Below are 56,205 nucleotides of genomic sequence, written 5' to 3'. Positions count from 1 at the left end.
ACGCCGTCGACCGTCATCGATCTCGCTTCGATCGTCCAAACCTCGCTGGCGCCCGTCTTTCTTCTCGCCGGCACTGCCGGCTTCGTCAGTGTCTATGCCTCCCGGCTTGGCAGGGTGTCCGATCGCGTCAACGAGATCGGGGAGAAATACGAGCAGAACGACGCGCGGCGGATGCAGCTTGACTATCTGCGCCGGCGGACGCTGGCGCTGGAGATCGCCGTTGCGCTGGGGACTTTCGCGGCGATCTGCACGGGCTGCGCCATTCTCAATCTGCTCGCCGGCGCGCTTGCCTTCGGGTTTCGCGAGGAGAACCTTTTCTGGTTTTTCGGCGGCGCGATCGTCTCGCTCATCGGGTCGCTGTTGGCCTTCCTGTTCGAGATGCTGATCGCCGGGCGGAACATGCTGCGCCAGATGCGCATGGATCAGGCAGCGTCGGGCGGCGACTGATGCGGTGCCGCCGTGCCGGTGCCGCCGTCAGCTTTCAGGCGAATTCAACCGTCGACTGCGCCTCGTTTTACCACCCACTCGATAAACACTTTGGCGATTGGCGAGCTGTCCCGGTTCTTCTGCGTGACGATGTAGTAGCCCTTCGTTGCCGATTTGATGAAACCCGTGAGCGGCCGCGTATAGACACCCTGTCGAAACCGCGTGGCCGCGATATCCCGGGCCTCGAATTGGCCGTCGTTGCCATGACGCGTTGAATCTGGCGCGCCGGTTCAGGCGCGAGCGGGTGGGAAGAAGTAGTCGGCCCAGGACCGGGAGAGAGTGCCATTCTTGATAGGACCGGACCCGTCGGGTGAGCCGTAAAGCTGCCGTGGAATGGTCAGCAAATGGCCCCGATACGGCCGCATCGAGCCCATTCCAGCGTTCCATCGTCGCGGCGCATTCGGTATCCGGCCGACCTTAGGGGCGATTGAAAGTCAGTATCGCTCCTGATCACGTCATGCGCATCAGAGAGGAATGAATATGATCACCGGTTACAAACCCGTCGCGTCGCTCGCGGCGGCAGTCTTTAGCTTCATGATCGTCAGTCCCGCATCCGCCCTTGAGATCGCTCAGGCTGAAACGACCCAGCCGACGCAGGGCCAGGCTGGCAGCAAGGGCCCGGACGCTGCGATCAGCGACCAGAAAATCGAAGCCTTCGCGGTTGCCTATCTTCAGGTCGACAAGGTCAGGCAGGAATATTCCGCCAAGATAGAAGCAACGTCGGATGCAACGGCGAAGAAGGACCTGGAGAACGAAGCCAGCAAGAAAATGGTGGAGGCCGTCCAAGCCTCGCCGGCCATTTCGATCGAAGAGTATTCGGCAATCCTTACAGCTGCACAGAGCGATCCGGCAGTCGCCAAGAAGGTTCAGGCAAAACTCCAAGACACCGCTCCGTCACAGCAATAGCCGGGCTCGGACGCAACCAGTTGGACAGCGACAAATGGGTAGCCCGCACCAGGTGTGGGCTACCCGCTACGAAATGGACCTTCACCGATCTGCCGGCCAAGGTCCAGCCGCTTCAATCTCGCCTGGTTAGCCTCTTCCGCTTTCCTGTTGTCCTTTGACGATCACTTAAGCCCCAGTTCGCGAACTCTCGCGCTGAAACCCGCAATCCGGCAATGGGCTCGTCAGTTCGGGCGCCTGGCAAGAAGTCCGGCGAAACGATCGGCATCGAAGCCGGCGTCAGGGCCGACCCCGAAGACACGGCGATGTGATTCCATGATGGCTGTGGCGATCAGTTGCTGGCGCAGCGATCTGCGTGCGCCACGGGTGGGTGCGGGAAAGACGCCGCTGAAGGTCTCGGCCACCATGCCGGCAACGGCCGGCACCTGGGTGACATTCGAAATCCAGAGCGGGCGAAGCTGGTTGCGCCAAAAGAGAAGGAAACAGGTGAGGCCGTAGAGGATCCAGGAAAGCCCCTGGCTGCGAACCGCCGGGCCGATCATCACGAGCCCCAGATGGAGGACTTCGACCGGTTTGCCGGAAAGAGAGACCTGGAGGACAGGCAGCGCGTTGAAGGCAACCGGCTCACCGTCGGAAACCGGTAGACGACCGTGACGATCGTTCGGGTGAGCGCATCTTCACGCTCGGAGAAGATGCCGTAGCCGAGCTCCCCACCGGGAACCGACCGTTGCGCGACTTTTCGCAGGTCCTGCCTTAGCCTGGCGACCTCGCGCTCGTTCGTCCATAGCCCGGGAGCTTCCACGATCCTTGCGCGGGTGGAGCTTCTGCAAGCTTCGGTCGCATCCTTGCGGAAGAGGACAAACATTTGGTTTAATTCCTGGAAGAGATGCCGGGGCGAGCGCAATCATGCTCCCGCCCCACTGGTTGTACTTGGATGTCTGACGCGGCCTTAGAGGCCGGTCGTCTTCAGCAACTGTTCTGGGTAGCGCTCTCCCTCGATCGGGATTGCCGCGGCCGCTGTTTCGATTTCGGCGAGATCGGCATCCGTCAGCGCGACATTGACCGAGGCGAGGTTCTCTTCCAGGCGATGAAGCTTGGTCGTGCCGGGGATCGGGACGATCCATGGCTTTTGTGCCAGCAACCAGGCGAGTGCGATTTGCGCAGGCGTGGCGCCCCTGTCGTCCGCGATCCTCTTCAGGAGATCGACGAGCGCCTGGTTCTTTTCCATTGCCTCGGGCGTGAAGCGCGGCAGGATCTTGCGGAAGTCGCCCTCGCCGAGCCTGGTATCCTTGCTCATCGCACCGGTAAGAAAGCCCTTTCCGAGCGGGCTATAGGGCACAAGGCCAATGCCGAGCTCTTCGCAGGCTTCAAGGATGCCGTTCGTCTCCGGGCCGCGGGTCCAGAGCGAATACTCGTTCTGGAGCGTGGTGACCGGCTGGACTGCATGCGCCCGCCGCACGGTTTGAGCCCCGGGCTCGGACAGGCCGAAGTGCCGAACCTTGCCGGCAGCGATGAGATCCTTCACAGCGCCTGCGACGTCCTCGATCGGCACGTTTGGATCGACGCGATGCTGATAGAAGAGGTCGATGACATCGACCCCGAGGCGTTTCAGCGATGCGTCGCAGACCGAGCGGATGTGCTCCGGCCGACTGCTCAAGCCCGACTGCTTGCCGTCAACGATGTTGAAGCCGAACTTGGTGGCGATGACCACGCGGTCGCGTACGGGCTTGAGGGCCTCGCCGACCATCTCCTCGTTGGTGAAGGGGCCGTAGACCTCCGCGGTATCGAAGAAGGTCACGCCGCGATCGACCGCCTGGCGGATCAGCGTAACGCCCTCCTGCCTGCTGACCTTGCTGGCATAGCCGAAATCCAGGCCCATGCAGCCAAAGCCGAGGGCTGAGACTTCTAGATCCGCTCTTCCGAGAATTCGCTTCTTCATGTCTTTGCTCCGTTCGTGATAGCGGCGAGCGCGCACGAGACCAGCCGGCGCTCTCTTCAAGAGGGCACGCCGGTTCAACGCGTCCTGGCCTCAATCTAGATCTCGCGGAGAAATTCGATTAGATGCTAAATCAAGAATGAACCTATATTGTGGATTCATGAATGAAGCGAGATGAACTGGGTGATCTTGTCGCGTTCCTGACGGTTGGCGAGGAACGTAGCTTCACCCGAGCGGCCGCCCGCCTCGGCACGTCCCAGTCGTCGCTCAGCCATACGGTGCGACGGCTTGAGGAGCGCATGGGCGTGCGCCTCTTGACCCGGACGACGCGCAATGTCGTGCCGACGGACGCAGGGGAACAACTGATGGAGACGCTGCGCCCGGCCTTCAACGACATTCGCAGCCGGCTCGACGCGCTGAGCGCGATGCGCCAGCAGCCGGGCGGCACCATCCGCATAACCTCGAGCCGCCACGCGGCCGAGACGATCCTCATGCCCGCCGTGAAAAGGCTGATGGCCGAGTATCGAGAGATCAGCGTCGAGATCTCGATCGACCAGCGCTTCGTCGATTTGGTCACTGAGCGCTATGATGCGGGTGTGCGGCTGGGCGAAAGCATCGAAAAGGACATGATCGCCGTCCGCATAGGTCCGGATCTCAGAATGGTGGTGGCGGGGTCGCCGGACTATTTTGCACGCTACCCCAGGCCTCAGACACCTCATGATCTGACGGGGCACAATTGCATCAATCTGCGCCTGCCCACGCTTGGCGGACTATACGCGTGGGAGTTCGAACGCGACGGTCGCCCGCTCAATGTCCGCGTCGAAGGGCAATTCGTCTCTAATGATGTGCCGATGATCATCGACGCGGCTTTAGGCGGCCTGGGCCTTGCCTGTCTTCCCGACGATCACTTGGGACCGCTCGTCAAATCGGGGCGGCTGGTGCCCGTGCTAGAAGATTGGTGCCCGCCTTTTCCCGGATTCCATCTCTACTATCCAAGCCGGCGGCTGGCGTCGCCCGCGTTTGCATTGCTGGTCGAGGCATTGCGCTTTCGCGGTGCCTAGCGTGCCGCGCCGGGCCGTGGACGAGCACTATCGATGATGTGGGACTGCGCTCGTTTTAGCGACCGCCAAGGGGCGAGGGAGCCGGGCAGGGCTCGGCTCCCCGTTGGTCCGTAGCGATATCAGGGCTGGTAGTCGGCAGGGGCGATGATCTTGCTGAAATCGTAGGAGGCGACCTTTTCGCGCGTCACCAGCAAAGCGGGGGCTTCAATGCGGCCCAGCACCTTGCCGCCTTCGATCGCGGCGGCCGCCCCGCGCATCGCATCGCGTCCCATCGACACTGCCGGCTGAAGCGACGCGCAGGTGAGCGTGCCCCTTTCAAGGGCGGCGCGCGCGTCGTCGTTGAGGTTCGAGGTCGAGACCTTGATCTTGTCGGTCGCCCCAGCCTGTGTCAGCGACTTGATCGACTCTACCGCCATGGTGTCGGCCGCGGTGAAGATGCCGTGAATGTCCGGGTGGCTCTTGGTCCAGTCGGTCGCCGCGATGCCCGCATCCTTGGTGCCGCCGGCCTTTTCGGCGACGATCTTGATCTCGGAAAATCGGCTTCGATGGTGCTCTTGAACCCGCTGACCCGAAGCTTGGCCCACATTTCGTCCGGACCGGGATTGCGTTCGTGCCGTCATTCCAATTGACAATATACATACGTATGTATATTTGTGGTCAGTATTGCGGATCGACGACCAGGAGACGGCATGAAGGCGAACGACAAGCGGAGGGAGCGCGGCGATCGCGCCCGGGCGAACATTCTTCATCACGCGACGCAGATCGCGTCGGTGGAGGGGCTGGAGGGATTGACGTTCGGACGGGTCGCGGCTGATGCCGGTGTGGCGAGAGGCAACGTTCAGGTTCTCTTTGGCGACCGGGAAGCCTTGCAGTTGGCGACGATCGAGAACGGCGTGGCACTTTATGCCGAAACGGTGGTTGGCCCCGCGATGGCACTCCCGACAGCGGTCGAGCGCCTGATCGCTCTGATTGAGGGATGGTACACATTCGTTGAGCAGCGAACACTACCCGGCGGCTGCCTGGTGCATGCGCTCAGCAGCGAGTATCGCACCCGGCCGGGAGAGATCCGCGACCGTGTCGAGCATCACCGGGCCGAGGCGAGACAGCGTATCGTCGATCTGGCAAACGCGGCGATCAACGCAGGCGAGCTTCAAGGCGGCATTGATGTTGGCGTGCTGGCCTTCGAACTGACGTCCTACCAGGCATCGGCCAATGTGGCAGCGCTCATGGGGGAGCCTGAGCAGTTCGAGCTGGCACGCCGTGCGTCCAGGGAGCGCCTTGCCGCGGCACGGGGTGTGTGATGGACAACGACCCCTTTCACGCCGGAGAGCAGCAACTCCAGAGCCTCTTTGCCGTCCGTGAGCAACTGGCCGGGTCGCGCGCGATACAGGCGAGCCTGCCACCCGGCTTTGCGGATTTCCTTGCGGAACTGCACTATGTCGTTCTTGCCGTGCCTGACCGGGAGGGGCGGATCTGGGTCACCATGGTCTTCGGTCGGCCCGGCTTTCTGAGCGCACCAGATGCCATGCGTGTGCGTGTCGCAGCACGCCCTGACGCCGCAGATCCAGTGGCTCGTGGCATTGTCGAGGGAACTCCGATCGCGATCCTTGCGATCGATCTTTCGACCCGGCGGCGCATCCGCGTCAACGGTAGCGTAGGTCGGGTGGGTCAAAGCGATTTTGTCGTCGACGTGCAGCAGGCCTTTGGAAACTGTCCGCAATACATTCGTCCGAGGGACGTTGAACAGGCGGTCGGCGCAAGTGGAGAGCCGCTTCTGATCTCGGCCGATACAAGTTTGGCTCGACGTGTCGTTGCTGGTGCCGATACGTTTTTCGTTGCGACCCGCGCCGCCTCCGATGCCGGCGGCGATATGGATGTTTCCCATCGCGGCGGTCCGCCTGGTTTCGTTCGGTGGGACGGCGAATGCCTGATCTGGCCGGAATATCGCGGCAACTACTATTTCAACACCCTCGGCAACCTGCTCGTCGATCCTGCCTGCTGTCTGCTGTTTCCTGATTTTGGCACGGGCGAGATGGTGGTCATGACCGGACACGCCGTGCTCGACGGCTTCGACGGCCGCCTGAGGCGCTCGCATGAGGGCATGCCGATGAACGGGCTGGTTCGCTTCAAGCCTGACCTCCTGATGAGCCGCACTGCGCTGGCGCGCCCGTAGTTCGATCCTATTCCAGTTTTGTCATTCGCATCTTGGCACCGGTCGTAACATGGCCGTGCCGGAAAGGTCTTGCCATGGTCAATGCCACGCTCGAAACCCCGCATGAGGCCGATCAGCCGCAGGCGACCAATCCATGGCTTTCGGTGTCGATGCTCGCCTTCGGCGTCTTCGTTGTCGGGACAGGTGAGTTCGTTCTGGCGGGCCTGTTGCCGCTTCTCAGCAGTTCGCTCGACATCGCGCCATCCGTTGCAGGGCAGGTCATTACGATTTTCGCTTTGACGTGCGCGATCGCGGGTCCGGTTCTCGTGGGCGTGACTGGCGGCTGGGAACGCCGAACCGTTCTCCTCGTCGCAGCCCTTGTCTATCTCTTCGGCAGTGTCTGGACCGCGCTTGCGCCAAGCTATGCGCAGGTTCTGATCGGTCAGGTCGTGGCGGCTCTTGGCGTCGGGCTGTTCGTGCCGACCGCCACTGTCACCGCCGCCGCCATGGTCCTGCGGGCACATCGGGGCAGGGCGATCGCTCTGGTCGTCAGCGGCTTTACGGCGGCCACTGCGCTTGGCGCGCCGCTGGGCACGGCTTTCGGCGGCGTGTTCGGCTGGCGATCGACCATGTGGCTTGCAACCGGGCTGGCAGCCCTCGGCGTCGTCGGCGTCGCCGTCTTCATTCCGAAGTCGATCAGGATCGCAACGACGACGGGCTTGCTGCAGCAGTTGCGGCTGCTGCGTAACCCGCAAATCCTGGCGGTCCTCGGAGTAACGCTCCTCGCCTTCACCGCGGTCTATCTGCCCTACACGTATATGGGCATCATCTTTGCGACCGCCACGCAAGGAAACAGCGTCTATCTGGCCGGCCTGATGGCGACGCTCGGCGTGATCGGCACGATCGGCAACCTGGGTGCCGGCATGCTTGCCGATAGGGTTGGCGGTCAGAAGGTTGTGGCAATCGCCTTGCTTTGGCTCATCGTCAGCATGCTGATCCTGCCGCTGACCACCGAGACGCTGGCATCGGCCTTCGCGATCATCGCATTCTACGGGATCGCCGCCTTTGCGATCACGACGCCGCAGCAACACCGGCTGATCTCGCTGAAACCGGAGGCCGCCGGCGTGCTGGTCTCGCTCAATCAGGCCATTCTCTACCTTGCCATTGCGCTATCCGGTTCGATCGGTGGGCTTGGAATAGAGTGGGCAGGTGCTGGCAATCTCGGCTTGGTGGCGGCAGCGCTGGCAGCGGCGGCATTGCTGTTATCGGCGTCGATGAGATCGAGTGCCGATCGGAGCTGACAGGCAGGCAACCCGCCGGGTGTTCGGGCACCTCGTGCCCGGCTTGCCCTCCCAGGCTATCCGCCGTGCCGCCGTGCAGGATAGAGCCAGGCAATCAAGAGAACTGCCATGGTGACGTCCGGTGCCGAGGCATCGCCATCGATCCGGACGCTGACCGTGCCACGGTCGGGAGCGCATCAGCCAGGACGGAGGCTGTTCTGAGCCGTGGACGTTTTGGCCAACGGCGTCTTCTCCACATTGAGTATCCAATCCCGGAAGGTCGCAATCTTTGGATTGTCCTGGGCGTGCTCGGGACACACCAGGTAATAGGCAAACTCGTCTATCAAAGCCGCGTCCAGGAGCTTCACCAACTCACCGCTGGCGAGTTCCGCTGCAATCATTGCAGCGGGCAGCAACCCTGCGCCATGGCCGGACAGGATCGCCTTCAAAATAAGGCTGCTATCGTCAAACGACGGACCGCGGGGAGAACGGAACTCTTCCACGCCATTTGCCTGGAACCAAAGGCTCCATCCCTTGCGGTCGGCATCATGGACATGCGGCCAGCGGATGAGATCGTCCGCGCATCGAGGGACGCCGAGGCGATCGACGAGATCAGGGGCTGCCACGGCGACCATCTCGACGGTTACGACGCGGTCGCTGCGCAAGCCCGGATAACGGCCGGCACCATGACGCACCGCGACATCGACGCTGCCGCGGGAGAAATCGGCAAGGGTGCTGCTTGCGACGATTTGGAGATCGATTTCGGGGCTGATCTCCTGGAAGGAGTGCATGCGCGGCAAGAGCCATGCCGATGCGAAGAATGGCGTGACGCTGACTGTCAGCATGCCGCTGTCGTTGGAGGCCATAACGCGTCGCGAGGCTTCGGCAATCTGGCGAAAGGCATTGCGGACCGCTGGCAGATAGTCCCGGCCCGCATCGGTCAAATAGATGCCGCGTGTCACTCGTTCAAACAGCTTCACGCCAAGATGCGTCTCGAGCGATTTCAACATCTGGCTGACCGCGCCCGGAGTGACGCAAAGCTCGTCGGCCGCCATCTTGACCGAGAGATGGCGGGCGGCGGCCTCGAAAGCCTTCAGGGCATTGAGCGGGGGAAGGTGGCGGCTCATGATTTAGATTTTCTAAGTTATAGGGATGATTAAATCTGGTTTGTCGGCCGAGTATTATGTGCTTTATCACATTAAACTGTGCTTGTCTCGCTCCTCACGAGGAACAGGAGGCGCGATCGAAGGTAGATAGATTTTCTAATGTATTTCGCTCACCGCAGTCGGGAAAAATTGAATGACGATAGTTTCGGATGATTTCACTTTGCTCAGCCTCACGGAGATCGGAGACAGAATCAAAAGAGGGAGCATTTCCTCGCTGGCGATCACCGAGGCGCAGCTTCGGCGCATCGCGCGACTGGAACCGGACCTCCACGCCTATGCGCAGGTGATGGACACAAGCGCGCTGGAACAGGCGAAGGTGGCGGATGAGGAAATCGCCGCTGGACGCCATCGCGGCCCGCTGCACGGCGTTCCGATCGCCGTCAAAGACCTGTGCTGGATCGAAGGCGTGCCAACCAGGGCTGGCACACTCGTCCATGGCAATTTTGTTCCGGACGAAGACGCCACTGTCGTCAGACGCCTCAGGCAAGCAGGCGCGATCATTATCGGCAAGACGCAAATGACCGAGGGAGCGTATTCGGACTACCATCCGGCAATAACCCCGTCTGTCAATCCGTGGAGCGCGGACTACTGGACCGGGATTTCCTCGAGCGGTTCAGCTGTCGCGGCGGCAGCGGGCCTTTGTTTCGGTGCGATCGCGTCCGACACCGGCGGCTCGATCCGCTGGCCGGCGGCCGCAAATGGTGTCACGGGCCTCAAACCGACATGGGGGCGCGTCAGCCGGCACGGCGTTTTCGATCTCGCTCCCTCCCTCGACCACCTCGGTACGATTGCGCGAAGCGCCATGGATGCGGGGATCATTCTTGCCGCCATCGCGGGAAGTGATCCGAAGGACCCGACGGCGGCGGCGCAACCGGTGCCGGATTTCGCTTCCGCTTCGCGAAGCGGGGTCGGCGGTCTGCGGATAGGCTTTGATCCAGGGTGGAACAGCGAGGACGTGGAGCCTCAGACACAGGCCGCACTCGCCGCTGCCTCGGACGTTTTTTCCGATCTTGGCGCGCACATGGTCGAGATCAGGTTCCCGGACGTGAGCCAGGCCGTTGCCGATTGGGTGCCGAACTGCGCCGTGGAGGCGGCAGCCGTTCACGCGCGAGACTTTGCTGCGAACAAAGACTTGTACGGGCCTATCCTTGCCGGCGTCATTGAAAAGGGCAAAGCCGTCTCGGAGGCGGAGTATCAGCAGATCCTTCTGCGACGCGCGATTTTCCGCCGTGACGTCGAAGCCTTGTTTGCATCCGTCGACCTGATTTTGACCCCGGTTCAGCCGTTCGCTCCCCTGACACTCGCTGCCATCGCGACACTTGGTGAGCAGCCGGATCTGATCGCTAGGCTGCAGCGCTATACCTGCCCCCTCGATATGAGCGGCCATCCGGCACTGACTTTCCCTGCAGGTGTCGCAAAGGACGAGATGCCGATCGGCCTTCAATTGCTGGCTGGTCAGTTCCAGGAACTGACCCTTGTGCGCGCCGGAGCGGCATTCCAGGGGCATACGGCTTGGCACCAGAGACACCCGGGAAAAGGGTGACGGAGACGAACGATCATGAACGCTCACCGCCAGCGCCAAGGCATCTTCTACGGATGGGTCGTCGTCGCCGCGACGTTTACGCTGACATTCGTAGGTTTTGGTAGCGCCTATACCTTCAGCGCCTTCATCGAGGTATTGCAGCAGGATCTCGGGGCATCGCGTGGCTCCGTTTCGCTTGTTTTTTCTTTGGCAGGGTTTTTGTACTTCGCCCTGGGCGTGATTTCCGGTCCCCTTGCGGATCGGTTCGGAGCAAGATCGCTTTGCGTTGTCGGCATGGTGCTTGTCGGCTTCGGCCTCGCCTTGGCGGGCCAGGCGCGCACCATCGCCGAGGTCTATGCCGCCTATGGGCTCGGAATAGGTCTGGGCGTGGGATGTGCCTATGTGCCGGCCCTTGGGGCCGTGCAGCGCTGGTTCGTCGCGCGACGTGGCCTGGCATCGGGTCTTGCGGTCAGCGGTATCGGCTTGGGCACGCTTGTCATGCCGCCGCTGGCGACTTGGTTGATCGCCGCTTTGGGCTGGAGAGAGGCCTATCTGGTGCTCGGTGGAGCGGCCGCGGCCTTCGGCATAGGCGCCGCATTGCTGCTCGAAAACGATCCGGGGCGACGTGGTCTTCGGCCGGACGGAGTCTTCGTCGAACCGGGCGTCGTGAATTCGGCGGCAAAGGAGGGCGTTTCGGTCAAGGATGCGATACGGACTCGGCAATTTGTCGGCATGTATGTCGCATGCCTGTTGAGTGCAGTCGGCGTGTTCGTTCCCTTTGTTCATCTCGTCCCGTTTGCAGTCGATCACCAGATCGCTCCGACGGTCGCCGTCCTCCTCCTGAGCGCGATCGGCGTTGGGAGCACTGCGGGGCGCTTCTGCCTTGGGGGGCTTGCCGATCGTTTGGGTCGCGACACTTTCCTGGCGGCAATGTACGCGGGCATCGCCGTGTCGCTTGCGGTTTGGGCCTCTGCGACCGGGCTTTTGGCCCTTGTTGCCTTCGCTCTGTTGTTCGGATTGTTCTACGGTGGCTGGGTCGCGGTGCTGCCGGCCGTGGTTGCCGATCATTTCGGCCGCCGCAATGTGGGCGGGATCATCGGGCTTCTTTACACGAGCGTCGCAATCGGCACGCTGATCGGCCCGAGCCTCGCCGGCTTTATCTACGACGCCAGCCACAGTTACTTCCCGGCCATTGCGATCAGCGGAGGCGCCAACGCGGTGGCCGCGCTTGTGGCGATCGTGACCATCGGTCTCAAATCAAGAACGGCCGCGGAAGGGCTTTGAACTGGCGGTGCAGTTTTTTCGTCCGTTTCGCAATTGGATATCGCTGCCATGCGTTCGCATTGCTTGCGATAAATTGCTAACGATACAACCAATGAGATATGGTCGAGGGTGAGGGAACGAATGCCGTTCCATCCCTTGCGCGTTTCGCTTGCCGTCACGCATGGCCCCAATCGAAGCCGGCCGAAGAATGGGCCTCGATACTTTGTGAGGGGGCGGTTGCGCAGGTGCCAGGAGCACGAGCCCAACACCCCCCTTTAGCGGGCGCAGTATTTCAGCCAGCCCGTCGGCCATGGACTTCGTCTCGGTGTCGGTCTTATCCGGCCGTCATCGCGAAGAATAGCGGCTACAGAATTCAGACGTGCGGCCAGGGCCTGCCGGGTGGGATTGCAAAGGACGAACGCAGTGAAGGATCTATCCCTAGAGCCAATCGCGACCGCCTCCGTTGAGAGGGAAGTCGACGCCACTCGTGGGGGTACCGATGCGATGCCCCTTCAGAGGATCGTTGCGGAACTTGGCTTGCCATCCGAGCCTCCGGCTGTCCTGATCGGCTCGGGGCAGAACTCGGTGGCCTACGAGCTTGACGGCAGGATCCTTCGATTGCCGCGTCATTGCGGCGCTGAACGCGACCTGGTGCGCGAAGCCGCGGCGCTTCGCGCGGTGCGGCCGCTTCTCCCGGTGCCGGTACCTGATCTTGAGGTGCGCCGCATCGACGGCCAATTCGTCTCGCTGCACGCCAAGATCTTGGGCGAACCGCTTTCGGACCTGACCGGCCTGAGGATAGGCGCACAGAGGGTTTTGGCCGCGGATCTTGCCGCCTTTCTAAAGGCTCTGCATTCGCTCCCCATCGACAGCGTGGAGGCCGAGCCTGCCGAGGCGTCTTCATCCGAGTGGAATGGCCTTTTGGCGCAATGCGAAGCGGTGGCCTTTCCTCTGCTTTCGCCTGATGTCGTCACCGGTCTGCGGAAGCGCTTTTCCGACTTTTTGGCGACCTGCAACGCGCTTCCGCAGTGCCTTATTCACGGGGATTTTGGGACCGGAAACATTCTCGTCGATCGCGGCAGACTTTCAGGCGTCATCGATTTCTCCGGCTGCGGCCCCGGCGACCCAGCTTACGATTTTGCGAGCCTCGCGGCAGGGCTTGGTGACCCGTTCGTCGACCTGGTGCTCGCGCACTTTTCCCCAGACACGGCGGCAAGGGATCGTATGGGTTTTTATCGAATGACCTTTCCGCTTCTCGACATTCTGTACGGCGTCGAAAACCGCGACCCGGAGACAGTCCGCGCGGGCGTGCACGCCTTTGCGGCGTAGTCCGCTCATCCTCTCACCGGGATTTGCTTCGGCCCACCTCATCCGAACGCGGTTCGATGTCCGCCATTGGGCGCGATGTGGACTTCGCGCCTCGGTTTACAGCATCGAAAAAGCCGTTCGGCTCTCGTTTTTTTGCGCAATCGGGGAACAGCGGGCCAAGCCTATTCGTTGAGTGAGACGGGAGAATGTGTCGGAACGAGGAGGGGTTCGCGAAGCAATGTCGGGTGAGCCATCAAATCGCCCCGGTGCGTATATTTCGTTTCCCTACGACCGAACCATGCTGGGAGAGTTTCGACGGGCTTTTCCCCGGGCCAGATGGAGCGACGATAGGCGCAATTGGTTTATTCCGGGCAAGACCGCCGACCGCCGGTTTACCAGATGGATGGACGGCCAATTGTCGGAACGAGATCCGTTCGGTGAATCAAAGGGCAGGGACGCTTACGACTTCGATCCCATCGGCAGCCCGTATCTGGTGGCAGGCGATGACCTTTGCCTGCGGACACCTTTCTCCCGCACCATCGTTGAGGAATTGCGACAGGTGCCGTGGGCGCATTGGGATGACAATTCCAGGACGTGGCATGTTCCGTTCCGCTCCTACGAGGAATTGCGGAAACGGTGGCCTGTGATCGAAGCGGCCGCCCGCCGCAATGAACCGGATGCACGAAAGCAACGCCGACTTGCGTCGCGGGGGTCCGCCGAGGAACTGGAAGCGAGAAGTCGCAGCGTCGAACGAAGAAGACGACGATACCCTGTTCCTACGGCTTTTCCACCGCGGCTCGGGCGCGCCGTCTCCACTGAAACCTACGGCGTCATAATATTCATCGGGATTTCACAGGAGATTGTCCCTCGAACCTTCTCCTGCTCGTATCCATTCATGAACAATAGCCTGATGGAGTTTGTCTGGGCCTCCTGGCGGCCCGCAACACTGTCGGAATTGATCTCTGTATGGCCGGCACGCACCGGTCCCGATCATCGCAGCGGCTGGTGGCTTCCAGATCTGGAGGAATTGCGGGTTTCCAGGAAACAGGCCCGAACTCAAGAGCGCCGGCGCGCGGCATCCCGTTCTCATCGGGCGATTGCCGACGCGGGACGACCAAATGCACATTGATCGCTTTTGAAACAGGCAAAAGGTCATTCTCTGCTGACACGCCACACGACATTGCCGACATCGTCGGCAACCAGCAAACTACCCGTCTTATCGATTGCCACGCCGGCCGGGCGCCCCATGGCGCTGCCGCCTTTGCCGACGAACCCGGTGAGGACATCTTTTGGCCGGCCGCTGGGCTTGCCATTCAAAAACGGGACGAAGATGACCTTGTAGCCGCTGGGTACGCTTCGGTTCCAGGAGCCATGCTGTCCAACGAATGCGCCGTTCGAATAGGTGGGGCCGAGCGACGAGCCCCTCGAGAACACCAGTCCCAATGATGCCGTGTGGGCGCCCAGCGCGTAGTCGGGCTTGATGGCCCTTGCGACGAGGTCAGGACGCTGCGGCCTGACGCGGGTGTCGACGTTCTGGCCGAAGTAGCTGTAGGGCCAGCCATAGAAGGCGCCATCGCGCACGGATGTCATGTAGTCCGGGACGAGATCGTCACCGAGTTCGTCGCGTTCGTTGACCGCGACCCACAGCTTTCCATTCTGAGGGTTCCAGGAGAGCCCGTTGGGATTGCGCAGGCCCGAGGCGAAGGGGCGCATGTGGCCGCTTGCCTTGTCGATCTCGAGCACGGCTGCACGGTGCCGTTCGACGGCCATGCCGTTTTCGGCAACATTGCTGTTGGAGCCGACCGTAACGTAGAGCTTGCGGCCGTCCGGGCTTGCGATCACATCCTTGGTCCAATGGTGATTGAGATCGCCGGCCGGTAGATCCGCGATCTTTTGCGGCGGCGCCGTGATCCGGGTCTGTCCGTTCGAATAGGGGAAGGCGACGAGACCGTCGGTGTTGGCGACATAGAGCTTGCCCCGCGACAGCGTCATGCCGAAAGGCGAGTTGAGACCTTCGGCGAACGTGGTCCGCAGGTCGGCCACCCCGTCGCCATCGGTGTCGCGAAGCAGCGTGATCCTGTTTGCGCTTGGTGTGGCGGCGCCAGCGCGCTTCATGGCCGCGCTCATGAAGACCTTCTTCAGGCTGAAGCCCTCGTCGTGTTTGGCCGGAGCATTGCTTTCGGCCACCAGAACGTCACCGTTGGGAAGGACGCGCAGCCAGCGCGGATGGTCAAAATTCGTCGCAAAGGCGTTGACCTTCAATCCTTTGGCAGCGAGTGGATGTTCTCCGCCCCGCCACCCGGTCGCATCGGCGATGTTGACCGTCGGGATCACGGTTGGGCGTGGTTTTGGCAGAACCGGATCCGAACCGTATCCAACCTTGCCGGTGTTGCTCGCTGTCTGCCTGGCTGAGACGTTGGCGCAACCCGCCAGTAAAGCTGCGGTTAGGAGGATGACGACTGCCGCACACGGGAAACGGTTTTGCATTGGAAGGCCTCCGCAGGGATTGGCCCATCTCATCGTGAGACGCAACGGCGCCTCGCAACATTCCAACCACAAAACAGCAAGGGTTGCGACTTGTTCCCGGCGGTAGGAACGTTTGAAGAACTTTCCCCTGTCACAATGCCTGTAAGCGGCCTATAAGACACGAATGGTTCAGCGAGCTGGAAGTGCAGATCTCCCTCTTCATGGCGGCAGGGTTCCCCCGTGGCTCGGCGATCGCATGACGAAGCTCGGGACGATCATCGCCGAAGCCATCGTCATCGAATACGGCCGTGACGAGTTTCTGCGCCGTCTGGCCCATCCTTTCTGGTTCCAGTCCTTCGGCTGCGTCATGGGCATGGATTGGCACTCATCCGGCATCACCACCAGCGTCATCGGCGCTCTCAAGCGCGGTCTCGCTCCTCGTTCGCGGGATCTCGGGATAAGCGTCTGCGGCGGTCGCGGACGACATTCGCGGCAGACGCCAGACGAACTGATCGCCATCGGCAACCGCGTCGGCATCGATGGTGCCGGCCTTGCGGCCACCAGCCGGCTTGTTGCAAAGGTCGATAGTGCCGCGGTCCAGGACGGCTTCGACCTTTACCTGCACGGTTTCATCGTCGCTGACGATGGCAAATGGGTGGTGGTACAGCAAGGCATGAACGGCGATAAACGCCAGGCCCGGCGCTATCATTGGTTGTCGGAGGGCGTTTCCAGCTTCGTCGACTCTCCCCATGCGGCGATCGAGGGAAAAGGTCAGGGGGAAATCGTCAATCTCGCAGACAGACGGGCTGCCGCATCACGCCACGGGCAGCTTGAGCTTTTGGCATCGCTTGGGCCTGACCGAATTGTCCGGGAAGTCGTCGCTCTGGATCCAAAGGTTAAACCGAAGGAGGCCGATCAGCCGTTGCTCCCACATCTCGTGATGCCGGCACATCACGACGTACGGGAGGAAAACGTCAATATGCGACGGCTGCATGCGACACTTTCTGCGGCTGCCGATCGCGGGCCGGAAGATTTCGAGCAGCTTTTGATGGTTCCGGGCGTCGGTGCCCGCACGGTCAACGCGCTCGCGATGGTGGCTGAAGTCGTTCATGGCGCGCCTTGCCGTTTCGCCGATCCGGCCCGGTTTTCGCTTGCGCACGGCGGCAAGGACCGCCATCCGTTTCCCGTGCCCCTCAAGGTGTACGACCACACGATCGCGGTCATGCGATCGGCCGTGACGAAAGCGCGGCTCGGACTTGGCGAGGAACTGGAGGCGCTGAAGCGTCTTGACGACCAGGCACGGCAGCTCGAAAGATACGCCACCGGCCCGGACCTCAAGGAAATTGTTGCCGGAGAGTTTCGCCACTCGCCCGAATGGGGCGGTCGCAGTGTGTTTGGATGGGAGGAGACTGGCGGATCGGCCGAGCAGAGGTCGCTGGAACCGACGCCGTCGAACGCTCACCGTCAGGCACGCTAGAAAATCGAGTGGCCGGCGCTGGTTCAGCGAGATGAGCTTCAGTCGAGGGGCGGGAGCGAGATATTCCTTGGGGAAGGATGCCTTAGCCGATGTTCTCTCCCACCTCCAATAGATAAGCGTCATAGCCGAACAACAAATCCTGGCTCAGGTCCTTGCCGTCGAACCGCGCTATAAAGTCGTCAAGGTCGGCCTGACGCGAGAAGCCCATCGCCATGGCAGACATGCTTTCGATGTCGCCCTCTTCGTCCTCGTAAGTCGCGCTCATCTCCAGGACGCCCAACCGATCGAAGTTCGCTTGCATGTGGAATGAAAGCCAGACCAGGTATTCCAGCGGGTAACCGGGGTTCCTCCCGTATGTCACCACAAAGGGATAAGCTGAACGGAACCGGCTGGCCAGAACTTCGCCATCGGTGGCAAAGACGAGCAGATCGCTATCCTCCTCGAGGTTGTGAAGTTCGATCGTCAAATCATGCTTGCGCAACGCGACATAGCCGCCAAGTCGGTCCCACGGCAAGGAAGTCAAGATGATCTCGCGCCATCGTGTGATGGCGACATCGAGATCGGTGCGGACCAAGAACATGAAGAAACCCTACAGCGTCAGGACACAATCAAGAGCTTTCAGCCTTGCATAGTGCACGCTGTAGTCAATAGATATTAGCGGCGCCTAAATTCATGGTAAGGAGGGAGTTATTATGATTTGAGAGGCGCCGGCGAACATCAGCTTCGCCTGCTGGCGGATCTATCGCCAGTATCCCCGCCCGTTATCGACCGATGACCGTCCCACGACGTAGCCGATGGTAAAGGCGAGGGCGCCGATCAGCAATCCGAGAGTGGTCGCGGTGTGAGGATGATCTGCTGCGGCAGTCGCGACAGCGGTCGTCTCTCTCTTCACTGCTTCGGTGGCTGTCTGCGCAGCTTTTCGCACGCCAGCGAGAGGTTCTTCGGGTGTGCCGGTAAAGCCGGCTTTTAGATCGTCGCCTTTTGCCATCGCCTTCTTCTCCTATCGCGCATGTAGGAGAAACCAAGGACAGCGCCATCGGTTCCGAAGCCTTGGAAAGATCTTTTTTAAAGCACCAATTTGCTAGCGACCTTGTGCCCAGAGTGTTCTTGGGCAAAGCCCTAGTGGGTCGACAGGATCCGGTTGTTCAACGCTCCTTGATACGTCTTCCTGGTCGCAATTTTGTTCTCCAGCGACTCGAGGATGTCTTCGCAGAAGTCGACGTCGTAGAGCTCACGAATGGTCTGGAGACCACCGGGTGTGAATACGTTGATCTCAAGCAGCTTGTCGCCGACGATGTCGAGGCCGACCAGGAACATGCCATCTTCGACAAGCTTCGGGCGCAAGGTCTCGGCGATCGCCAGCATTTCCTTTGTCACATGCGCCCGTTTTGGCGTCCCACGCGCGTGAATATTGGAGCGTACGTCTCCCTTCGCGGGAACGCGCCTGAACGCAGCGTAGACGTCGCCGCGCTGCAAGGGTCGCCCGTTCATGAGAAACAATCTGGTATCTCCTTCCGACGCCTTCGGAAGGTAACATTGCGCAATGAGATAGCCGACCTCACCCACCGCATCGATGATTTGATTGAGGTTGGATTCGGTGCTGCTTCCGACCCGAAAAACGTTCTTGCCGCCAGATCCCTGTAGCGGTTTGATGATTACGCCGTCTGAATGATCGTCGATAAACGCCCTGATCTCCTCGATGTCCTTGGAAATCAAAGTGGTCGGACGAACGATGGCCGGGAAATCCTGGAAGTAAAGCTTGTCTTGCGCCAAGGCCAGACCACATGGGTCGTTGACGACGATCGTGCCTCTTTCTGCGGCAAGCCGACCAAAATTTGCACCCGCATGCGCGGCCCAGGGGCGAGTATCGGCATCCAGCGACGGATCGTTCCGTAAGAACAGAACATCCACCTCTTCAACATTGACAAGGGCTCTTTGCTGTTCGGGCGCGATCAAAGCGCGTAGCAGAGTTTCGGACTTCTTGGGGCGTGCGTCGCCAAGATGTGCCGCCCGGATCATCAATGCGTCGTCGGGCCCAAGTATGAAGTCACCCGGCGTGATGTAGAGGACCTCATGGCCACGAGCAAGCGCAGCAAGCGCCAAGGATGTTGTCGTATAGGACGGCCTTTCGGTTTCGATCGCGTTGACAAGGAAGGCGATGCGCATGGGGGCTCCTGGCTTAAGACAAGGGTGCAACCGGCCACACCCGGTACAATGGCCCCGAAGGCGACTTTAGGGGCCCGAAGCGTGTGGGGCTCGCGTTAGACCCAACCTGAAGACGACATGAAGGATCCGTTGCGTTAACGCTCCTCGCTGCTACTGGTTCCTGTCAGTCTTAATTGTCTCCGCAGATGCGCCCTAACCCGATGGCCAGGGTTCCAGCTAGGTGATGTCTCTAATGTTCGGACCGGAGGGTCTGGCAAGTCTCGGACGAGGATTAAGTGCGGGCTCAGCGTCAATCTCCTGGCTATGTCCGCATGGCACACAGCCGCACTGGGGTGCCTGCACGCGGACACGACCGACAGGCAGAGGGCGCTCAAGCTCCCTCTGCCTCTTAAATGGTTCAGCGCTTGTGATGGACGCTTTGCAGACCGTAAACCGGCGTCTGAATACCCTCCAATCGTGCCTTCAGTTGCAGTGACAGGTACTGCGAATAATGGCGCGATTGGTGCAAGTTACCACCATGGAACCACAGGGCATCCTGTTGCGTGGGCTTCCACATGTTGCGCTGCTCGCCCTCCCAGGGGCCGGGGTCCTTCGGCGTATCGGAGCCAAGTCCCCAGACCTTGCCGACCCTGTCGGCTGTCTCCTGGTCGATGAGATCGGCGACCCAGCCATTCATCGAGCCGTAGCCCGTGGCATAGACGATGACGTCGGCCGGGATCTCCTTGCCGTCAGCCAGTTTTATCGAGGTTTCGGTGATCTCTTCCACCTGTCCTGCGGCAAGCTTCACCTTGCCGTCGATGATCAGCTGCGACGCGCCGATATCGATGTAGTATCCGGACCCGCGGCGCAGGTACTTCATGAAGAGACCTGAGCCATCCGCGCCCCAATCGAGTTGGAAGCCCGCCTTTTCCAGCGCCGCGTAGAAATCGGCGTCGCGCTCGCGCATCTTGTCGTAAAGCGGGATCTGGAACTCGTGCATGATCCGGTAGGGAAGCGACGCGAAGATGAGATCCGCCTTGCCCGTCGTTACGCCGTTGGCCAGCGCCTGTTCCGAATAAAGCCCACCGAGGCCGATATCCATCAGCGTGTCGGACTTGACGATATGGGTCGTCGAGCGCTGGATCATCGTGACGTCGACGCCCGCCTCGTACAGCGCGGCACAGATGTCGTGGGCCGAATTGTTGGAACCGATCACAACGACCTTCTTGCCCTTGTAGCCATCCGGCCCCGGGTGCTGCGAGGAATGATGCTGGTCACCAACAAAGCGCTCACGGCCGTTGAAATTCGGAATGTTGGCCTTGCCGGACATGCCGGTCGCAAAGACGAGCTGCTTTGGCCGCAACACCACTTCCTCACCGTCGCGGTCAACGACGATGGTCCATTCCTTCGCGGCTTCGTCCCATTTTGCCGATTTGGCGGTGGAGCGTGTCCAGTAGTTCAGCTCCATCACCTTGGTATAGAATTCCAGCCAGTCGCCAATCTTGTCCTTCGGTGCGAAGACCGGCCAGTTCTTCGGGAAATCGATGTAGGGCAGGTGGTCGTACCAGACGGGGTCATGCAGGCAGAGCGACTTGTAGCGCTTGCGCCAGCTGTCGCCTGGCCGGTCGTTCTTTTCGAGGATGATGGTGGGCACGCCAAGTTGGCGAAGCCGGGCCCCGAGCGCAATGCCGCCCTGTCCGCCGCCGATGATCACGACATAGGGTTGCGTCTCATAGCCGAGCGTGCGCTCCTCGTGCTCGCGCTCCTCCTTCCAGGTTTTCGTGCCGACATTCTGGCCGTGCTTGGCGCCAAGTGGCCGGGTAAAGCCGGATTTCTCCTCGTGGCCCTTGAGTTCGGCCAGTGCCGTCAGCAGCGTCCAGATCAGGCCGTTCTTGATGCGCACGAGGCCGTAGCCGCGTCCCGTCGCAGTCTCGAACGAGATCCAGCTTTCAAGCACGCCATCCGCCTCGGTTGCTTCTTCGCCGGCGGCGACGCGCCAGTTGGAGGGTTTTGCAGAGGCAAGCTGTGCCTGAAGCATGTCGCGCACCTCGTCCCGGCCTTCGACAGTCTTGAGGTTCCAGGTGAAGGCGACGAGGTCGCGCCAGTAGCATTCCTCTGCAAAGAGGTTGACCGCATCGTCGATACGGCCGGTTTCGAGTGCAGCGCCAAGGGCATCAAGCTGTGCCTGAACGCGGGTGGTGGGGGTCTTCTCGAGCATCCTTTATCCTCCTGCTCTGTGATGACAAACGGAACGGCTCCTCAACCGTCCCGCAATGGGGACCGGCCTAACGCTTGAGGTCGATCAGTATTTTCAGGTGCGTACCGGCGGGATCGAGCAACTGGTCGAACCCTGCCGAAACAGCTTCGCTCAGTGAGACATGTTTGGTGACGATGCGGCGAGCCGGTATTTGGCCGCTCGCGATCAGGCGCGCCACGCGCGGCCAGTAGTGGGTCGGATAGGCCCAGGAACCGCGGATATCGATGTCCTTGAAGGTCACGTCAAACCAGTTCAGCGGGTTCTCGCCTGGATGAAGGCCGGTCTGCACGACGACGCCCTGCTTGCGCACTGCGCTCGCGCAGTTCTTGAGCGCATGTTCGTTGCCGACGCATTCGATGGCGACATCGCAGCCAACGCCGCCCTCGGTTTCGGCCTGGACAACATCGCTGACCTTTTCGATCTTGGGATTGATGGTGCGGACCTCGCGGAGTGCTTCCTTCGCCAGTGAAAGCCGCGTCTCGTTGAGATCGGAGAGAAAAATCTTCGACGCGCCGGCTGCCCGCGCTGCCATGGCAACGAGAATGCCGATCGGTCCTGCGCCCGTGACCAGCACGCTGTTGCCGGCGGTGACGCTGCCGCGATCGCACGCATATACGGCGACTGCGGTCGGCTCTATCAGCGCGGCTTCTTCGTCGGATAGCGCATCGGGAATGGGCTGGACATTGTAGTCGTTGAGCAGCGCCGCTTCCGCCATTCCGCCGGAGTGCCAGGATAGGCCGGCCAGTGCCAGGTTGGCGCTCAGGTGAAACAGACCACGATCGGCATAATAGTCTCCGCGGCGCGGCATGATCAGCGGCTGGACGGAGACCCTGTCGCCCGGCTTCACATGGCTAACCCCTTCGCCGATCGCCTTCACGACGCCGCCGAATTCATGGCCGAGGATCTGCGGTCCATGAGCACCCGTGAAGGGATGCGGTTCCTTCGGGATGAAGATCGGGCCATAGGCGTATTCGTGCAGATCGGTCCCGCAGATGCCGCAGAAACGATTTTCCACCAGTACTTCACCGGGGCCAGGGGCAGGCGGAGCGTCGACATCGTCAATGCGTAGGTCCTTGGCGGCGTGAAAGCGCAGAGCTTTCATTGTGTTTCCTCCTGTTTGTTCTTGCACAGGAGAGGCAGCAAGCAGCATGCCAGATCGCAACTGCGTCTATTTTGTTTGTGATATCAGCGGCTTGAAACGTGACGGGAGCGAAAGTCACTGAAAATGCAACAGTCCGGGTGCAACAGGTGTTGCAGGCGTTGCGTCAGTTGAGCCGCTTCAGACGGCGGTGGATCGTGGAACGGTTGACGCCGAGCTTTCTCGCAAGCGCCGAAACGTTGTCGCCGCAGTCCTTGAGTGCCTGGCGTAACGCATCATCCTCGCCGGGCAACGAGTGGATGGCTTCGGAGAAGAGATGTTCCGGCAGGCACTCGCTATCGATGAGACCATTTTCGGAAAGGGCCGCGGCCACGCGCAGAACATTGGAAAGCTCACGCAGATTTCCGGGCCATTCATGCGCGAGCAAGGCCGCCCGAGCCGTCTTGTCGATGCGGTAGGACTCGTGGTTCTCCTTCTCGACACGAGCGCGTAATTGATCGATCAGCCAGCTAAGATCCTGACGCTCTCGCAAGGCGGGGAGCGAGAGCGTGGCGGCGTTCAGGCGGTAATAGAGGTCTTCCCGGAAACGGCCCTGCTTAACCAGTTCCGCCAGATCGCGGTGGGAGGCGGAGACGACGCGCAGGCGGATTGGCCGGGCCTTCAGCGCCCCAATCGGCTGGATCTCATTTTCCGAGAGCACGCGCAACAGCCGGCTTTGCAGCGTGAACGGCATGTCGCCGATCTCGTCGAGGAACAGGGTGCCACCGTCCGCATCCTCGATCAGGCCGCGCTTACCTTTCTGGCTGGCGCCCGTGAAGGCACCGGGTGCGTAGCCGAACAGTTCGGATTCGATGAGATGTTCGGGAATGGCTGCGCAATTTACGGCGACGAAATTGCCATTGTCGCCGCAGCTGTCATGGATCGCGCGAGCAAGATACTCCTTGCCGCTGCCCGTCTCCCCTTGAATGAGAATTGGGATGCGGCGTGTGGCCAATTTTGCCGCGCGGGTCTGCACCCGTTCCATTGTCGCGTCGCCCTGGCTGAGATCGCGCAGGGCCCGGGGGAGGCGCGCTTCGGGCGCGGCGGGCGTGCGCAGGCTGACGACGGGCGCGATGGCGCTGGCGAATAGGACTAGGCCGCTCTTGGCTCTCAGCAAGCGTTCGCCGTTCGGACGTCCGCGCATGAAGTTTGGCAAATCGTCCACGTCGATATCGAACACCTCCGAGAGCGGAAGGCCGAGGAAATTGCGTGTCTGGAGGCCGCGGATGTTCATCGAGCGGGCGAGTGCGCCGAAGCCACCATGGGTCATACCGGTGATGCGGCCGCTGCCGTCGAGGGCGATGGCGGCGTCCGGGTCGACATCCAGGAATTCCGGGGAGCGGGCAAGCCGCAGGACCCAGTCGTTGCGGGTGCGGGTCATGAGGTTGGCAAGCTCGATCCGCCGCGCAGTGGCGGATACCAGATGCAGCGCCAGCTGCTGGCTTGCCTTGGCAGTGGGCGACCGGAGCTGGGAGATGTCGAGCACGGCGGTCAGGTCGCCAAGCGTGTCGAAGACCGGCGCCGCCGTACAGGTCAGACCGATATGGCTCGCGTCGAAATGGTCGTCCTGATGGATGATGACCGGCTGGCCGGAGACGATGCACGCCCCGACGGCACAGGTGCCCGCCCGGCTCTCAGACCACTCCGAGCCGAGATAGAGGCCCGCCTTGCGCAGCTGATTGTCGAAGGTCGGATCCCCCATGAAATCGACGGTGACGCCGCGGGCATCGGACAGCAACAGGACATAGTTCTGTTCGGCGACTTGGTTGAACAGCCCTTCAAGCCCGGAACGCCCGATGCGGATCAGTTCTTCCGCCTGTTCGCGATGCTCGCGCAGCTTCGATCCCGGAACGATATAGGCTTCCTGCGCGATCGTCGGATCCAGCTTGTAATCATTGAGGCAGCGAAGCCAGGATTGGACGACGGGCTCGTCGCGTGGGCTCGCGGCCCCGGAGGCGACTCGTTCTATCTCACGAATATGCGACAGCGACGTCGACATCGAGCGCCCTCCTGACGGGAAAGCTGACACACTCTCATCGACAACGTCAAGCCAACGGTGGACGGTGACGTGCGTCAGCCAAGCGCTTGCCGACGAGGCCTATCGAGGTCTGGGCTGCACGTCGTTGAGATCGGCAGCGTTCTGGCATTAACACCCCATTGCCTGAGTGCTTCCCATCCCATGCGCGATAGCCCTAGGATATGGGGTTCGCTGCCCCTTCCTCCGTCTGGAGGTAGCTGATCACGGCGTCGGCGATCATTCGGCGATGGCGGCCGATCGTGGCCGATTCGGAAAGATCCCTGCGAAAGATAGTTCCGAATGTATATCGGTTCGAAACCCGGAAGAAGCAGAAGGCACTGATCAGCATATGCACATCTATCGGGTCGGCTTTTCGCTTGAATGCACCCTCAGCGATACCGCGTTCCAGAATGCCCGCGATCGTTTCGATGACCGAGACATTCAGATCACGGATCGCTTCCGACCGCAGCATATGCGCTGCGTGGTGGATGTTTTCGATGCTGACCAATCGCACAAAGTCGGGATTGGCCTCGTCGTGGTCGAATGTGCTGGAAATTAGCGTACGCAACGCCTCTTCCGGGGCAAGGCTTGAAAGCTTCAGGTCCTCCTCGAGCGTGCGGATCTTGCGATAGGCGCGCTCAAGCACGGACAGGTAAAGTCCCTCCTTGCCCCCGAAATAGTAATAGATCATGCGCTTGGAGGTTCGGGTCCGTTCTGCGATCGCGTCAACGCGTCCGCCCGCAAGGCCGTGTGTGGAGAACTCTTCCGTGGCGACGACAAGGATGTCTTCCTTGGTGCGTTCCGGATCGTTCTTCCGACTTGCCTCAACCCGCCCCGCCATTCTTTTTGATCACTCCCCCGGCACTCGCCGAAATTTTCCAATGAAACCAAATCGAAACGGGCGAGCGCAGAGGCTCGCCACACCGCCTCCCGTGAGATTCATATTGAGGTTACGGGGGTCTTTCAAGAGAGTCTGCTTGACATACGTACTAGTTCGTACATTTTGTAGTGGCGAAGACGACTTGAGGAGGATGTGTTCGCACCGGTGCCCTGACGCCGCCCCGTGACGCCAATGTGATGCGCGGGCGCCAAGACGGCACTCCGCTTTGGGAGGAGCGCATGATCCGCATTATCGATTTCTATTTCTTCGCGCTGAAGGTGGCGATTGCCTTGCTGCTTGCCGGCATGGTCGTCCTCGTCTTCGGCAACGTCGTTTTGCGCTATGCGTTCAATCAGGGCATCACGGTCTCTGAGGAGCTATCACGCATCTTCTTCGTCTGGCTCACGTTTCTTGGCGCCGTGGTTGCCTTGCGCGAACACGGGCATCTCGGCGTTGATACGCTCATCAAACGCCTGCCGCCGGTCGCCGCGAAGGTCGCGGTGCTTCTTGGCCATGTGTTGATGCTCTACGCTACCTGGCTGATGATCAGCGGCAGCTGGACGCAGACGCTCATCAACCTGCATGTCGGCGCGCCTGCGACTGGGCTTTCCATGGGCTTCTTCTACGGGGCCGGTCTCGCCTTTGGGGTACCCGCATTCCTCATCCTGCTTGCCGACGCTTTCGCCATCGCGACCGGACGCATCGACGTGACGACGGCGGAACTGGTGCGCGACAGCGAAGACGAAGTGGCGCTTGACCCACCCCCCACGGCCACGCTCGGGCCGCTGCCCGTCAAACGCTGAGGACGAGCCGATGACCGTCACCATCTTCCTTGGCGCACTTCTCGGCCCAATGGCGCTCGGCGTGCCGATTGCATTTGCGCTGATCATCAGCGGCGTCGCCCTGATGCTCTTTCTCGGGCTCTTCGATGCACAGATCGTCGCCCAAAATGTCTTGAACGGCGCCGACAGCTTTCCGTTGATGGCCGTGCCCTTCTTCCTGCTTGCAGGCGAGGTCATGAACACCGGCGGGCTTTCCCGCCGCATCGTCGCCCTGGCGATGGCCATGGTCGGTCACATCCGCGGCGGCCTCGGCTTCGTGGCGATCTTTGCCGCCTGCATTCTTTCCAGCCTCTCTGGTTCAGCTGTCGCCGACGCGGCGGCCCTCGGCGCGCTGCTTCTGCCGATGATGCTGAAGAGCGGTCATGATCCGGCGCGCGCCGGAGGGCTGCTTGCCTCTGCATCGATCATCGGGCCTATCATTCCGCCGTCGATCGGCTTCATCCTCTATGGTGTGGTTGGCGGCGTCTCGATCACCAAGCTCTTTCTTGCGGGCATTTTCCCGGGTTTGATGATCGCCGCGGCCCTTTGCATCACTTGGCTTATCGTCGCTCGCAAGGAGCAGTTCGAGCTCCCGCCAAGACAAAGCGCCCGCGTGCGGCTTGGAGCGCTGCTCGATAGTGTCTGGGCGCTTCTGTTGCCGGTGATCATCATCGTTGGTCTGAAGTTTGGTGTTTTCACGCCAACTGAAGCCGGCGTTGTTGCGGCGGTCTACGCCCTGTTCGTCTCGATGGTCATCTATCGCGAATTGACGCCAGGCCAGCTTTTCCATGTCTTCGTAGCGGCCGCGAAAATTACATCCGTGGTGATGTTCCTGGTTGCCTGCGCTGCAGTTTCCGCCTGGCTGATTACGGTTGCAGACGTCCCCGGTGCGCTTGCCGCACTGGTCGAACCGCTGATGGACAACCAGACCCTTCTGCTCATCGCAATCATGGTCCTGATCGTCGTCGTCGGGACAGCGATGGACATGACGCCGACGATCCTCGTCATGACGCCGGTTCTGATGCCGATCATTAAACAGGCGGGGATCGACCCGGTCTATTTCGGCGTGCTGTTTATCATCAACAATTCGATCGGCCTGATCACCCCGCCAGTGGGCACCGTTCTCAACGTTATCTGCGGCGTCTCGAAACTGACGATGGAGGACCTGATGAAGGGCGTGTGGCCCTTCCTCATTGCCGAACTGATCGTCCTTTTCCTGCTCGTCCTGTTCCCAGAACTGGTGACCGTACCGGTCTCCTGGTTCGGGCACTGACGGCAACTTTTTATTGCGCTTCAACAGGCCGGCGGGATTACCGGCTCAATCTGGGAGGATAACATGTTGAACCGATTGACAAAAATGGCACTGGGCGTCGCCCTGCCGATCGTTTTGTTTGCAGCAGCGCCAACGCTTGCAGAGATACGCGACCAGACCATCAAGTTCGCGTCAGCCAACAACAAGGGTCACCCCCAAGTGACGGGCATGGAGAAGTTCGCCGAGCTCGTGAATGAAAAGAGTGGCGGCAAGATCGAGGTGAAGCTGTTCCCCGGCGGCACGCTTGGTGGTGACGTGCAGACCGTCTCCGCTCTCCAGGGCGGCGTTATCGAGATGACCGTGTTGAACGCCGGTATTCTTGCCAACAACGTCAAGCAATTCGGTGCCGTCGACCTTCCTTTCCTCTTCAATAGTGGCGAGGAGGCGGACAAGGTGATGGATGGCCCCTTTGGCGAGAGCCTCAGCAAGCTTTTGCCCGATACCGGCCTAGTCGGACTTGGATACTGGGAACTCGGCTTCCGCAATCTCACGAACAATCGCCATGCAGTGACCAAGCTTGAAGACATCAAAGGTCTGAAGATCCGCACCATCCAATCTCCGATCCCGATCGAACTCTTCAACACGCTCGGCGCGAATGCCGTGCCGCTGCCTTATACGGAACTCTACACCGCGCTTGAGACTGGGACGGTTGATGGGCAGGAGAACCCGGCGGCAAACATCCTGAATGCCAAATTCTACGAAGTGCAGAAATACATGACGCTGACCCGTCACCAGTACAATCCGCAGATCGTGCTCGTCAGCAGGAAATTCTGGGATGGCCTGAACGACGAGGAAAAGACCGTCCTGCAGGCAGCCGCGACCGAGGCCCGCGACTATCAGCGCAAGGTCTCGCGCGAGGCGGATACCGCAGCCCTTGAGGAAATCCGCAAGACAGGCATGGAGGTCAGCGAATTCAGTCCCGAGGAGACGCAGAAGCTGCGCGACGCCGTCAAGCCGGTGATCGAGAAGTTTAGCGCCGAGATCGGCGCTGACACGGTGCAGTTGTTGTTCAAGGAGATAGGTGCCGCGCGGGGCCAGTGACCGCGCGAATACTTCGGCCCGCCCGCGAAGTCGCGGCGGGCCGCAGTCTGGCTGCCCTTTGCAACGGGCTCAGAAGATGGAAACGGAAACAATGTCCGAAACGCTTGTACGACCCTTGAAGGCGGGCCTGATCGGTGCAGGCATCCAGGCCTCGCTGACGCCCGCCATGCACATGGCCGAAGGTGCAGCCCAGGGACTGCCCTATGCTTACGAGCTCATCGATCTTTCCGAAATCGGTGCGACGGAAAATGATCTGCCGCGGCTGCTCGCCGACGCTGAGAGGCAGGGGTTTGCCGGCCTCAACATAACCCATCCGTGCAAGCAGGCCGTCATTGCCCATCTCGATGAACTCTCGCCAGACGCACACAGGCTTGGTGCCGTCAACACGGTCGTGCTCACGGGAGGGCGACGATATGGCCACAACACCGATTGGTGGGGCTTTGCCGAAGGCTTCAGGCGCGGATTGCCCGATGCAGATCTTTCCTCGGGCGTGCAACTGGGAGCAGGAGGTGCGGGCGTCGCAACAGCCTATGCCGCGCTTTCGTTTGGCCTGAAGCGTCTCATCGTTTTCGATCGCGAGCCGGAACGGGCGCGATTGCTTGCCGCGATGCTGACCGCCTTGTTTCCAGAAGCCGACATCACCGCCGGTACGGACCTTTCTGTTGCGATGCGATTGGCATCCGGGTTGATTCACGCCACGCCGACCGGCATGGCGAACTATCCCGGGATGCCGCTTGACGCCGAACTTCTCGATCCGCGGCACTGGGTCGCCGAGATCGTCTATTTCCCGCTCGAAACGCCGCTGCTTTCAGAAGCGAGGCGACGCGGATGCCGCACGCTTGACGGTGGAGGAATGGCGGTATTCCAGGCAGTTGGCGCTTTTCGCCTGTTTACAGGTCTTGAGCCCGACACAACGCGGATGCTTGCCCATTTCAAGGCAATGACCGGCTGATTTCCGAAAATTCCACCGAGGAGCAAGTGATGAAGACCTCGATAGCAACGGTTTCGCTCAGCGGCGACCTCAGGGACAAGCTGCGAGCCATCGCCAAGGCGGGCTTTGCCGGTGTCGAAATCTTCGAGAACGATTTCCTCGCCTTTGACGAGAGCCCGCGCCAGGTTGGCCGCATGGTGCGAGATTTCGGTTTGGAGATCAGTCTGTTTCAGCCGTTCCGGGATTTTGAGGGCATGCCGGAGCCGTTGAGAGCCCGAACGTTCGACCGTGCCGAGCGCAAGTTCGACTTGATGGAGGAGCTCGGCACCGACCTCGTCCTTGTCTGTTCCAATGTCTCGCCGGCTTCAGTTGGTGGCATTGACAGGGCGGTCGCGGACTTTACCGAACTCGGCGAAAGGGCCGCAAAACGGGGCCTGCGCGTCGGTTACGAGGCGCTCGCCTGGGGGCGCCATATCAGCGATCATCGCGACGCCTGGGAAATCGTCCGACGCGCCGATCACCCGAGTATCGGGCTGATCCTTGACAGCTTTCACACGCTGTCGCGCAAGATCGAGATAAACTCGATCCGCTCCATCCCGAAGGAGAAGATCTTCATCGTCCAATTGGCCGATGCCCCACTGATCGACATGGATTTGCTGTATTGGAGCCGGCATTTCCGCAACATGCCGGGCGAGGGCGATCTGCCTCTGACAGACTTTACCCGCGCGGTGGCGGCAACTGGATATGACGGTTATCTATCGCTCGAAATCTTCAACGACCAATTTCGTGGGGGCAACGCCAGTGCGATCGCTGTCGATGGATATCGCTCGCTGATTTATCTCGGGGATCAGGTCAAGCGCGCCGAACCGGATACTCGTTTGCCGGTCCCCATAATGCCCCCTCGCGTCGACGTGAGAGGTGTAGCGTTCGTGGAGTTCAGTGCCTCGGAAGAGGAAGCAGGCGAACTCGAAGCGTTGCTCGTTTCAGTCGGATTCACGAAAACAGCACAACATCGGACGAAACAAGTGGTGGTCTATCGCCAAGGCGCCATCAATTTGGTGGTCAACACCGAGCGCGAAGGCTTTGCCAGCGCTTCCTATCTCGTCCACGGCACGTCCGCCTATGCCTTCGGCCTCATGGTGGATGATGCTGCGGCGACGGTAGAAAGGGCACGGGTGCTTGGGGCAGAACCATTCGAGCAGCCGGTTGGTCCAGGCGAGCTCGTGGTTCCGGCGATCCACGGAGTGGGCGGAGGGCTCATCTATTTTCTGGACGACAAATCCGAGCTCTCCAAGATCTGGGAGGTCGAGTTTGAGCCAGTGCGCGACGGCGGCTCTGTCATCGCGGCCGGATTATGCTCCATCGATCACATCGCTCAGACCGTAAAATATGAGGAAATGCTAACCTGGCTGCTCTTCTACACATCGCTACTCGATGCTCATAAGACGCCGATGATCGACATCGTCGATCCGGCAGGTATCGTTCGCAGTCAGGTCGTGGAAAATGACGCCGGCACGTTGCGCCTGACACTGAACGGCGCGGAAAATCGCAACACGCTGGCCGGCCGGTTCATCGCCGAAACCTTCGGTTCCGGCGTCCAGCATCTGGCCTTTGCCACCGATGACATTTTTTCGACTGCGCAGGCATTGCGCGCCAATGGTTTCAAGGCGCTACCGATTTCGCCGAACTACTACGATGACGTTGAAGCGCGCTTCGGTCTCGACGTTCAACTCGTCGAAAGGCTGAAGTCCGAAAACATCCTCTATGACCGCGACGAGGACGGCGAGTATTACCAGCTCTACAGCCCGACATTTGGCGAAGGTTTCTTCTTCGAGATCGTCGAAAGACGGGGCTATCGCGGCTACGGAGCCGCCAACGCGATTTTTCGCATTGCAGCACTACGGAAGTACCTGAGGCCAGAAGGATTGCCAAAAGGCTGACGGCCTAGCGACGGGCTCTGACCGCGAGCCGTCGCCGCCTGGTATGCTCATTTGGGAGTGGTGAGATACTCGTAAGCTTTGAAACAACTGGAAGGCGGGGTTCGATTCCGTTCAGGGAGTTGCACCGTCGCGAAGGCTTCTCTGGCAAGGGCAGCCCGCACCGTTGTTGCAGCCGGATAAAAACCGGCAGCAAGGTCGCTGCCGGTTCCTCAACGCGAAGCTTAAAAGTTTCTTTGGAAGCGCACGACACCACCGAAGGCGTCCTCGTGTCCGCGAAACCCGCGAAAAGCGGTGTAGTCGAGCTCCGGCGTGATCTTGAAGCCCGGCGCGATCTCATAGGCAACATTGAGGGCTGCGTTCCAGGTGCCATCCTCCTCGAAGTCGATCTGGCTGTTGATGGTTGCCTTTTCGCTGACCTTCACGGAAGCACCGCCCCACATTGCCCAGTCGCCGTACCAGCTGCCGTAGTAGTTCGGCCGGCTCGGGTCGGACTGGTAGGCAGCCATGACGAACAATGAGAGCGTGTCGGTGACGTCGAGGTTGACGCGCGCCTTGAAGGCCCAGGCATCATAGCGCGTGTCATAGGCCGCCATGCCAAAAAGCGTCATCCGGTCCGCTTCGTATTTCACCCCGCCGAGGAGGTGGGGAATGCTGTCGGCCCGGAGGTCAAACCACTCGCGGCTTGCCACGCCGGACGCGTCGACCGCCTCCAGTTCCCAGGAGCCATTGCCTTCCTCTGCGCCCACCATGGCGGAAAAGCCGTTGCCGAAGTCGTGGGTATAGCTCGCCTGCATCGTACGGTCGCCCGAGTAGTAAATGACGTCGTCGTAGATGACGTTGCCGGCACCCCAGGTCCAGTTGGCAAAGAGCGAATCGGCGATGCCGACCGAGAAGCCGGCAAGCTCGATAAGCGCTTCCGAAATGTAGATGCGCTCGCCCGATGCCTTGTGCTCGAAGCGCGTCTCCAGATAGGAGCGCAGCGTACCGAATTCGGTTTCATTGCGAGCGTCGAAGCGTAGTGTCGCCCGCGCCTTGCCGGGCAAGCCATCGAGCGAGCCGCCCCAGTAGACATCGTCGCCGGCCGCAACCTCGTGGCGCAGGTAGCCGCTGATCTTCAGGCAGGTTTCGGTGCCCGGAACATAGAAGAAACCGTTGCCATAGGCATCGCAGACGCGGACATATTCGACCGGTTCCGCGTCTGCAGCCGTTGCCGCTTGGGTGGCGGCCATCAGGCAGAGCGCCGCTGCGGCACCTTTCAGGAGGAGAAGTGCCGTAGCACTGGTTGGTTTGTACATATCGAGTTCGTTGCCTTGTCGGTTCTTGAAAATTGGCAAAGCTTCGCCGGCTCCGTCCGTGGCGTGCGGGACAAGCGGGTGCTGAGCGGGTCTGTATGGAATGAGAGAAAAAAGGGCCGGTATCGTTTGCGATACCGGCCAGTCGGGGGTTACCCGCGCGGCGGCCAGACTTCGCCGGCAAGGCCGGTTTTCGGTTCACCGAGAAGCGGCGTCTTCAGGGCGCGGATGCCGTCGATGCTGATCAGCCAGATGATGTTGCGGTCGTATTCGGTAAAGACCGCGAAGCTGGCGTTTTCATAGGTGTATTCGGGCATTTCCTCAGGCTTGGGGAAGCGCGGCACGTAGTAGCCGGCGATCTTCGGATCCTTCGGGTCCTTGACGTCGAAGATCTGCAGGCCAGCATTGTAGAAGGCATAGGGCAGGATGCCGTCGCGGCTGTGACCCGGCTGGTGGGTCGTGCCGGACCGCTTCGGACCGAAGCTGCCGCGCCGCTGGCAATAGTCGGTGAATTCGGCCTCTGCCGGGGGTGTCGGACGCGGGAAGGTGGCGACGACCTTCGGGTCCTTCGGATCCTTGGCGTCGATGACCAGCACGTCCTTGTAGGGCTCGTAGCAGTTGGAGTTCATCGGGTAGCCGTTGGCAAAGACATAGCCGGTGCGCTCGTACTGGCTGGTATCGGCATTGTCGAATTCGGTACCGGCAAAGCTTGGCGGGATGCTCAGATGGCCCATCATTTCCGGCGTGCCGGGATTGGTGAGATCGAAGGTGTAGAAGCCGAGGCCGCCCATCGCGCCGAAGCCGATCTTGCCACCTTTTTCCACCGGCTTCGGCAGGAACAGCGGCATGCGCGAGCCCATCCAGGATGTGCGGTTGCCGGCGCGCGGGTTCATCAGGTAGGCGTCCTCGCTTGCCTTGTCGCCGACGACCTGTCCGGGAACGGTGACCTGGCTGACGAAAAGAGGATTGGCCGGGTCCGTCATGTCCCAAGCCTGGTAGCCCGGCGAATGCAGGTAGTCCGGATACTCGGTCAATGCGTAGCTGTCGTCGGGCGCCGACGAGAGGTACATGTACTTGCCGCCAAACCAGGCGGGTGCGTCGAGCGAACCGGAGCCCTGCTGCTTGCCGATGGGCGCGTCCGGGTTGTTGATGTCGGTCGTGCGGGTGGCGATCAGCGTCCAGTCACTCGGCAGCGGCCCGTTCATCTCGTAGACCTTGAAGCCCTTGAGCGAATTGTAGTGGCGTAGCGTCTCGACGATGTCGGGCTGGGTGCGCTTGTTGTCGAGAATGCCGAAGCGGCCGATCTCGTAGGAGGCTACGACGACGTTTTTCTGGAGCTTTTCACTCCAGGCAATCGTCATACCGCCGAAATAGTCCTGGACCGTCTTGGCGTCCCAGTCTTCGCTTGAACCGTCCTGTCCCCAGACGCCGCCCTTGGAATAGACGACCTTGGCCTTGGCCGGGTCGGTGATGTCGAGCACGCGCATGTAGTCGCGGTCATGCAGGTACATGTAGCGCTTGCCGTCAAAATCCGCGACGTCGGGCCAGGCATGCCAGGGCGACGTGATGTGCGGGTAGAAGGCGATTTCCTCGACGTTGCTCTTGTAGGTTTTGTCGTCCCAATGGGTGAGCTGGCCGGGGAAGTTCGGCGATGCGCCGAGTGCTGTGGCGCGCGGCGCGTTGAACCTGCCCGTCGCCGGATCCATGCCGTAGTCCTTGCCCGGCGTCAGCGCCGGCGGCTGCTTGTCGTAGGTCAGTTCCGACCAGCGCTTGAGGTGGGGATCCTGGATGTTGATCTCCGTCGGTACTTCCTTTTCCCAACCCGCGGCAAGCGCAGTGCCCGCGGCCAGACACAAAATTGAGCACGTGATGATCAGCCTTCTCGGCATGTTGGTCTCCTCCTGGAATATCGGTGAACGGACGCGTCCAAGGCTGGCAGCGGCGCAAGCAAACGACAGCTCGGCGGCGAACACACCCCTGTGTCGCGTTCCGAATTCTTCTTTCGTCGTGTCAGTTGATCGCGCAGGCCTCCTCATGCCCGCGCAAATCACGCCGCTTCCGTTTGCTTAGGCGCCATGAAACAGGGTCGCTTTCCCCATAACAATCGCCTTAATCAGCATTAATTCATGCGGATTTCTTATGAGTTCCCTGGCGTGTTGATGGTTTGCGGGATGCAGATGACGCAACTTCCCCTTCCTCGACGGCGTAGACTTCGAGCGGATAGCCGAAATGCTCGTCCATCAGGATCCGAGCGCGTTCGGCGTTGCGGTCGAGTACGGCCTCCATCAGCTCGGTGTGCGGACCGATGGACTGCGCCTTATGCAGCGCGGCCATGGCCTCCGCATAGCCGGCCGTCTCTCCGTGTGCCGCGCGCAGAACAGGGGCGAAGGCGAGGAACCGGTAGTGGCGTTGGAGCTGGTCGGAGATGGTCGAGCGGAAGTGCATCAGCCAACTCGATTGCGCCGCGCTCAAGAGGGCGGCGTGAAATGCCTCGTGCCGTTCCATCCAGGTATCCACAGCAAGGTCGGAAGAATCCTCGACGATCGTCTTGCAGCGCGACAGGCGGTAGTGCGCCGTGACGATCGCCGATTCCCATTCCGAGCCGCCGCGCTCCATGGCTTCCAGCAATAGAGGGATTTCGACGACCGCGCGCGCCTTCGTCAGATCCTCGAGCCCCTTGCGCGACACGGGTGCGACGGTGAAACCGCGGTTGGAGATCGCCACTACCAGCCGCTCGGCCTCCAGCCGCGACAGTGCCTCTCGAAGAGGTGTCCGCCCGACATCATAGGTCTTGCTCAGAAGGTCGGGCCGCAACGGCGCCCCCGGTTGCAGGCGGGCCATGAGGATCTCGTTTCGCAAAATCCTGTAGGCGGCCTCTGTTTTTGTGCTGTTTTCCTGCTCGTCGACCAAAGGCACCTCCAAAATTCACCGCCCGAATGTTCGGTAATCATATATGCGAGAATAATATATGATAATCGCCAATTGCTATAATTGTATACTATATCGTTGACATTGCCGTTGGGCTGCGCTTCCTCATCGCTCGTGCTGTCACTGCAACAGCTGGAGGAGGAACCCATGGCCAACAGAAAATCGAAACTCATCACGGGCCTGATGGCGGCGGGCCTGGTGCTTGCCGGCATCGGTTCGGCGGCTGCCGATCCGATCCGCATCGGCATCGCCAATTTCGGCGAACACCCACCGCTCAACGCCGCCATCGCCGGCTTCAAGGCGGCGCTCGCCGAAAACGGCTTCGTCGAGGGCAAGGACGTCGTCTACACGGAGAGCCACACCAATTTCGACGCCTCACTGGTGCCGCAGATGATCGCCAAGCTGCAGGCCGAACAGTCAAAGCTCGTCTACACCGTCACCACCCCGGTTTCGCAGATCGCCAAGAAGGCGCTCGCAGGCTCCGGCATCCCGGTGATCTTCACGGCCGTGACCGATCCGGTCGCCGCCAAGCTCGTCCCGTCCAAGGAAAGCGGCGACGACGGCATCACTGGGGCGACCGACAGCCAGGACATGGCGGCCGTGCTCGCGTTTACCAAGAAGCTTCTGCCGAACGCCAAGCGCCTCGGCCTTCCCTATAACCCGGGCGAAGCCAACGACGTTGCGCTGCTTGAAGCGGTGCGCAAAATTGCTCCGGAACAGGGTTTTGAAGTCGTCGAAGTCGGCGTCGACAATCTCAACGACATCCAGCAGCGCATCACCTCGCTCTCCGGCAAGGTCGACGTCATCTATGGCCCGACCTCCAACATGATCCAGCCGGCGATCGCGGCGGTCGCGTCGGCCGCGCGCCAGGCGGGTATCCCGGTCGTCAATGCCGTCGATACTGCCGTACAGGAGGGTTTCGTGCCGGCAAGCTTTGCCGTCAACTACGAGCAGGTCGGCAAGAATGCCGGCAAGATTGCGGCTGAAGTCTTGAAGGGCAAGGACCCGAAGTCCATTGCTCCTGTTTTCCCTGCCTATGAGGACCACCAGGCGCTGATCTCGAAGAAGGCGATGTCGGCCTTCGGCGTCGAGATCCCGGCTTCGCTCGCCGACTGCAACTGCATCGTCGAGTAATCCGACGCCAGCAACGGCGGCGGCCACGACGCCGCCGTCCATGAGCGCGCCGCGCGCGCCCTGTCCATTCGTATTTACATGAATTCCGGAAGCAAGGCTGCGGAGGCGGCCTCTACGGAATTGCTCAGAGGAGGAACGGATGCTCGAAATCCGATCTGCACGAAAGGTCTTCTACAAGGGGCAGCCCGACGAGAAGATCGCCCTCAACGATCTCAGCCTGACGCTTCCGACCGGCAACTTCGCCATCGTCATCGGATCGAACGGCGCCGGCAAGAGCAGCATGCTCAATGCCATTTCCGGCGCGCTCATGCTCGATTCAGGCAAGATCCTCATTAACGGCGACGATGTGACGGCACTGCCCGTGCACAAACGTGCGACACGGGTGGCCCGGGTCTTCCAGGATCCGATGAAAGGCACCGCCGCCTCGATGACGGTTGCGGAAAACATGCTGCTCGCCGAATTGCGCGGCAAGAAACTCGGCCTTAGCCGAGGCCTCAATGCCAGGCGGCTCGCGAGCTACCGCGAACGCCTCGCGGCGCTGAACCTTGGGCTGGAAAATCGGCTGGACACGCGCGTCGAACTGCTCTCCGGCGGCCAGCGCCAATCGCTTTCGCTGATCATGGCGACCTGCGACCAGCCGGATCTGCTGCTCCTCGACGAGCACACCGCAGCCCTCGATCCCCGCACGGCTGACATCGTCATGCAGGCGACGGTGCGCGCGGTCGAAGCCTTCAATCTCACCACGCTGATGGTGACGCACAACATGCAGCACGCTGTCGATTTCGGCCATAGCGTGGTGATGCTCGATGCCGGCCAGATCCGGCTCGAGATCACCGGCGCGGAAAAGGCCGAGGTCACGATCCCGAAACTCATCGGTCACTTCGGCATGAAGACCGACCGGATGCTGCTCGCAAGCTGAGACGGACATGGAAACGGTTTCTACGATATTTTCGAACTTCATCACGCTCGTCCCGGTCACGCTGGCGCAGAGCCTCATCCTTTCCTTCATCGTTCTCGGCATCATGCTGCCATTCCGAACACTGAATTTTCCGGACCTGACGAGCGAGGGCGCATTCCCGCTCGGCGGCTGCGTCTGCGCGCTGTCGCTCGCCGGTGGCGCACCCGGTTGGCTGGCGATCCTCGTTGCGATGGCCGCCGGGTTCCTGGCGGGTAGCTGCACGGCCTTCGTGCATCTGCGCTTCCGCATCCACACGCTGCTTGCCGGCATTCTGATGATGACGATGCTCTACTCGATCAATCTGCGGCTGATGGGCAAGTCCAACCTCTCGGTGTACGGCACGCCAACCATTTTTGATGGCGTACCCTTTGCCGAGCCGGGTTTCCCGGTCGCGAAGATCGTCGTTGCAGGACTGCTCGGCATTGCCGTCTATTGCCTTTTGAACCTCTATTTCCGGACCGAACGCGGAACGGCCATGCGCGCCGTCGGCTCCAACCCGGATATGGCGGAAGCGCAGGGGATCAGCATCTGGGCCTTCACCATCGGCGGGGTCGGTCTAGCCGGTGCCTTCTCGGCCACCAGCGGCGCGCTCATGGTGCAGTCGCAGGGGTTTGCGGACGTCAACATGGGCATCGGTACGCTGATCAACGGTCTTGCGGCGCTGATGATCGGCGAAGCCATTGTCGGCAAGCAGACGATCCGGCGCCAGCTTGCGGCACCCTTCGTCGGAGCCATCGTCTACTACCAGCTTGTCTCGCTCTGCCTTGCCGCCGGCATGCCGCCGACCGACCTGAAACTTGCCACCGGCCTCTTCGTGCTCGCCATGCTGGCGCTCCCAACCCTCAAGCGCGCCCGCGGCCCGATGCCGGCCCGCGAAACCGTCCGTGAATAGAAGGACTGCCCCATGAACATCGATATCCATGCTGCCGAGGCGCTCGACCGCGACGACCCGCTCGCGGCCTTCAAGAAGCGCTTTGATTTGCCCGAAGGCGTCACCTATCTAGACGGCAATTCGCTCGGCGCAGCACTTCATGCCTCCTATGCCGAAATCGAGAAGGCCGCGAAAGTCGAATGGGGCCGCGACCTCATTCGCAGCTGGAACACGGCTGGCTGGTTCGCCCTGCCGCTGACGCTCGGCGACCGCGTCGGCCGCCTCATTGGCGCAGCACCCGGCCAGACGGCCGTGACCGACCACACCTCGGCCAATGTCTACAAAGCGCTGCACGCCGCACTCGGCCTCAATGCGGAGCGCAAGGTCATTGTCGCGGAAAGCGAGAGCTTCCCGACCGATCTTTACATGGCTGAGGGCGTGATTGCGACGCGGCCCGGTACCGTCCTGCGGCTTGAGGGCGTCGATGGCCCGCGGATCGAAGACCTGATCGACGAGAGCGTCGCCGTGGTGCTCGTCAATCACGTCAACTACAAGACCGGCGCTCTGCGCGATATGGCGGCGCTGACCAAGCGCGCGCACGATGTGGGTGCGCTCGTCGTCTGGGATCTCTGCCATTCGGCCGGTGCGCTGCCGGTGGAACTCGATCGCTGCAACGTCGATTTCGCCGTCGGTTGCACCTACAAGTATCTGAATGGTGGCCCCGGTGCGCCAGCCTTTATCTATGTCGCCAGGCGCCATCAGGAAAAGGCCAGCCAACCGCTCAGTGGCTGGTGGGGCCACGCCCGGCCATTCGCTTTCGAGCGCAATTACGACGGCGGCGCGGGCATCTTGCGCTTCCTCTCCGGCACGCAGCCAATCCTGTCGCTGCGCACGCTTTCGGCCGCGCTCGATCTTTGGGATGAAGTGGACATGACGGCCATCCGCCGGAAGAGCATCGCACTCACCGACCTCTTCATAAAGCTCGTCGAAGCGCGTTGCGGCGCGCATGGCCTGAAGCTGGTCGGTCCAAGGGACGGCACGGTGCGCGGCAGCCAGGTCTCCTTCGAGCACGAGGGGGCCTATGAAATCATGCAGGCTCTGATCTCGCGGGGCGTCATCGGTGACTTCCGCGCCCCGGCCACCATCCGTTTCGGTTTCACACCGCTCTATACGAGTTTTAAGGATGTGTGGAACGCCGTGGACGTGCTGCATGACGTGATGGAGACTGGCGCTTGGCGCGACGCCCGCTTTGCTGTCCGTAGCGCCGTGACCTGATCGCGATCGCTTGTGAAAAATGGAAAAGCGCTTTCCCTGCCCGGGAAGGCGCTTTTTTTCGTTTGTGGTGGCTCGAGACTTATCACATCTCGATATCAATTCATTCAACCTATGTGGATTGTTATATTAGACCGCTGATTGCATCCATTACCGGAACAGGAAGGCGCAGCCTCTGAAGGAATGGCGAAAAGGCAATCTCATGGCTCAGGATACGCATGCTCAGCTCTATATCGGCGGCAAATGGAGGGCGACCTCTGAGACGCTCGCCGTCATCAACCCCGCCAATGAGGATGTCATCGGCAAGGTGGCGGTCGCCCGCGAGACGGATCTCGCCGACGCAACGGACGCTGCCTGGCAGGGCTTTCAGGCCTGGAGCCGGACATCGCCGGCTGCCCGCGCGGCGATCATCCTGAAGGCGGCCCAGCTTATGCGCGAGCGCTCAGAGGAGATCGCGCGTTCGATCACGCTCGAAAACGGCAAGCCGCTTTCCGAGGCGCGGTCCGAGGTCATTCGCGGTTGCGAATTCTTCGAATGGGACGCCGGCGAATGCGTGCGTCTCTACGGCCGGGTTATCCCGAGCGCACCGGGCATCCGCTACATCGTGCTGCAGGAACCGATCGGCCCGGTCGCGGCGTTTTCGCCCTGGAACTTCCCGATGAGCCAGCCCGCTCGCAAGATCGGCGGCGCACTTGCGGCCGGCTGCTCCATCATCATGAAGGCGTCCGAGGAGACGCCAACCGGCGTCGTGCACATAGCGCGGGCGTTCCACGATGCAGGCCTTCCTGCCGGTGTGCTCAACCTCGTCTTCGGCCACCCCGCCGAAATCTCAGGCTATCTCATCCCTCAGGACCGGATCCGTATGGTCGCCTTCACCGGCTCGACCGTCGTCGGAAAGCACCTGACGACGCTCGCTTCGCAAGTGATGAAACCGGCGCTGATGGAACTTGGCGGCCACGCGCCCGTCATCGTCTGCGAGGATGCCGATCCGGTTGCGGCAGGCATTGCCTGCGCCACCCGCAAGTATCGCAATTCCGGCCAGGTCTGCACCTCGCCGACGCGCTTCTTCGTGCACGAAACGCTCTACAGGCGCTTCACGGACGCCTTCGTGGAGAAGGCGCGTTCGATCAAGGTCGGTGACGGCCTCGACGCAGGGACGCAGATGGGCCCGGTGGCCAACGATCGCCGCATCGCTGCCCTCCAGGAGCTTGTCGACGATGCGCGCGCAAAGGGCGCCCGCATCCTGTGCGGCGGCGGACGTCTGGACGGCAAGGGCTACTTCTTCGCGCCGACCGCGATTGCCGATCTGCCGGATGATGCCCGCGCGCTCAGCGAAGAGCCCTTCGGCCCGCTCGCGCTGATCAATCCGGTTGCCTCGATCGACGAAGCGCTTACGAAAGCGAATGCGCTTCCGTTTGGTCTTGCCGCCTATGGCTTCACCAACTCGGCCGCCAACATCGACCGCCTGATGCAGGGCATCGAGGCCGGCAATCTTTCGATCAACACGCTCGAGGCCTCCGTCGCCGAAACGCCGTTCGGTGGCGTCAAGGAAAGCGGCCTTGGCCGCGAGGGTGGCGCGGAGGGCCTGCATCACTACACCGTCGTCAAGAACGTCTCGCTGCGCACCGCCTGACGGCATCGCGCGCGCCGCAATGAATGGATGATCAGGCCGAAACCGCTGTCTGGGTGGTTTCGGCCTTCTTGCGTTCCATCAGCCGACAACCGGGACCATGTCGCGCAGCACCTTGCGCAGCAGTGTGCGCACCGCGAGCGTCGCGGGGGAGGGCGTGCGTTCGCGCGCCGTGATGACAGAGACATCGCGGGCAATCGACGGCTCGACCAACGGGCGGGCTGAGATCTTCCGACCGTTGAGGCCGGTAAAGGCATAGGTCGGCAGGATGGCAACCCCCGCCTCCCGCTCGACGAGCGAAAGGGCCGTGTTGATCTGGTGCACTTCGAGAGAAGGGCGCAGTGGCACGCCGGCGCTTTCGAAGCCGACCTCGGTCAGAAGACGGATATTGCTTTCGCGCGTCAGCGTGATGATCGGCTGGTCGGAAAGCGCGGACCAGGCCACTTCGGCCTTCGTGCAGATGGCGTGGCCCTCGGGCGCAAAAACCATCAGCTGGTCGCGCAGCACGCGTTGGATCTCAAGGCCGTCCTCGTCGCTGGCAAAGGTGCCGACGCCGAGGTCGCAGAGGCCACTGCGCACCCGGGGCGCGATCATGTCCGTCACGACGTCCTCGATCCTGAGTTTGAGGTTCGGATGGCTTTGAGCGACTTCCTGCAGCAGGCGCGGCAGCACGGTTGCGCCAAGGAAGGGCGGGGCGGCGATGCGCACCAGGCCCGTTCTCAGTTGCCCGAGATCGTGCACCGCATCGACGGCGCGCTCGATTTCCGCAAGGCCGGGCAGCGCGGCCGCCGCAAAGACCCGACCGGCCTCGGTCAGTTCGACGCGTCGGGTCGTGCGGTCGAAGAGCCGCGCGCCGAGCAGCGCCTCGAGGTCGCGGATCGCATGCGAGATGCCGGCCTGGCTGGTGCGCAAGCGTTCGGCGGCGCGGGAGAAGTTGCCGAGTTCGACCACGGCCTGAAAACACTTGATCTGACGGAGATTGAGCATCGCGGGATCCATACTGATTTCGGCATGAATATATACAGACTATGTGTCTTAATGAATAAAAAAATCCTGCGCTAAATGCGCCGAGAGAGACCGGAGCGGTTGCTTCACGCGCCACCGGACGGACATGCGACAGGGAGCGTCATGAAATACCAGCGTAAAGATGCAAAGGCCCATTCCCGTGCCACGATGCGCGGCATCTGGGCGGCGGCGAACACGCCGTTTACGGCCGATGGCGCCATCGACGAAGAGGGCTACCGCCGCAATGTCGAGCATTGGATTTCCGATCTCGGTATCGACGGCCTCTTCATTGCCGGCAAGCAGGGTGAGTTCTTCTCCATGTCGGTCGACGAGCGCAAGCGCATGTTCGATCTCTCCGTGGAAGCGGCCGGAGGACGGGCGCAGACGATCATGTCCTGCTCCGACCAGAACATGGATGTGGTGATCGATCTTGCCCGTCATGCGCAGGCCTGCGGCGCCGACTACATCGTCGTGCATGCGCCGATCCTGCATTTCTTCAAGCAGCAGGACGAAACGCTGCTGCGCTACTATGAGGCCATCGCCTCAAAGGTGGATATCGGCATGGCGCTGTGGTCGCATCCCGACAGCGGCTATCTGATGAGCCCGGAACTGTGCAACCGGCTTGCCGACATCGAGACGGTGGTAGCGATCAAGTATTCGGTGCCGCGCGCCATGTACAAGGCGCTGACGGCGCTCGCCGGCGACCGCATCCTCGTCTCGACCGCTTCGGAAGAGGAATGGCTGGATAACGTCTTGGAACTCGGTTGGCAGCTTTATCTCTGCTCGTCGCCACCCTACACGCTCCAGACCAAGGCCGACCGGCGCATGGCCGAGTACACAGCACTCGCCTTTGCCGGAAAGGCCGAGGAGAGCCGCGCCGTCAGCGCGAGCTTGCAAGGGGTGCGTGACGCCTTCCGCAAGTCCAAGCCCGCGGAAAAGCCCCATGCGCACCAGAAGTACTGGCAGGAACTGCTTGGCCAAGTGGGGGGAGCCGTCCGCCAGCCACTGCTGGAGCTGACGGATGCGGAAAAGAGACTGACCAGAGCCGCCTTCGAGGAATGCGGCCTGAAACTGCGCTGAACGGGACAGGGAGGAATATCGATGACGAAGCTCAAGGCGTTCAATCTGCAAAAGTGGATCGACGAGCACAAGCACCTGCTGAAGCCGCCGGTCGGCAACCAACAGATCTGGAAAGACGCCGACCTCATGGTGACGATAGTCGGTGGCCCCAACAAGCGCACCGACTATCACGACGATCCCGTCGAGGAGTTCTTCTACCAGCTAAAGGGCGACATGGTGCTGAAGCTCTATGACGGCAAGGAATTCTACGACGTGCCGATCCGCGAGGGCGACATCTTCCTGCTGCCGCCGCATGTGCGCCACTCGCCGCAGCGGCCGATGGAGGGATCGATCGGCCTTGTGATCGAGCCCACGCGGCCTGAAGGCCTGCTCGACGCTGTCGAATGGTACTGCTTCGAATGCACGGAACTTGTGCACCGCGCGGAGGTAGACCTCGAATCCATCGTCGACGATCTGCCGCCGATCTATCAGGCCTTCTACGCGGACGAAAAGCTGCGCACGTGCCCGAAATGCGGAACCGTGCACCCCGGCAAGACCCCGCCCGAGGGCTGGGTGACGCTCTGAACCCGGCAGCAAACCAGCAAAGGATCGTCATGTCGAAAGTCGAAGCCATCTGCCTCGTGGGCTGGGGCGCCATCGGACAGCGGGTGGCAGCACTTCTTAAGGCGCGGGGCGCGAACGCCCGGATTGTCGGGATCGCCGTGCGCGATCCCAGGGAAATCGAAGCGACCATGCCGGAAGGGGCGGTTCATGTTGCCGGTCCAGAAGCGCTGACGGCGACCGGCGCGACGTTGGTCGTCGAGGCGGCGAGCCGCGAAAGCGTCCAGCCCTTCGCCCGGGCGGCATTGGCGGCGGGCATGGATTTCGCGGTGTCCTCGACCTCGGCCCTGGTGGATGCCACCGTGCTCGACGAACTCGTGGAACTTGCGCGGCGGAACGGTTGCAAGCTTATCATACCGCCGGGCGCGCTCGGCGGCATCGATGCGCTCTCGGCGGCCTCACGGTTGAGTCTGGACAGCGTGGAGCACACCATCACCAAGCCCGCGAGGGCCTGGTTTGGGACGCCCGCCGAAGAGTGCTGTCGCCTAAGCGAACTTCAGGAAGCGGAAGCTTTCTTTGCAGGATCGGCCGCTGAGGCGGCGACGGCCTTTCCGCAAAATGCCAATGTGGCGGCGACCATCTCCCTTGCCGGCATCGGTATGGAACATACGCGTGTGCAGCTCGTCGCCGATCCCAAAGCAGTGGAAAGCACGCACAGCATTATCGCCCGCGGCGCCTTCGGCACACTCGAAATCCGCCTTCAGAACCGCCCGCTCGCAACCAATCCGAAATCCTCGGAGATGACGGCACTGAACCTCGTTCGCCTGATCGAGAACAGGACAAGCGCGCTTGTCCTTTAGTCGGTAGCTGCCGCTCGACTACTCGGCCATTGCCGTTCCGGGCAGATCTTTGTGCTGCCGGCAACCGCATGCGCCGCTCGATCCGTTGGCTCTATCGAAACCACCTTTGGCATCGTCGGTGAAAGGCATCACGCGTGCGGTGGTGCTTGAACGCCCAGACGTTGCGGGGGTCAGTCGCTCCGACGGCGGGCTTTCACGCTCTTCCTAGCAAGCCGTCGGCCGATCCAGGAGAGGTAGGAGGTGGTTTTTTTCCTGCTGTCAACGGGGGATAACCGGGACAGAATCGCATTGCGCGAAAGCTCCGCGATACAGTGATGCGCGCCAATGTGCCTGCTGCCGAACGAAGGCAGGATCAACTTCTTGCCCGCCAGGCTCGTCTCGAAGGAGAGCGAGATGGTCATCGCGAAGTTCGAACCCCGGCAAAACGTCTAGAGCGCGGGTTGATGCCGCAGAGGAAGTAACGATGGCCGGCGAGCGACGTAAGCCTGCGAGTGGCTCGATGCCTGTCTTTGTGAAGCCCTTTTCGGGAACAAGAGCGAGGCGCAGCCGTTCTACGGTCAGACCTGCCTCATCGAGCCCGCACTTGGAGCAACGGCCGAAGGGAAGAGATCTGATAGTGGCATCAGCGCAATCGCGCCCCTACCCGAAGGGACGCAGCGCGCTGCAGCACACTGCCACACCCACAGTGAAAACACGCCCGTTTCTCGCACGATCTTCGGGCAAGGTCCGCTTGCGAGACGAATGCGTTGCGATAGAGTTGCTCTGCGATTCGTCGCCTGGAGCAAAGATGCGTCAGCAGACAAAGCCGTTTATCGTTGAGATCAAGCAGTCCCGAAAGCTTAAACCCAACGGCGAAAAACTATCGATCTGGGGGAAACTGGATTTGAGCGTTGCCGAAGAGCACGTGGCATCCGAGAACCCAGTAGAGGCACCGGCCGCCATCGAAAGCGGCGACCGGCTCTAGCGCGCGATCGGCGCAAACCCTCAAAGAGCCATCTCAAACATCCGTCGTGTCCGGTTGCAGTTCATGAAGAGAGGCGGTCGCGCGCTCTTCTGGAGCGGCCCATGGATGATTGCCCGCTTGTCGTCGTCCAGCGCCTTGCGCCAGAATTGAAGACAGGAAGTGTGAGCGGGCCGCGGTTCGCGTTCAGGCGCTATAGCAAGGTCGCCGCCTTCCGCCGAGCCGATAACAGGCGCGTTTTTGCGGCGCTTAATGGTATCGAAAGCTTCTGGCTGTATCGAAGCCCTATGCTTGGGGGTGGGTTTCGAAGTCGTGCTTTGGCAGTATTTCTGCTTCTGTTGATGCTGACGCACCTGGGCGTTGGATCGACCCACGCTGGTGATTCCAGCAACATTCGCAATTCCTGCTGGGCATCCGGCCGCATCTCAGAGAACGTGATCACCATAGCTTTGGCAGCCGAGCGGTGGTCCTGTGATGACCGGAAATTCTCGATTGATTCCGAACGAGTGCTGCTTCGCTTCGATCTCAGGCCGGGCGATAGCCCTCCTCGATACTTTCTCTCCAGGCGGAGCGCACTTGAGGCGGTGCATCTCCTTGCAATCGACCAGGACGGCGCGGTGCGGCAAGCCTCCGCTTCTGCAGCAGCGTTGCCCAGCTCAATGGCCGGTGGGTATTTCAAGGCTCCCCTGCCTGTAGTGACAGATGCGACGCGGCAAGTCGTCGTCGCAATCGATTTGCCTAGCCATCGGATGACACTGGAGCGAGCATATCTGGCACCAGTGGATGTCGCAGTCGATAGCATCGACGATATGCAACTCCTGACGTTCGTCGCAGGCCTAGCTGGCATGCTCGCCATGCTTCTGATCTTCAATGCGGCGTTCTATCGGATCCTGCGCGAACCTTTTGTTCTCTGGCACTCGGCTTTGACGCTGTCGTTGCTGATGACCATTATGACCTCATCAAGTTTGTCAGTCGTATTTTTCGACCCGCCGGCCATGACTTTGAGCTGGATGACCACCTTGCTCTTCGGGATGACGGTCGCATCAGGAGCGATGTTTACGTACAGCTTCATCGAACCTGGACTGATGCATCCTGCACTACGGCGTCTGCTACCCTATTGTGCGGCATCGGCTTTGTTCCTGAGTGCGTTTCACGCGGCATTCCCGTTCGTTGCGCGGCCAATACAATCGACCGCGTACACGGCTGCGTTTGCACCGATCCTCATCATTTTCATACTGTCGATGATCGACGCATTGCGCCGCGGGAGCCGCGCGGCAAAATTTCAGGCAGTCGGATACACGCCAATGATCGCGGTCGGCTTGATCCGTCTGGTGACGGGCGTCGTACCCTGGTTCGACAGCATCGACGCCACGCTCGCGTTTTATGCTGGCTGTCTATTCGAAGCCCTCTTCACCACGCTCGGCGTAGCTGATCGCTTCGTGACCATGAAGCGGGAGCGAGATCGCGCACGCATCGAAGCCGATCTGCTTGAACGGCTTTCCGAAACGGACCCATTGACGGGATTGCTCAATCGTCGAGCTATTGAGGGACAGTTCGCGCAGCTTCGAGCTGATGGCTTTGCAACATTGGCGGTCATTGACCTTGATCATTTCAAGTCAATCAATGACGTAAACGGACATGCCGTTGGAGATGCCGTGCTCAAAGCTGTAGCCAATGCTTTCCAGACAGGGCCGGACGTGCGGGCATACCGTCTTGGCGGTGAAGAATTTGTACTTCTCTTGCGCGGCAATGATGCCGCCACCCTGGCCGAACGCCGGCGACAGGCAATTCCGGTAATTGTCGCCAGTACCGTTCCGGGTCTCGAGCGACCTGTAACCGCCAGCATGGGAGTGACGGATACCTTCGGCGATGAAGGTTTTGAGAAACTCTATGAACGGGCCGACAAGCTCCTCTACGAAGCAAAGAGCGCGGGCCGAAATCGAACTCGGAGCACCATCAAGGCAGAGACGGATCTGGAAATCTTTGTGAAAGAACAGGCCTTCGCCAACTAGAGCACTCACAGTGCTGAATGAACGGGGGCCGAGGTTGGTTGCGGGCTTGGCCATGTCTCTTTCTTTCGGGCCGAAGTGGTTCCGGCCCAGTGCCGAACCGGCGGAAGACGGCCGCTTCAATGTTCGCGCTCGGCCGGACAAGCGGAGACGATCTACGGGCATACGAGGCAGTGCCCTGCGAAAGGCAAGCGGGTCCGCTCCGCGCGCGGCGACGGATGCCGGCCCCCACGCGGCGCAAATGCGGCCTTATAGCGGACGACCGACGTTTTAGACCGCAGCAAAACCGAAGGACGAGCCGTGACATTTGCGTCAGCACCGCAGAGAAGGTAGGGGTGCACCCCTATTGCAGCGATCGCGGCCGCGACCACTGCAAGATCCGAAAAACCATGCAAGGCAGACCATGAGCGACCAGAACGACGACTACGTGTACGACGATGTAACGGGTGAGTGGCGGCCAGCCTCCGAACTTGCTGCCGAGAAAGCAAGAGCCGCCGAGGTTCGCGATGCGTCAGGGACCGTCCTTGCAGATGGCGACTCAGTCGTTTTGATCAAGGATCTCAAGGTGAAGGGTGCCGGGCAAACGCTGAAGCAGGGAACGGTGATCAAGTCGATCCGGCTAACTGATAATCCTGAAGAAATCGATTGCCGCCATGAGGCGATCAAAGGTCTTGTTCTACGCACTGAGTTTGTTCGCAAACGCTAGACGTTCGAAGCGTAACAGGTGATCGGCAGTCCTGAAGCGGCGCCGACGTCTTCGGAAGCGCTCAGCTTGAGGGCCGAGGAGTTGTCGCCGCTTAGCCCAGCGGTTTGGTCGGCGTTCTCGGCCGTTGTAATGCCGACTCGCACTTCCAACGCATAGCGACAACGGAGCGCGACTAAGCGGATTGCGGCCCATGAGCTCGCAGTCGCGCTGGATGGCAGCCTGGTCCCAGGCTGCGGCCATCCGCTAGCTGCTTCTCTTGTCGCGCAACGGGAGGGCCGCCCTTTCGCCTACGGGAATACGAGGGCTGCACCATCCCGGCTCGACCCATGGCGAGTGCGTCTAGCTATGGACCGCGGCGACCAGGCGGCGGCAGGCGTCCACGAGGTTCGGTTGCTGAAGCAGGGCGCCGCCGATCAGATACATGACGTCGTTGCCGTAGGCCTCACGCATCTCGGGAACGCGCTCGAAGGTCATGCCGCCACCGGGTGCAGCGACGATCGCCTTCGGCCCGCTCATGTCGGCCGCGCAGGCCCGAGCAATCGACAGGCATTCCTCTCGCGTGAAACCGAAGCGGCCTCCGAAGTTCGGGTAGATCACCGCATCCGCGCCCATCAGGCGATGGAGCGTGCCGAAGAACGAACGGTGCGAGAAGCCGCAATCGGCAGAAACCACATTTGCGCCGGAGAAGGCCGGGTGCGAAACGATCGGCAAGCTGAAGTCGGGATCGGCCGCAAGTGTGCGCACGACATCATAGCCGGTCAATGCCGGGGCCAGCATCACGGCGCCCGCACCGGCGGCCTGCGCTTCCTTCGCCCGGTCAAGCACGGCCGAAGCCGGCCCGGTGACATTCGGCACGAAGCTTGTCCTGCTGCCGGTTTTGGCATTGGCCTCGCCGACGGCCTCGATGCAGGCCTTCAAGCGTTCGGCAAAAGGCGACGTCACCTGATCGACGAGACCATGGTCGTCCTTGACGAAGTGCATGCCGCCAAGCGCGAAATCATGGGCGCGGCTCGCAAGTTCGGATGTCGAAAGCCCGACGGGCTTGATCGCCGACATCAACAGAGGGCTTTCGCCCACGCCGGCGCGGGCGCGAAGCCCGGCAATGCCGTGGCGGGGTCCTGTGCAAAGCCCAAGGATACCCGGCGAAAGACCGATATCCTCGACCTTCAGGCCGGGCTTGATGGAGCTGTTGCCGAAGATGACGTTCAAGAGCTGCAGAAAGTCGCCGCCGACATCGTCGTCGGAATAGGAGATCGAGGCGAGAAAACCCGGCCGGCCGACCGGATCCGGCTTCAGGTCTTCCAGCTTGCCGAGGATTTCATCCTCGACGTAGCCCTTGGGAACGGCGCTGCGCGGAATTTCGACGGTCTGCTCCAGAGCGATATCGAGTGCGCGCGCCTTAGCCTCGTCGGCGTCAGCGGCCTGCACGTAGTAGGTGACGGTGAAACGCGGAGCCACTAGAGCGCCTCCGCCTTCTGAGCCGAATGCACGTGGTCGATGCGGACCTCCGTCAATTCGTCCTCGCCAATCTCCAGAGGCTTGCCGACCAATTCGCTGATGGCGCCAACGAGCGCGCCGGCGTCGAGGCCATACTTCTTCATGAGGTAGGGCTTGGACGCGCCATGGGCGAAGGTGTCGTTGAGGCCCAGCCGCTTCAGGCGAATGCCGAGGCCTTCTTCGGCCAGAATTTCCGCCACGAGCGAGCCGAGGCCACCGACGATGGTGTGGTTTTCCAGCGTGACGATCCCCCTCTTGCCCCGCGCGGCCTTCAAAAGGCCTTCGCGATCGAAGGGTTTCAGGGTCGAGGCGTGCAGATGGGTGATGCCGATGCCGCGTGCCTGAAGCGGTTGGGTGGCGCGCAGTGCTTCCTCGGTGCAGACGCCTGAGGAAACGACGAGAATGTCGTCGCCCTCGGACAGAACCCGCAGCTTGTTGAACGCGAAAGGCGTGGAGAAGAGACGCGGGACCTCGCCGCGAAGCACGCGCACATAGACGGGGCCATCGATGCTGTCGGCCACTTCGAGTACGGTCTCCACCTCGGTCGCGTCACCGGTCTCGAGGATCGTCATGTTCGGTACAGCGCGCAGAACGGCAATGTCCTCGATCGCCTGGTGGGTGATGCCGCCGGGCGTGGTGATACCGGGCAGGAAGCCCATCAGTCGCACCTTGCGATTGGAATAGGCGATGGAGTTGATCAACTGATCATAGGGGCGGCGATAGAGGAAGACCGAGAAGGTGTGAATGAACGGCCGGTAGCCTTCCATCGCCAGCCCGCCGGCAAAGGACAACATATTCTGCTCGGCCATGCCGAGCGAGAGGAACTGCTGCGGATGCCGGTCGCGGAAGCCGTCGACCTCGCAGGACGAGGTCAGGTCGGCGGAAAGGCAGAGGACTTCGGGTCGCGCGGTCGCGAAGGTCTCGAATGCCTTGGCGTAGGGACGATTGACGATCTCGACCATGTTCAGGCCCCTTTCATAGCTTCGACGTCGACGCCGAGTTCGGCCGCAAGTGCGGCCTGCATTTCAAGCCGTTCTTCCGCGCTCTTGAAGCGAACGTAATGAAGTCGCGGGAAACGCTTTTTGAGGAACTCCATGCCCTGGTAGGGCGAGGTGTTGGCGAGGATGACCAGCGGCTTGCCGGGCTCGGCGCTTCCGGCCGCAGCCCTGAGCGCTTCCAGGTCGTGGCCGTCGACCGACCGGCAGGTGACGCCGAAGGCGCTTACCCGGGCGGCGAGATTGCCAAGGTCGAGCACCGACGACATGGCGCCGTCGCATTGCTGGCGGTTCACGTCGACGACGATGCGGATGTTGTCGATGCCGTGGTAGCTCATCGCCGCAAGGCATTCCCAGGTCTGGCCTTCCTGGAACTCGCCGTCCGACATGTAGACCCAGACCTTGCCCGGCTCCTTCTTCTGCAGCCGCGCCCAGGCGACGCCCGAGGCCATGGAGAGACCCTGCGCCAGCGAGCCCGTGGTCACTTCCATGCCGGGGCTGTGCTCGGCGCCGATCATCTCGACCGAACCGCCGTCCTTGTTGAAGTGATCGAGCGCGTGCTCGTCCATGCGCCCCATCTCGATCAGCGCCGAATAGATGACGAGCGCATAGTGGGCGGGCGAGATGAAGAAACGGTCGAACGCCGGCCCAACCGGTCCGTGATACCCGGCGCCGGTAAAGGCGTCCGGATTGTGCGCCGAAGGAACACCGCGAAACGGCAGCGGCACCTTCGGCAACGTCGGCTCGCCGAGCGTCAGAAGCTCGTTATAGAGCAGCGCAAGGCTTTCGGCAGCCGAGCAGGCCTGGCTGAGGTAACCGCCATTGTTCTTCATCGTGTGGAAGAACACCCGTCGGCGGATGCCGAGCGCGATCTCTTCCGTTGAAACCCGGTTCGTGAGTGTCATCGTCTCAGCTCCGTTCTGGGAAAAGCGCCTTGAGGCCTTCGGGCGATGGTGTTGCGATGCCGCGCTCGGTGATCAGGCCGGTGATGAGTCGGGCGGGCGTGACGTCGAAGGCCGGATTGGCGGCAGGGCTGCCCTCCGGCGAAATGCGCACGCTGGCAATCGAGCCGTCGCTGGCGCGCCCCTGGACGAAGCTCACCTCGTCGGCGGTTCGCTCCTCGATCGGGATTTCCTTGATCCCGTCGCGGACCGTCCAGTCGATCGTCGGCGAGGGAAGGGCGACATAGAAGGGGACGCCATTGTCGCGCGCAGCTAGCGCCTTCAGATAGGTGCCGATCTTGTTGCAGACATCGCCATTGGCCGTCGTCCGGTCCGTGCCGACAATGACCATATCGACATCGCCGTGCTGCATCAGGTGCCCGCCGGCATTGTCGACGATCAGCGTGTGCGGCACACCGTGGCCGTTCATTTCCCAGGCGGTGAGATAGGCGCCCTGATTGCGCGGGCGTGTTTCGTCGACATAGACATGCACCGGAATGCCTTCCTCGACAGCCATGTAGATGGGTGCAGTCGCAGTGCCATAGTCGACGGTCGCAAGCCAGCCGGCGTTGCAATGGGTGAGGATGCGCACGGGTTCACCCGGCGCCTTCTTCGCAGCAATCTCGCGGATGACCTTCAGGCCGTTTGCGCCAATGGCGCGATTGAGTTCGACATCTTCGGCCGCGATCTCGGCGGCACGATCATAGGCCGCCTTGGCACGCCCGCCTTCCGGCAAGGGGCGCAGATGGTCGCGCATGGCGTTCAGCGCCCAGCGCAGATTGATGGCGGTCGGGCGTGTTTCGTTGAGTTCCTCCCAGACGGCGTCGAGATGGGCGTTCGACGGGTCCTTGGCCATCGCAATCGCAACACCGTAGGCGGCCGTGACGCCGATCAGCGGTGCGCCGCGCACCCACATGTCGCGGATGGCGACGGCGACATCGGCGACCGTTTTCAGCGTCACGACGCGGAACTCGTGCGGCAACCAGCGTTGGTCGATGATATCGACGGAGCGTCCGTCCTCGTTGAGCCAGATCGTATGGTAGTGGCGTTCTCCGACTTTCACGCTGATGTCTCCTTCTGAAGGCGCTCCGCGAGTGCGCGGATGTCCTTGAGGCTGTGGATATGATGCCGGTTGACGGCGAGGTGACGCCCGAGCTTCAGCGCCCTGGTTTCGCAGGCAGCACGGCGATCGGGGTCGACAATGGTTTCGAAGTCGGCGTTGTGGGCGAGCCCCAGGATGCGGCGGTGCATCTCGACGCCGGCAAAGCCCAACATCTCGCGCCAGATCTCGTCGATGACGATATCGAGCGCCTGTTCGGCGCCGAACGGATCGTTGCGCGCCTCAAAGAGGCTTGCCTGATAGAGAATGCCGTTACGCTCCGTGCGCCAGAGATGGGCGAATTCGGTGCGGAAGGTTTCCCAGATGACTTCGACCGTATCGAGCAGATAGGTGCGCATGCCATCTCGGGCACTGGGCGCGTTTTCGTGTCCGCTCTGCGAAAAATAGCTCATCCAGAAATTGGCAAGCAGCATGCCGACGTCGAAGCTGATCGGTCCGTAGAACGCGAACTCCGGGTCGATGACGCGGGTCTCGTCGTCGGTCACCATAACAGAACCGGTATGCAGATCGCCATGGCAGAGCGTTTCGGCTTTTGCCGAGAACAGATGTTTCAGCCGCTGTGCTTCGACCTTGAGGTCGCGGTCGGCGCGAAGCTCGGCCACGATCGGATCGAGCTGGGGCGTGGTATGACGATTGAGCTCGGCCTCGAAATAGGGATCGGAAAACACCAGGTTTTCGGTGATGTCGCAAAGCTCGATATTGTCGGCGAAAAGCGCGAGGTCCGTCTTCTTTTCTCGCGTGGCCATGGAGAGGTCGGAGCCGCGAAAGAGCGTGCGGGCGACGAAGAGGCCGAGGTCACGCCCGATTTTCGGTAGTTGCCGCCCGTCGATCAGCGCGCGCCTCAAAATGACGTGCGGCGTCAGGAACTCCATGACGATGAGCGCCTGGGATTCGTCGAAGAAATAGATCTCCGGCACGAGACCGGGGTCACGCGCTGCCTGGCGCTTCAGGGCATGATATTCGAAATAGGAGCGCTTCAGCGGCAGCGGCCAGCTTTCGCCGACAAGGCGCACATAGGGCAGCGCCTGCTTGACGATGGCAGCGCCCCTGTCGCGGAGACGATGAAGACCAGATTGAGGTTGCCGTCGCCGACTTCCTTAACGCTCCAGCGCGAAAAGTCCGGCCCGATTTTTTCTCTCAGGACGGTGTTGCCGCCGAGTTTTTCCGGCAACGTCGCAGCGCTCAGCGCCTCGAAGACCTGCTTGTCCATATCGTTCTCCTCCAACGCATGGCGCGGGCCTCCACCGCTCGCAGCCATGCCGTGTGTGGTCACAACTAAGGCGGCATTCTAGCAAATGTCAATGGCCTTGACATTTGACGGAAGCCTATCCTAACCTGCCTTCATCGGGAGGAGAGAATGAGCGAACAGGCAGTGTTTCGCATTGAGGGCGTGCGCAAATCCTTCGGGCCGGTACCGGTTCTTCGAGGGGTGGATCTCGATCTCAAGGCTGGGGCGGTTACCGTTCTGATGGGCGCCAATGGCGCCGGCAAATCCACGCTCGTGCGGATCCTGAGCGGCGTTTACACGCGCGACGCCGGCACGATCACGCTCGCCGGCATGCCCTTCGAGCCGACGGCCCCGGCCGAGGCGATCCGCGCCGGCGTTGTCACCGTGCATCAGAACATCAATGACGGGGTGGTCGCCGATCTCGACGTCGCCACCAATCTAACGCTCGACCGCTTGAACGGGCGCGGTGCGCGGCTGTTCTTCAACCCGCGTCGGGTGCGCCGAGAGGCCGCCGCGGTCGCCTCGCGCATGGGGCTTGCGATCGATCTTGCCGCCAATATCAACGACCTGACGCTTGCCGACCGGCAGATGGTGGCGATCGCCCGTGCCATGGCGCATGAGCCGAAGGTGCTGATCCTTGACGAACCGACCTCGTCGCTGTCGAGCGCGGAGGCCGACCGGCTTTTCGATCTCGTCGATCGGCTGAAGGCGCGCGGCGTCGCCATTCTCTATATCTCCCATCGCATGTCGGATATTCGCCGGCTGGCCGATAGCATCGTGGCGCTGCGTGATGGCCGCATCAGTGGCCGCTTCGAAGGGCCGGAACTGGACTATGAGGGTGCGGTCAACGCCATGCTCGGTCGCAAGGTCTTGGCTGGCGCCGTTGATCTGCGCACCGGCGGCGCTCCGGTCTTTGCGGTCAGCGGCCTGAAGTTGTCGGAACAGGCGCGCCCCTTCGATTTCACGCTCCGTGACGGGGAAATCGTCGCCGTCACCGGGCTCGTCGGCGTCGGCAAGACCGCGCTTGCCGAAACCCTGTTTGGCGCGCGCGCTCCGTTTGCCGGTGAGATGACGCTCGACGGCGCGCGTTACGCGCCGGCAAGCACCGGAAGGGCTATCGCCCGCGGCGTCTTCCTCGTCGCCAAGGACCGCGCCGAAAGCGGCATCGTGCCCGACTTCAACATCTACGAAAATATCAGCCTGCCGTTCCTGAGCCGGCTCTCGCGCTTCGGCATATCGAGCCGGCGGGCGGAAAAGACCAAGGCACGCCAGCAGATCGCCGCCCTCGGTGTCGTCTGCCGCAGCGAGCGCGACGAGTTGCAGACGCTTTCGGGCGGGAACCAGCAGAAGGTGATGGTCGGGCGCTGGCTTTCCGAGCCGTCGCGCCTGCTCATCCTCGACGAACCGTTCCAGGGCGTCGACATCGCCGCACGCCGCGACATCGGCGAGAAGCTGCGCGCCTCGGCCGCGGGCCGCGCCACGATCCTCTTCGTGACCGAACTCGACGAAGCCTTCGAAGTCGCCGACCGCATCCTCGTGATGTCGGAACAGACCATCGTCGGCGAGCACCGCAATGCCGACATCGATGTCGAGCGGCTCCTGTCGGAAATCGCCGGTCAATTCTATCAACAGGTCCATGCGTCATGAGCAGTGAACAGAGCAATTCCGCAGCACCG

51 protein-coding genes and 1 pseudogene (2 of these 52 running past the window's edge) are annotated in these 56,205 nt (G+C 61.4%); 29 read left to right on the top strand and 23 right to left on the bottom strand.

The window, feature by feature from the left end:
• Both IB263_RS28895 and IB263_RS28890 read left to right on the top strand, forming a co-directional pair.
• Window positions 1-447, top strand: partial view of a DUF2721 domain-containing protein gene (locus IB263_RS28895; protein WP_034796355.1) — the 3' portion only. It extends 6 nt beyond the left edge of the window; 447 of the gene's 453 nt are visible here — the last part of the coding sequence; its start codon lies beyond the left edge, outside the window; it ends in the stop codon at window positions 445-447.
• Between the two features lie 519 nt (window positions 448-966).
• A complete protein-coding gene (locus tag IB263_RS28890) occupies window positions 967-1,392 on the top strand; it encodes a DUF4168 domain-containing protein (RefSeq protein ID WP_192439351.1) in 426 nt (141 codons plus the stop codon).
• 221 nt (window positions 1,393-1,613) lie between these two features.
• Here the strand turns inward: IB263_RS28890 and IB263_RS28885 are convergent, their stop codons facing one another.
• From IB263_RS28885 to IB263_RS28875, 3 genes are all read right to left on the bottom strand, one after another.
• Window positions 1,614-1,931, bottom strand: coding sequence for a hypothetical protein (locus IB263_RS28885; RefSeq protein WP_112985032.1), 318 nt, complete (start codon window positions 1,929-1,931; stop codon window positions 1,614-1,616).
• Window positions 1,931-2,254: a hypothetical protein gene (locus tag IB263_RS28880; protein WP_162727336.1), complete on the bottom strand. Its 324-nt coding sequence runs from the start codon at window positions 2,252-2,254 to the stop codon at window positions 1,931-1,933. The genes IB263_RS28885 and IB263_RS28880 overlap by 1 nt, the downstream gene beginning before the upstream one ends.
• Before the next feature lie 84 nt (window positions 2,255-2,338).
• On the bottom strand, window positions 2,339-3,328 hold the full coding sequence (locus tag IB263_RS28875) for an aldo/keto reductase (RefSeq protein WP_112985034.1): 990 nt from the start codon (window positions 3,326-3,328) through the stop codon (window positions 2,339-2,341).
• A gap of 161 nt (window positions 3,329-3,489) precedes the next feature.
• On the opposite strand from IB263_RS28875, the gene IB263_RS28870 reads away from it, so the two are divergent.
• Window positions 3,490-4,386, top strand: coding sequence for a LysR family transcriptional regulator (locus IB263_RS28870; protein WP_034796315.1), 897 nt, complete (start codon window positions 3,490-3,492; stop codon window positions 4,384-4,386).
• Window positions 4,387-4,505: 119 nt separating this feature from the next.
• Here IB263_RS28870 and IB263_RS28865 read toward each other — a convergent pair whose 3' ends face one another.
• Window positions 4,506-4,970 carry a substrate-binding domain-containing protein gene (locus IB263_RS28865; protein ID WP_162727337.1) on the bottom strand — a complete coding sequence of 155 codons (465 nt, stop codon included), beginning with the start codon at window positions 4,968-4,970 and terminating at the stop codon, window positions 4,506-4,508.
• 105 nt (window positions 4,971-5,075) lie between these two features.
• Between IB263_RS28865 and IB263_RS28860 the strand changes: the two genes are divergently transcribed.
• The 3 genes from IB263_RS28860 (at window position 5,076) to IB263_RS28850 (ending at window position 7,839) form a co-directional block, all read left to right on the top strand.
• On the top strand, window positions 5,076-5,687 hold the full coding sequence (locus IB263_RS28860) for a TetR/AcrR family transcriptional regulator (RefSeq protein WP_034796319.1): 612 nt from the start codon (window positions 5,076-5,078) through the stop codon (window positions 5,685-5,687).
• On the top strand, window positions 5,687-6,559 hold the full coding sequence (locus tag IB263_RS28855) for a pyridoxamine 5'-phosphate oxidase family protein (protein WP_112985036.1): 873 nt from the start codon (window positions 5,687-5,689) through the stop codon (window positions 6,557-6,559). The genes IB263_RS28860 and IB263_RS28855 overlap by 1 nt, the downstream gene beginning before the upstream one ends.
• 74 nt (window positions 6,560-6,633) lie before the next feature.
• Window positions 6,634-7,839, top strand: a complete 1,206-nt coding sequence (locus IB263_RS28850) for an MFS transporter (RefSeq protein WP_112985037.1) — start codon at window positions 6,634-6,636, stop codon at window positions 7,837-7,839.
• Between the two features lie 176 nt (window positions 7,840-8,015).
• Here IB263_RS28850 and gcvA read toward each other — a convergent pair whose 3' ends face one another.
• A complete protein-coding gene (gene gcvA / locus IB263_RS28845; protein ID WP_060580743.1) occupies window positions 8,016-8,945 on the bottom strand; it encodes a transcriptional regulator GcvA in 930 nt (309 codons plus the stop codon).
• A gap of 172 nt (window positions 8,946-9,117) precedes the next feature.
• On the opposite strand from gcvA, the gene IB263_RS28840 reads away from it, so the two are divergent.
• The 4 genes from IB263_RS28840 (at window position 9,118) to IB263_RS28825 (ending at window position 14,206) form a co-directional block, all read left to right on the top strand.
• A complete protein-coding gene (locus IB263_RS28840) occupies window positions 9,118-10,527 on the top strand; it encodes an amidase (RefSeq protein WP_060530151.1) in 1,410 nt (469 codons plus the stop codon).
• A 15-nt stretch (window positions 10,528-10,542) separates the two neighbouring features.
• The gene (locus tag IB263_RS28835; RefSeq protein ID WP_112985038.1) at window positions 10,543-11,790 is read left to right on the top strand and encodes an MFS transporter; all 1,248 of its coding nucleotides are present in this window, start codon (window positions 10,543-10,545) and stop codon (window positions 11,788-11,790) included.
• 516 nt (window positions 11,791-12,306) lie between these two features.
• Window positions 12,307-13,098, top strand: a complete 792-nt coding sequence (locus IB263_RS28830; protein WP_162727338.1) for a phosphotransferase family protein — start codon at window positions 12,307-12,309, stop codon at window positions 13,096-13,098.
• A gap of 217 nt (window positions 13,099-13,315) precedes the next feature.
• Entirely contained in the window at window positions 13,316-14,206 is an 891-nt protein-coding gene (locus IB263_RS28825) for a hypothetical protein (RefSeq protein ID WP_112985040.1), read from the top strand.
• A 23-nt stretch (window positions 14,207-14,229) separates the two neighbouring features.
• On the opposite strand, the gene IB263_RS28820 is transcribed toward IB263_RS28825, so the two are convergent.
• Complete coding sequence (locus tag IB263_RS28820) at window positions 14,230-15,564, bottom strand: sorbosone dehydrogenase family protein (protein WP_112985041.1); 1,335 nt, start codon at window positions 15,562-15,564, stop codon at window positions 14,230-14,232.
• A 163-nt stretch (window positions 15,565-15,727) separates the two neighbouring features.
• On the opposite strand from IB263_RS28820, the gene IB263_RS28815 reads away from it, so the two are divergent.
• Complete coding sequence (locus tag IB263_RS28815; protein WP_112985042.1) at window positions 15,728-17,020, top strand: DUF763 domain-containing protein; 1,293 nt, start codon at window positions 15,728-15,730, stop codon at window positions 17,018-17,020.
• Between the two features lie 82 nt (window positions 17,021-17,102).
• Here IB263_RS28815 and IB263_RS28810 read toward each other — a convergent pair whose 3' ends face one another.
• The 7 genes from IB263_RS28810 to IB263_RS28780 form a co-directional block, all read right to left on the bottom strand.
• On the bottom strand, window positions 17,103-17,600 hold the full coding sequence (locus tag IB263_RS28810) for a hypothetical protein (RefSeq protein WP_029742888.1): 498 nt from the start codon (window positions 17,598-17,600) through the stop codon (window positions 17,103-17,105).
• Between the two features lie 159 nt (window positions 17,601-17,759).
• Window positions 17,760-18,008 (bottom strand): hypothetical protein, encoded by a 249-nt coding sequence (locus tag IB263_RS28805; RefSeq protein WP_029742887.1) that lies wholly within the window; start codon window positions 18,006-18,008, stop codon window positions 17,760-17,762.
• A 131-nt stretch (window positions 18,009-18,139) separates the two neighbouring features.
• Complete coding sequence (locus IB263_RS28800; protein WP_029742886.1) at window positions 18,140-19,186, bottom strand: glutathione synthetase; 1,047 nt, start codon at window positions 19,184-19,186, stop codon at window positions 18,140-18,142.
• Window positions 19,187-19,583: 397 nt separating this feature from the next.
• The gene (locus IB263_RS28795; protein ID WP_029742885.1) at window positions 19,584-21,383 is read right to left on the bottom strand and encodes an NAD(P)/FAD-dependent oxidoreductase; all 1,800 of its coding nucleotides are present in this window, start codon (window positions 21,381-21,383) and stop codon (window positions 19,584-19,586) included.
• 67 nt (window positions 21,384-21,450) lie between these two features.
• Window positions 21,451-22,524, bottom strand: coding sequence for a 2,3-butanediol dehydrogenase (locus tag IB263_RS28790; protein ID WP_029742884.1), 1,074 nt, complete (start codon window positions 22,522-22,524; stop codon window positions 21,451-21,453).
• A gap of 163 nt (window positions 22,525-22,687) precedes the next feature.
• Window positions 22,688-24,559, bottom strand: coding sequence for a sigma-54-dependent Fis family transcriptional regulator (locus tag IB263_RS28785; protein WP_029742883.1), 1,872 nt, complete (start codon window positions 24,557-24,559; stop codon window positions 22,688-22,690).
• Window positions 24,560-24,752: 193 nt separating this feature from the next.
• Window positions 24,753-25,418: a TetR/AcrR family transcriptional regulator gene (locus IB263_RS28780; protein ID WP_029742882.1), complete on the bottom strand. Its 666-nt coding sequence runs from the start codon at window positions 25,416-25,418 to the stop codon at window positions 24,753-24,755.
• A gap of 278 nt (window positions 25,419-25,696) precedes the next feature.
• Here IB263_RS28780 and IB263_RS28775 point away from each other — a divergent pair, with 278 nt between their 5' ends.
• The 5 genes from IB263_RS28775 (at window position 25,697) to IB263_RS28755 (ending at window position 31,502) form a co-directional block, all read left to right on the top strand.
• Window positions 25,697-26,260, top strand: a complete 564-nt coding sequence (locus tag IB263_RS28775; protein ID WP_089045124.1) for a TRAP transporter small permease — start codon at window positions 25,697-25,699, stop codon at window positions 26,258-26,260.
• A gap of 10 nt (window positions 26,261-26,270) precedes the next feature.
• Window positions 26,271-27,551, top strand: a complete 1,281-nt coding sequence (locus IB263_RS28770) for a TRAP transporter large permease subunit (protein ID WP_060517979.1) — start codon at window positions 26,271-26,273, stop codon at window positions 27,549-27,551.
• A 63-nt stretch (window positions 27,552-27,614) separates the two neighbouring features.
• The gene (locus IB263_RS28765; RefSeq protein ID WP_060517977.1) at window positions 27,615-28,631 is read left to right on the top strand and encodes a TRAP transporter substrate-binding protein; all 1,017 of its coding nucleotides are present in this window, start codon (window positions 27,615-27,617) and stop codon (window positions 28,629-28,631) included.
• A 91-nt stretch (window positions 28,632-28,722) separates the two neighbouring features.
• Window positions 28,723-29,583, top strand: a complete 861-nt coding sequence (locus tag IB263_RS28760) for a shikimate dehydrogenase (RefSeq protein ID WP_162727339.1) — start codon at window positions 28,723-28,725, stop codon at window positions 29,581-29,583.
• A gap of 29 nt (window positions 29,584-29,612) precedes the next feature.
• Complete coding sequence (locus tag IB263_RS28755) at window positions 29,613-31,502, top strand: bifunctional sugar phosphate isomerase/epimerase/4-hydroxyphenylpyruvate dioxygenase family protein (protein ID WP_112985046.1); 1,890 nt, start codon at window positions 29,613-29,615, stop codon at window positions 31,500-31,502.
• A 221-nt stretch (window positions 31,503-31,723) separates the two neighbouring features.
• Here the strand turns inward: IB263_RS28755 and IB263_RS28750 are convergent, their stop codons facing one another.
• The 3 genes from IB263_RS28750 to IB263_RS28740 all read right to left on the bottom strand — a co-directional run bounded on the left by IB263_RS28750 (window position 31,724) and on the right by IB263_RS28740 (window position 35,704).
• Window positions 31,724-32,797, bottom strand: coding sequence for a porin (locus tag IB263_RS28750; RefSeq protein ID WP_029742955.1), 1,074 nt, complete (start codon window positions 32,795-32,797; stop codon window positions 31,724-31,726).
• A gap of 149 nt (window positions 32,798-32,946) precedes the next feature.
• Window positions 32,947-34,683, bottom strand: coding sequence for a hypothetical protein (locus tag IB263_RS28745; protein WP_112985047.1), 1,737 nt, complete (start codon window positions 34,681-34,683; stop codon window positions 32,947-32,949).
• 235 nt (window positions 34,684-34,918) lie between these two features.
• On the bottom strand, window positions 34,919-35,704 hold the full coding sequence (locus IB263_RS28740; RefSeq protein WP_060580732.1) for a GntR family transcriptional regulator: 786 nt from the start codon (window positions 35,702-35,704) through the stop codon (window positions 34,919-34,921).
• A 165-nt stretch (window positions 35,705-35,869) separates the two neighbouring features.
• Between IB263_RS28740 and IB263_RS28735 the strand changes: the two genes are divergently transcribed.
• The 5 genes from IB263_RS28735 to IB263_RS28715 all read left to right on the top strand — a co-directional run bounded on the left by IB263_RS28735 (window position 35,870) and on the right by IB263_RS28715 (window position 41,590).
• Window positions 35,870-36,856 (top strand): ABC transporter substrate-binding protein, encoded by a 987-nt coding sequence (locus tag IB263_RS28735; RefSeq protein WP_192439350.1) that lies wholly within the window; start codon window positions 35,870-35,872, stop codon window positions 36,854-36,856.
• A 139-nt stretch (window positions 36,857-36,995) separates the two neighbouring features.
• Window positions 36,996-37,775 (top strand): ABC transporter ATP-binding protein, encoded by a 780-nt coding sequence (locus IB263_RS28730; RefSeq protein WP_060580731.1) that lies wholly within the window; start codon window positions 36,996-36,998, stop codon window positions 37,773-37,775.
• 7 nt (window positions 37,776-37,782) lie between these two features.
• Window positions 37,783-38,706, top strand: coding sequence for an ABC transporter permease (locus tag IB263_RS28725; protein ID WP_060517968.1), 924 nt, complete (start codon window positions 37,783-37,785; stop codon window positions 38,704-38,706).
• 12 nt (window positions 38,707-38,718) lie between these two features.
• On the top strand, window positions 38,719-39,960 hold the full coding sequence (gene kynU / locus IB263_RS28720) for a kynureninase (protein WP_060580730.1): 1,242 nt from the start codon (window positions 38,719-38,721) through the stop codon (window positions 39,958-39,960).
• Between the two features lie 199 nt (window positions 39,961-40,159).
• A complete protein-coding gene (locus IB263_RS28715) occupies window positions 40,160-41,590 on the top strand; it encodes an NAD-dependent succinate-semialdehyde dehydrogenase (RefSeq protein ID WP_112985048.1) in 1,431 nt (476 codons plus the stop codon).
• Between the two features lie 78 nt (window positions 41,591-41,668).
• Here IB263_RS28715 and IB263_RS28710 read toward each other — a convergent pair whose 3' ends face one another.
• On the bottom strand, window positions 41,669-42,574 hold the full coding sequence (locus IB263_RS28710) for a LysR family transcriptional regulator (protein ID WP_060580828.1): 906 nt from the start codon (window positions 42,572-42,574) through the stop codon (window positions 41,669-41,671).
• A 141-nt stretch (window positions 42,575-42,715) separates the two neighbouring features.
• On the opposite strand from IB263_RS28710, the gene IB263_RS28705 reads away from it, so the two are divergent.
• From IB263_RS28705 to IB263_RS28695, 3 genes are read left to right on the top strand one after another with little or no spacing between them, the layout of a single operon-like run.
• The gene (locus tag IB263_RS28705; RefSeq protein WP_034796473.1) at window positions 42,716-43,672 is read left to right on the top strand and encodes a dihydrodipicolinate synthase family protein; all 957 of its coding nucleotides are present in this window, start codon (window positions 42,716-42,718) and stop codon (window positions 43,670-43,672) included.
• 21 nt (window positions 43,673-43,693) lie between these two features.
• Complete coding sequence (locus IB263_RS28700) at window positions 43,694-44,236, top strand: 3-hydroxyanthranilate 3,4-dioxygenase (protein WP_060530138.1); 543 nt, start codon at window positions 43,694-43,696, stop codon at window positions 44,234-44,236.
• Between the two features lie 29 nt (window positions 44,237-44,265).
• Window positions 44,266-45,072: an aspartate dehydrogenase gene (locus IB263_RS28695; protein ID WP_192439349.1), complete on the top strand. Its 807-nt coding sequence runs from the start codon at window positions 44,266-44,268 to the stop codon at window positions 45,070-45,072.
• Between the two features lie 170 nt (window positions 45,073-45,242).
• Here the strand turns inward: IB263_RS28695 and IB263_RS28690 are convergent, their stop codons facing one another.
• The gene (locus IB263_RS28690; RefSeq protein WP_146243020.1) at window positions 45,243-45,473 is read right to left on the bottom strand and encodes a hypothetical protein; all 231 of its coding nucleotides are present in this window, start codon (window positions 45,471-45,473) and stop codon (window positions 45,243-45,245) included.
• 386 nt (window positions 45,474-45,859) lie between these two features.
• Here IB263_RS28690 and IB263_RS28685 point away from each other — a divergent pair, with 386 nt between their 5' ends.
• From IB263_RS28685 to IB263_RS28675, 3 genes are all read left to right on the top strand, one after another.
• Window positions 45,860-46,036 carry a hypothetical protein gene (locus tag IB263_RS28685; RefSeq protein ID WP_167550733.1) on the top strand — a complete coding sequence of 59 codons (177 nt, stop codon included), beginning with the start codon at window positions 45,860-45,862 and terminating at the stop codon, window positions 46,034-46,036.
• Window positions 46,037-46,137: 101 nt separating this feature from the next.
• Entirely contained in the window at window positions 46,138-48,045 is a 1,908-nt protein-coding gene (locus IB263_RS28680; protein ID WP_246811104.1) for a diguanylate cyclase, read from the top strand.
• A 400-nt stretch (window positions 48,046-48,445) separates the two neighbouring features.
• Window positions 48,446-48,748: an alkylphosphonate utilization protein gene (locus IB263_RS28675; protein ID WP_034796466.1), complete on the top strand. Its 303-nt coding sequence runs from the start codon at window positions 48,446-48,448 to the stop codon at window positions 48,746-48,748.
• Window positions 48,749-49,087: 339 nt separating this feature from the next.
• Here the strand turns inward: IB263_RS28675 and IB263_RS34280 are convergent, their stop codons facing one another.
• From IB263_RS34280 to mtnK, 5 genes and pseudogenes are all read right to left on the bottom strand, one after another.
• Window positions 49,088-50,206, bottom strand: coding sequence for a RuBisCO large subunit C-terminal-like domain-containing protein (locus tag IB263_RS34280; RefSeq protein WP_112985049.1), 1,119 nt, complete (start codon window positions 50,204-50,206; stop codon window positions 49,088-49,090).
• Complete coding sequence (locus IB263_RS28665; RefSeq protein WP_034796462.1) at window positions 50,206-51,207, bottom strand: transketolase family protein; 1,002 nt, start codon at window positions 51,205-51,207, stop codon at window positions 50,206-50,208. Before IB263_RS28665 ends, IB263_RS34280 begins: the two co-directional genes overlap by 1 nt.
• Window positions 51,208-51,209: 2 nt before the next feature.
• Window positions 51,210-52,145 carry a transketolase gene (locus IB263_RS28660; protein ID WP_192439348.1) on the bottom strand — a complete coding sequence of 312 codons (936 nt, stop codon included), beginning with the start codon at window positions 52,143-52,145 and terminating at the stop codon, window positions 51,210-51,212.
• Window positions 52,146-52,149: 4 nt separating this feature from the next.
• Complete coding sequence (gene mtnA, locus IB263_RS28655) at window positions 52,150-53,244, bottom strand: S-methyl-5-thioribose-1-phosphate isomerase (protein ID WP_034796457.1); 1,095 nt, start codon at window positions 53,242-53,244, stop codon at window positions 52,150-52,152.
• Window positions 53,241-54,511, bottom strand: a pseudogene (mtnK, locus tag IB263_RS28650) (S-methyl-5-thioribose kinase). Before mtnK ends, mtnA begins: the two are co-directional and overlap by 4 nt.
• A gap of 147 nt (window positions 54,512-54,658) precedes the next feature.
• Between mtnK and IB263_RS28645 the strand changes: the two are divergent.
• Both IB263_RS28645 and IB263_RS28640 read left to right on the top strand, forming a co-directional pair.
• Window positions 54,659-56,176: a sugar ABC transporter ATP-binding protein gene (locus tag IB263_RS28645; protein ID WP_112985051.1), complete on the top strand. Its 1,518-nt coding sequence runs from the start codon at window positions 54,659-54,661 to the stop codon at window positions 56,174-56,176.
• A protein-coding gene (locus tag IB263_RS28640) for an ABC transporter permease (RefSeq protein WP_192439347.1) crosses the window boundary here: on the top strand, window positions 56,173-56,205 show its beginning. It continues 1,017 nt past the right edge of the window; the window shows 33 of its 1,050 coding nt (coding positions 1-33); it begins with the start codon at window positions 56,173-56,175; the stop codon falls past the right edge of the window. Before IB263_RS28645 ends, IB263_RS28640 begins: the two co-directional genes overlap by 4 nt.

It is taken from the genome of Ensifer sp. ENS03 (genome assembly GCF_014852035.1).
Classification (GTDB): Bacteria; Pseudomonadota; Alphaproteobacteria; order Rhizobiales; family Rhizobiaceae; genus Ensifer; species Ensifer adhaerens.
This window is presented reverse-complemented; position numbering and strand designations above follow the sequence as displayed.

What these genes read in the sequence shown, in the direction of transcription:
- IB263_RS28890 (WP_192439351.1), top strand. Translation starts at nt 967, where the DNA reads ATGATCACCGGTTACAAACCCGTCGCGTCGCTCGCGGCGGCAGTCTTT.
- IB263_RS28885 (WP_112985032.1), bottom strand. Translation starts at nt 1,931, where the DNA reads ATGATCGGCCCGGCGGTTCGCAGCCAGGGGCTTTCCTGGATCCTCTAC.
- IB263_RS28880 (WP_162727336.1), bottom strand. Translation starts at nt 2,254, where the DNA reads ATGTTTGTCCTCTTCCGCAAGGATGCGACCGAAGCTTGCAGAAGCTCC.
- IB263_RS28875 (WP_112985034.1), bottom strand. Translation starts at nt 3,328, where the DNA reads ATGAAGAAGCGAATTCTCGGAAGAGCGGATCTAGAAGTCTCAGCCCTC.
- IB263_RS28870 (WP_034796315.1), top strand. Translation starts at nt 3,490, where the DNA reads ATGAAGCGAGATGAACTGGGTGATCTTGTCGCGTTCCTGACGGTTGGC.
- IB263_RS28860 (WP_034796319.1), top strand. Translation starts at nt 5,076, where the DNA reads ATGAAGGCGAACGACAAGCGGAGGGAGCGCGGCGATCGCGCCCGGGCG.
- IB263_RS28855 (WP_112985036.1), top strand. Translation starts at nt 5,687, where the DNA reads ATGGACAACGACCCCTTTCACGCCGGAGAGCAGCAACTCCAGAGCCTC.
- IB263_RS28850 (WP_112985037.1), top strand. Translation starts at nt 6,634, where the DNA reads ATGGTCAATGCCACGCTCGAAACCCCGCATGAGGCCGATCAGCCGCAG.
- gcvA (WP_060580743.1), bottom strand. Translation starts at nt 8,945, where the DNA reads ATGAGCCGCCACCTTCCCCCGCTCAATGCCCTGAAGGCTTTCGAGGCC.
- IB263_RS28840 (WP_060530151.1), top strand. Translation starts at nt 9,118, where the DNA reads ATGACGATAGTTTCGGATGATTTCACTTTGCTCAGCCTCACGGAGATC.
- IB263_RS28835 (WP_112985038.1), top strand. Translation starts at nt 10,543, where the DNA reads ATGAACGCTCACCGCCAGCGCCAAGGCATCTTCTACGGATGGGTCGTC.
- IB263_RS28825 (WP_112985040.1), top strand. Translation starts at nt 13,316, where the DNA reads ATGTCGGGTGAGCCATCAAATCGCCCCGGTGCGTATATTTCGTTTCCC.
- IB263_RS28820 (WP_112985041.1), bottom strand. Translation starts at nt 15,564, where the DNA reads ATGCAAAACCGTTTCCCGTGTGCGGCAGTCGTCATCCTCCTAACCGCA.
- IB263_RS28815 (WP_112985042.1), top strand. Translation starts at nt 15,728, where the DNA reads ATGGTTCAGCGAGCTGGAAGTGCAGATCTCCCTCTTCATGGCGGCAGG.
- IB263_RS28810 (WP_029742888.1), bottom strand. Translation starts at nt 17,600, where the DNA reads ATGTTCTTGGTCCGCACCGATCTCGATGTCGCCATCACACGATGGCGC.
- IB263_RS28805 (WP_029742887.1), bottom strand. Translation starts at nt 18,008, where the DNA reads ATGGCAAAAGGCGACGATCTAAAAGCCGGCTTTACCGGCACACCCGAA.
- IB263_RS28800 (WP_029742886.1), bottom strand. Translation starts at nt 19,186, where the DNA reads ATGCGCATCGCCTTCCTTGTCAACGCGATCGAAACCGAAAGGCCGTCC.
- IB263_RS28795 (WP_029742885.1), bottom strand. Translation starts at nt 21,383, where the DNA reads ATGCTCGAGAAGACCCCCACCACCCGCGTTCAGGCACAGCTTGATGCC.
- IB263_RS28790 (WP_029742884.1), bottom strand. Translation starts at nt 22,524, where the DNA reads ATGAAAGCTCTGCGCTTTCACGCCGCCAAGGACCTACGCATTGACGAT.
- IB263_RS28785 (WP_029742883.1), bottom strand. Translation starts at nt 24,559, where the DNA reads ATGTCGACGTCGCTGTCGCATATTCGTGAGATAGAACGAGTCGCCTCC.
- IB263_RS28780 (WP_029742882.1), bottom strand. Translation starts at nt 25,418, where the DNA reads ATGGCGGGGCGGGTTGAGGCAAGTCGGAAGAACGATCCGGAACGCACC.
- IB263_RS28775 (WP_089045124.1), top strand. Translation starts at nt 25,697, where the DNA reads ATGATCCGCATTATCGATTTCTATTTCTTCGCGCTGAAGGTGGCGATT.
- IB263_RS28770 (WP_060517979.1), top strand. Translation starts at nt 26,271, where the DNA reads ATGACCGTCACCATCTTCCTTGGCGCACTTCTCGGCCCAATGGCGCTC.
- IB263_RS28765 (WP_060517977.1), top strand. Translation starts at nt 27,615, where the DNA reads ATGTTGAACCGATTGACAAAAATGGCACTGGGCGTCGCCCTGCCGATC.
- IB263_RS28760 (WP_162727339.1), top strand. Translation starts at nt 28,723, where the DNA reads ATGTCCGAAACGCTTGTACGACCCTTGAAGGCGGGCCTGATCGGTGCA.
- IB263_RS28755 (WP_112985046.1), top strand. Translation starts at nt 29,613, where the DNA reads ATGAAGACCTCGATAGCAACGGTTTCGCTCAGCGGCGACCTCAGGGAC.
- IB263_RS28750 (WP_029742955.1), bottom strand. Translation starts at nt 32,797, where the DNA reads ATGTACAAACCAACCAGTGCTACGGCACTTCTCCTCCTGAAAGGTGCC.
- IB263_RS28745 (WP_112985047.1), bottom strand. Translation starts at nt 34,683, where the DNA reads ATGCCGAGAAGGCTGATCATCACGTGCTCAATTTTGTGTCTGGCCGCG.
- IB263_RS28735 (WP_192439350.1), top strand. Translation starts at nt 35,870, where the DNA reads ATGGCCAACAGAAAATCGAAACTCATCACGGGCCTGATGGCGGCGGGC.
- IB263_RS28730 (WP_060580731.1), top strand. Translation starts at nt 36,996, where the DNA reads ATGCTCGAAATCCGATCTGCACGAAAGGTCTTCTACAAGGGGCAGCCC.
- IB263_RS28725 (WP_060517968.1), top strand. Translation starts at nt 37,783, where the DNA reads ATGGAAACGGTTTCTACGATATTTTCGAACTTCATCACGCTCGTCCCG.
- kynU (WP_060580730.1), top strand. Translation starts at nt 38,719, where the DNA reads ATGAACATCGATATCCATGCTGCCGAGGCGCTCGACCGCGACGACCCG.
- IB263_RS28715 (WP_112985048.1), top strand. Translation starts at nt 40,160, where the DNA reads ATGGCTCAGGATACGCATGCTCAGCTCTATATCGGCGGCAAATGGAGG.
- IB263_RS28710 (WP_060580828.1), bottom strand. Translation starts at nt 42,574, where the DNA reads ATGCTCAATCTCCGTCAGATCAAGTGTTTTCAGGCCGTGGTCGAACTC.
- IB263_RS28705 (WP_034796473.1), top strand. Translation starts at nt 42,716, where the DNA reads ATGAAATACCAGCGTAAAGATGCAAAGGCCCATTCCCGTGCCACGATG.
- IB263_RS28700 (WP_060530138.1), top strand. Translation starts at nt 43,694, where the DNA reads ATGACGAAGCTCAAGGCGTTCAATCTGCAAAAGTGGATCGACGAGCAC.
- IB263_RS28695 (WP_192439349.1), top strand. Translation starts at nt 44,266, where the DNA reads ATGTCGAAAGTCGAAGCCATCTGCCTCGTGGGCTGGGGCGCCATCGGA.
- IB263_RS28690 (WP_146243020.1), bottom strand. Translation starts at nt 45,473, where the DNA reads ATGACCATCTCGCTCTCCTTCGAGACGAGCCTGGCGGGCAAGAAGTTG.
- IB263_RS28685 (WP_167550733.1), top strand. Translation starts at nt 45,860, where the DNA reads ATGCGTCAGCAGACAAAGCCGTTTATCGTTGAGATCAAGCAGTCCCGA.
- IB263_RS28680 (WP_246811104.1), top strand. Translation starts at nt 46,138, where the DNA reads ATGGATGATTGCCCGCTTGTCGTCGTCCAGCGCCTTGCGCCAGAATTG.
- IB263_RS28675 (WP_034796466.1), top strand. Translation starts at nt 48,446, where the DNA reads ATGAGCGACCAGAACGACGACTACGTGTACGACGATGTAACGGGTGAG.
- IB263_RS28665 (WP_034796462.1), bottom strand. Translation starts at nt 51,207, where the DNA reads ATGGTCGAGATCGTCAATCGTCCCTACGCCAAGGCATTCGAGACCTTC.
- IB263_RS28660 (WP_192439348.1), bottom strand. Translation starts at nt 52,145, where the DNA reads ATGACACTCACGAACCGGGTTTCAACGGAAGAGATCGCGCTCGGCATC.
- IB263_RS28645 (WP_112985051.1), top strand. Translation starts at nt 54,659, where the DNA reads ATGAGCGAACAGGCAGTGTTTCGCATTGAGGGCGTGCGCAAATCCTTC.